The following is a 57,671-nucleotide window of genomic DNA, read 5'->3' on the forward strand; positions in this document are numbered from 1 at the left end:
TCCCACCAGATTAATTCCACTCTTTTCAAGCTGGACGAGTTTATCCGCAGTACGTGCTGCTACACGCTGAAAGCGCTTTAAGAACCCATTTACGTGCAGTGGCTTGCCATTCTCGGCATAGGGAGCGAGAAATGGTGTGAATCCAAGCTCGCGGAGAAGCTCAAATAGATCGAGTACAAGTCGCGTCTCAAAATAACTGGTAAACGCGTCTTGAACAACAATAACAGATTTGGATTTTTCGAGGGGAGACAGTTGGTTCAGATCACTGGATATTGCGTTGGAAAAACCCCTACGCCGTAATTCTGTTTGCAAGTCGATACCAGTCAAGACCGGCGTCTCCACCAAATTGAATACACGCAATACTTTCCTACCAACGCGACTCCCAATTAGTGCGTTGTAAAGCGTCGAAATCTTTGAGACAGCCGGCAGCATGCTCTCCAGTGAAGCAATAAGATAATCTTTTGGCGATCTTAGGTAGCGGCTGTAATATAGTTCAAGAAACTTGGCCCTGAATTCCGGGACATCCACCTTGACAGGACATTGCCCGGCGCATGATTTGCATGCCAGGCACCCGTCCATGGCTTCAAAAACCTCATTCGAGAAATCGTAGCGTCCAAATCGTTTCGTAACGGAGTTGGTGAGTCGAATTGGTAGCTTGGCGATCACGCTCTCTTTACGAAGTCTTGCAGTTTCTGCCAAAGGATCGACACCGTGCATAGCAAGCTGGCGCAACCACTCCCGCAGCAATGAAGCCCTTCCCTTTGGAGAATGCCTGCGGTCACGCGTCGCTTTCCAGGAGGGGCACATCGCGTCGTCCTGGTTGTAATTGAAACATGCGCCGTTGCCATTGCAATGAAGCGCCTCCGTAAAAGCCGCGCGGACGTGCGGGGGTACAACCCGATCCAATTGCCCACGTGTCGGGACCGAATCTATCCGCAGTAGCCGGGCATCATCAGGCGCGACGATTTTGCCTGGATTAAGGCGATTTTCGGGATCGAAAACAGCCTTGATCTCCTGAAGACACGCGTAAAGTGGTCCAAAAAAATCCGGTGAAAATTCTGAGCGAATTCCCTTCCCGTGTTCTCCCCACAATAGACCCTTATACTTCTTCGTCAACACGACAACCTCTTCAGAGATCAGCCTGATCAGTTTTTCCTGCTGAAGGTCCTTCATATCTATGAACGGCCGAACGTGCAGTACTCCTGCGTCGACATGACCAAACATACCGTAGTCCACCTTATGGCTATCTAACAAAGCACGGAATTCCGCAATATAATCGGCAAGATGTTCCGGTGGAACGACTGTATCTTCTACAAACGGTATAGGTCGCTTTTCACCCTTCGTGTTTCCAAGCAGACCTACCGCCTTTTTTCTCATTCCCCAGATACGCTCCACAGAAGCGTTGTCCTTCGCCATCGTAAATCCGCATCTGCCTGTGCTGCGCGTATCGTCCTGAAAATAAGCTTCGACACGATTGAGTATTACATTTAATTCTTCTACGGAGTCTGCAAGGAATTCGACCAGATTGATTCCCATCGCCGGCACTTCATCTTCAGGAAAAAAATCCTTAACGCCCAGCCAGATAACATCCTGTCTTGCCAGTCCCAACACCTTGGAATCAATGGTTTCGATTGATGAAGCACTAAGTGCCATCAAATTCGGAGCATCACGCAATGCGTTATCGAAAGTTTTATAACGGATGTTAACCAACGCACTGCATCGGGGTATCGGCAAGACATTGAGCTTGGCTTCCACCACCATACCGAGCGTACCTTCAGAGCCACAAAGAATATTATTGAGGTTAAATAGTCCGTTTTCATCCCTGATGTGCGCAAGGTCATAGCCGGTCAAACAGCGATTCAGTTTTGGGAAAATGGAAGCAATGAGATCTTTCTTGTTACGGTAGATCGCATCGATCACCCGATGTATTGCTCCCACTCTGTCGGTGCGACACTTCAATATCTCCAGTTCAGTCGGCCTCAGCGCCCGCGAATGCCACAGCGTGCCGTCAAGCAGCACTGTCGACAATTCAAGCACATGATTTCTTGTTTTTCCATACAGACAAGATCCCTGGCCACTGGCATCAGTGCTGATCATGCCGCCAATCGTAGCGCGGTTCGAGGTGGACAACTCTGGAGCAAAGAAAAGGCCGTGCGGTTTTAATGCCGCATTCAACTGGTCTTTAACAACACCCGCTTCAACACGAACCCAGCGTTCTGCCACGTTTATCTCAAGTATGCGGTTCATGTTGCGTGAGATATCTACTACGATGCCATCGCTCAGGGCTTGCCCGTTCGTACCCGTGCCACCACCTCGCGGCGTAAGCGCTAACGCAGAAAACCGAGGATCTGCCGATGAGCTGGTAATACGCACGACATCATCCACGGTTTTAGGAAATACGACCAGATTTGGCAAGCGCTGATAGATCGAGTTATCCGTGGAAAACACTGTACGGTCCGCGAAGCGCGCACTAACCTCTCCTTCAAACCCGCGCACTTGAAGCTCTGAAATGAAGTCGAGGTAGATAGACTCTACCGGCAACGATTCTAAAAGTCGTGGAATCATGGTTGACTATTGAGGCCCGTGGTTATGCCGTCATCTTGAAAATAGCGGTCGCATTATTGCTATCGAAGCTTAAATCGAGCTTTTCATCGCCGTCTCCATGAACTATCTGGTCGCGTTCAATGAATTCATAGAACGAACCAGGCACATCAATTTGCTCGAAACTGCTGACAGCACCTTTGAACCGTCTTGATACTGAATCCGCGAGAAAGGCCGTCTGGCGAACCCTGCCGTTCTTCGACACTTCCACTTCTGGCTTGATCGAAAAGCCAGCGGCTTTCAAGGAAGCATGCAGCTCATACAAATTGTCGACACGCGCAGTAGCATGGTTAAAGGCATTTCCTTCAGTCGTAATCCAACCCATCTCCGCCGATTCCGCGACGATCGTACGATAATCCTCGATGCAGGGCAGCTCGTGTTGACGACCAAAGCAGGCAGCAATGCCTAATACGACATTGGCTGCGTCATGAAAGGGCAGCGACATATCTCTTTCCAGTCGATCCAGAGTACCTTGAAGAGCCGATGTGACCGGATCACGACTTGTAGCGATCGTTCTGTAGACCGCTTGTTGGCATTCATCAGAAAGCTGGTCGGTAAATATCTCACTAATAAAAAATTGCGGGATGTCCTCGGGGAAATCCTGGTGCGCATATGAGCGCCCCATCATCTTCAGGCGCGGTAGAGGATATTCTCCGTTAAGCTGATAACCCAACGGAATCAAGAGCCGCGTCAACGCAGCTTCGCCCGAAGGAAACCCGTCGATTCCGTCAATTAAGACGGTACGCGCTGCACCATGATCCAATACAATTTTTGTGTCCTCGCTCTTGAACTCATAGACGTATCGTTTGGCAGCAGGTACACGCCTCAATAAGTCATGGAACAGGACCAGAGCGAGCGTCTGTGCAATCGACGCGCGGTCAACAGTACCGAGCGCTGGGCGATTTGTCAGCGTGGGGATGACATAGACATGATTGAGCACGTCTTTTGCGTCACCCTCATCGATGATGTAGGACAATAATTGAAAAACTGCCGATGATTCCATAATTTTTCCCTATTCATTAAAAATTTACCGACGAACAGCAACTAGCCGTAATTGCGACCAACCGTCAGGCCGCCACAAACATACAAGGTCTGCCCGGTCACGTAGTCTGCTTGCTCTGACACCAAATAACTTACCGCGCTTGCGACGTCTTCGGGCTTTCCCAGCCTTCGTCTGGGAATGGAAGCGACCATAGCGCGAGTTTGTTGACTGTCCGGTTGGTTGTTCGACGCCCACAACTCGGTCAGGATCTGGCCGGGTGCGATACAGTTAGCGCTAATGCCAAACGGCCCAAGTTCTATCGCGAGGGTGCGCGTCAATCCAAGGAGCGCCGCCTTCGAAGCTGAATAGCCAGCTCTGCCAGCCTTACCCAAGACCGCACCACTCGCGATATTAACAATGCGGCCCCATTGATTTTTCTTCATGGCTGGCAAGGCCGCCTGGATGGTCATCACAGAAGCTTCAACGTTGACCCGCCACTGCTGGCTCAGTGCAGTTGACGTGATCGTTCCGACGGTCTCGACAGCAACCGCACCAACGTTATTAACCACGATAGTTATCTCATGAAGGCGACAGATTTTTTCAAGAATTACCTGAGTTTCTATCGGATCGTCCAGGTCGCACTGATAAAGATGTCCTCGAAAATCGGGGACCGGGTTGCGCGCGATACCGATGACCTCGTAACCGTCCGCAGCCATTTGTTCCGCGATGGCCCGTCCGATACCACGGGTAGCCCCCGTTACTAGAACTGATTTAGCCATTTGATACCTTTCGTGGTTGTTCGGATTTCTGTCCAAGATAGGCGTCGACGATATCCGTCCTCTGGATTAACTTTGCGGGCTGATCATGCGCGACGATCTTTCCCAACTCGACGACGTAGGCATAGTCCGCCGCCTTCAACGCCCGCTGGACGCTTTGTTCGACCAGGAGAATCGTCGTACCGGCGGATTTCAGTTCGGCGATCACTTTGAAAATTTCGTCAACGATCAGTGGTGCCAAACCCATACTTGGTTCATCCAACAGCAACAGTTTCGGCTCCGCCATCATTGCGCGCGCCATGGCAAGCATCTGCTGCTCACCTCCAGAGAGCAAACCTGCTTGTTGCCGGAGGCGCTCCTGCAAACGCGGAAACAAAGATAGAACACGCGCACGCGTTGCTTTGTAGCGTGAAGTCGGTAGCCAAAAGCCACCGAGTCTCATGTTTTCATCCACGGACAGGCTTGGAAAAATTTGCCGACCTTCAGGCACCTGAGAAATACCCATGCGAGCGATTGCGGCGGCGGACCGCCCACTGAGCGGCTTCCCTTGGTAATTCAACGTACCGGACCGGGGCTGGACCAATCCAGACAAGCTGCGCATCAGTGTTGATTTTCCCGCTCCGTTGGGGCCAATGACCGCCACAGTCTGGCCAGCCTTGACGGACAGGGAGATGCCGCGCAACGCCTCAACTGCGCCATATGACACATAAAGTTCATTGATATCAAGCATGGGCGTCCTCTACTTCTGTTCCCAGGTAGGCGGCGATGACCGCAGGGTCGCTGGTGACCTCGTCTGGAATACCGGAGGTCACTAGTCGACCAAAATTGAGCACTGTAACCCGGTCGCTCAAGCATTTGATGAAAGGCATGTCGTGCTCCACGATCAGGATGGTGACGCCTTGGTCATTAATATCCCTGATCAATGTGGTTAACGTATCGCGTTCTACGTCGTTCATCCCTGCCACCGGCTCATCCAGCAACAGCAGACGGGGCCGGGCGGCTAGCGCCCGCGCAATCTCCAGTCGGCGTTGCGCGCCGTAGGGCAAACTGGCTGCTTGCGTGTGTGCATGATCGGCTAATCCCACCCGATCAAGCAGCGACAGTGCCTCGGCGACTACACTCTTTTCCTCATCGCGTCCCCGTCCCCATCCCAGTGCAGCCGAGAATACGCTTGTAGAAGCGAGCGCGGTGGCACCAAGCATGACGTTTTCGAGGACCGACATCGAACTGAAAAGTCGAATATTCTGGAAGGTGCGCATCATGCCGATTCCGGCTCGGTCGCGAAGAGGTATGGCACTTAAATCGCCCACACCGTCCATGTGAATAGTTCCAGACGTCGGCCGCTGCACTCCGGATATGATGTTGAACAGGGAAGTTTTACCTGCACCGTTCGGCCCTATCAATGCATGGATGTGACCTTGCTTGACCGTAAAGGAAACCTCGTTCAGCGCAGTTAGCCCCATAAATTTCATCGTGATTTTATCGACGATTAACATATCCACGTATCCTAAGAGTTTTGATTGGAAACAGTCCCGATGGCAGGAGCATGACGACGACGACAATCACTAGGCCGTTAAACATGGTGCGGTATTCGGCCAGCCCACTGAGCATTTCCGGCAAGGCGATCAAGACGATGGCGCCGAGAATTCCACCCAGTGGCGAGGCGATTCCACCTAGCACGACATAGCTCAACACCGTGACACACGATTGGAAAGTAAACTCATTGGGAGAAATACTACCCATCGCATGCGCATTGAGGGCTCCCGCCAGGCCTGCTAAGGCGGAAGAAATCAATACACAGGTCAGTTTCACTTTCCCTACATTGATTCCCATGACTGCTGCCGCAACTTCATCCGTCCGCACCGCCTCCATGTTGCGTCCAATGCGTGATTTTGAGATCCACAGCATTCCCGCGGCAACCAAACACACGATGAGATACAGAGTAGCTAAAGAAACAGGGTGCGGAACGCCGGAAATGCCTAACGCACCACCGAGAAATTCCATATTGATTACCACCGACCTGACGACGGCAACAAATGCGATAGTACCGATGGCCATATGAACCCCGGACAGACGCAGCATTGGATAAACAATCAATGCAGCGACTGCCGTGGCAAAGGCGATCGCCATCAACACCGACATCCACAGAGGTAAGCCAAACTGCATCGACAACGTGGCACTGGTATAGGCGCCCATCGCCATGAATGCGACCTGCCCAAGAAACAATTGCCCGGTTGCTATTACCCAATAAAGCGACAATGCCAGCAAACAGCCGATACCAACTTGGGTAAGCAGGGTCTGGTAGGTCCATAAAAGGTTATCAAAAAACACGTTCATGTCAGACCCTTTTCGCTGATTTCAATGGAATCAGGCCGGTAGGCAAGAACCATAAGGTGGCAAGTAGTAACGAAAATGTCACGGCATCCCGATATGCAGAACTGATATAGGCGCTAGTCATGATTTCGACAACACCGAGCAGCAAGCCTGCGACCAGCGCTCCAGGGATGCTACCCAGGCCGCCAATGATCACGACGGCAAAACCATGAAGCATCATTCCTTCGCCCATAAACGGTTCCACAGCGTTGGTGTTCATGCCGATAAGCGTACCGGCCACTGCAGCCAAAACGCCTGCCATACAGGAAATAAGGGCCGTGATCCGAAATGGCGACAAACCAACAAGCAGCGCCGCGATTTCAAGATCGCCGACCGCTCGCGCAGCAATACCCCATCTCGACTTTTTCAGGAACCAAAACAAGGCTATGACGATCACGAGGACAATCCCGACAATACTGATTTGCAGCTGGCTGAGCGTGATCGCTCCCAGATTCACGATAGTGTTTCCACCAAAGTTTGGCGGAAACCGAAGCGGTTCCGCGCCGACTAAGCGTGTTAATAGTGAATAAGCGAATAAGGACAACCCTGTTGTTGCCAGTAGCGATGCGAGATATCGATCCGTGCGGCGGCGCAGCGGTGTCACGATAATACTATCGAGCAAGATTGCAAAGACGCCAGTTGTAACGGCCGATATCAGCAGCGCACCGAACAGATTGACGCCCAATGCTTTGGCAGCCCACAAGGAAACGTAAGCGCCTACGGCAAAATAAACACCGTAAGTCAGATTAATGACGTGCAGAACACCAAAAATAATTGTAAAACCTAGGGAAAACAAGGCATATACAGCACCGAGTACGAGACCATTTGCCAATTGTTGTGCGAACACGTTATCTCCTTTTTGCACAGGGCAAAATGCAGCCCTGTAAAGCATTGCAGCCAACGAACAAATCGAACATTATGGGAAAGAGCAAAGCGGCAACCTGCGCGGCTCCTCTTTCCCCACAACATATCAATACACTGGCGCGAACAAATCCGAAATATCACGACCCGTGCAGTTGGCCCTCTTCATTTTTTGTCTGGATAGAAATACTTTGACGATGCCAAAGACATCGCCCAACCCTGCTACATCGGTGCAAATTTGCCATCTTTGACTTGCAGCGTTACTGCGTTGCCCACACCACTCGGATCCCGATTAGGGGCAAAAGAAAAATCCCCGAATAGTCCATGAATGCGCGACTTGGCCAAGGTATCGCGAATGCTGGCTGGCGTCTTTAAAGGAGAAGTTTCGATTGCCGTCACCATGAGCATCAAGCCTTGGTAGCCCTGTGCCGCATACGTATCTGGATCTTCTTTGAATTTTTTCCGATAGAGGGATATGAATTCGACATTTTCGGGATCTTTGCGGTCGATAAACCATGGACTTGAGACCACCAGACCCTCTGCGCTCGCGCCGGCCAGCTCAATAATTTTTGGCGAGTTGAAGCCATTTCCACCCACAAAGACCGTTTTCTTCGGCAACCCGAGCTTGGCGGCCTGCGTCAGAATGGACGCGCCGGTATCAGGATAAGCACCGGTGAAGATTGCATCAACGTCCATCGATTTCACTTTTGTAAGTTGGGCTGAGAAATCAGTGTCTTTCGTAGAAAAGGACTCAATATCAACGATGTCGATTTTTTCCTTGGCGGCAATGGCTTTATATATTTCTAGCGATTGCACCATATTGGGATCATCGTTGGCGTAGAAGATGGCAGCGCGCTTGATGTTGTACTTCGCCTTGGCCCTGCTCACCGAAAGCGGAATCAAAAGTTGCTCGGCCAGCGACGTGCGGAACACATAAGAACAAACATCAGGGATACCCTTTGCAGTCGCATTGACCGTCAACATCGGCACTTCTCGCTCACAAGCAATTCGGCCAGTAGCAAGGGCCTCGCTACTTAAGGTAGGTCCGATGATAGCCGTCACTTTTTCTTGCGCAATAAGGCGTCGGAAGGCATTAACCGCCTGATCCCGATTACCGGCCGAATCCTCTACAACGAGTTTTAAAGGACCGATACCTTTTACACCTCCCCGGGCGTTGACCTGCTCGGCCGCCAGTTGAATGCCTTTGTAGGTCTGCCCTCCGAATTTGGCATTCGGGCCGCTGAGGACCTGGACAATACCAAGACGTACTTCTGCAGGAGCAGAGATCGCCGTTGCACTGACGATAAGTGATAGTGCGGCAAACATGGTGATACTGATTTTTTTGGTACATCTGATAGTCATTTAATTCCCCCCTGAACTCACGATTGGCATCACATAGAACCCGATGAGATGACTATAGAGGATCAAAAAACCTCTAGCAAATCAAAAAATTGCAAGTGCATAGAATTAAATTCAACTCGCGTTTAGCCTTCTGGAAATTTCAAGGGTGGTTGAGAAATATGCGAACGGAAGCATCTCTTTTCGTTGAATAATTCCATTACATCCACACAGCGAGGAGTCGAGATGTCTAAATTCTATCCAGCGATCGATGGTCAGTTTCGTGAATTTATCGAAGACCAACAACTTTTTTTTACTGCCACCGCGCCGGCTAACGGACGCGTAAATGTTTCTCCAAAGGGCATGGACACATTTCGCGTACTCAACCCAAACCAAGTGATCTATCTTGATTTGACCGGTAGCGGAAATGAAACAGCAGCCCATGTCACCGAGAACGGACGGATGACAATCATGTTCTGTAGCTACGGGCGACAGCCGATGATCATGCGGCTATACACGAAGGCGCGCCTGATATTTCGTGGTGATCCAGAGTGGGACGAGCTGCTGGCAATGTTTCCGGAGATGCCGGGCACCCGGCAGATATTTTTTGCCGACGTTGAATCGGTTCTAACGGCATGCGGCTTTGGTGTTCCGGAATACGATCTGAAACGGGTGCGACCAACGTTGCAACAATGGTCCGAGGCAAAAGGAGAAGAAGGCATGATGGAATATTGGTATGACAACAATATGGAAAGTATCGATCAGCTGCCAACCGGTTTGAAAGTGGAGGAATAAAAGATGCTATACGACAACAATGATCTGAACGCATTGCGTGAACGCTCGACTGCAGCGATTTCGGACGCGCTGGACACGATCACCCGTCGCCAGCAAACGATTTCGCCATCGATCAGTTTGCTTTATGGCCAGCGGATCTTTGGACCTGCCATTACCATCATGGTCGCCGCAACCGCAGAGAAAGCATTTCATAAAGTTTGCATGCAGACGCTCGATGAATGCGAGGAAGGATCCGTTATCGTCCTTGCAGGTGATCCTGATCCAATCACCGCGGCATTCACTACAACCGAAATAGCAATAGCGAGCAAACGCCGGCTAGGCGGGTTGCTCACGGACTGTGCGGTCCGCACGCCAGCGGTATCGGCTCCCGATGCGGTCGGTGTTGCCGGCGCTGGTCGCTCGCCCGCCAGCGGTTTTGGCAGGATCAAAACAATGGCGCTGTGCCCTTCCTCAACCTGCGGCGGCGTCACAATCAGTCAAGGCGACATTATTGTCGGCGACCATCTTGGTGTGGTTGTTATACCGACCAAGCTGGTCCATGAAATTGCGGTCATCGCGCATCGGTACGAACAACGCATTGCCGACATGGAGCGCGATATTGACGTGTCTGGCAGCTTGCGCGGGGCGACTGACCGACATTGGAAAATTGTCGAAGCCGAAGCCGAAGGAGATGGCCAATGAGCACAAGCCAGGTGACACTGCATTTTGCCGACGGCGAACAGGCCCTCGTCCATTGCGACACCGAAAGCAATATCTTCAATGCTGCCAAAGCAGGCGGCATTGGATTGGCGCACGATTGTCTCAACGGCAGTTGTGGGACATGCAAAGGCCATTTGCGATCGGGTGCAGTCGACTATGCCTTGGAGCGCAGCTTGCTGGCCGTTTCGGGCGATGAGCCGGATGCTGTTCTTGTTTGCCAGGCGCAGCCGGTGTCTGCCTCTCTGGACATCGAACTGCCATACACCAGGGCCTCGCTTCTTCCCCAGAAAAAGCGAATGCTCAAGATCATCTCCAAAACGAAAGTAAGTGCCACCGTTTGGGATGTACGCTGCAAAGTGGAAAAATTGCGGATGTTCGAATTTCTTCCTGGGCAATATGTCAAGGTCAGCCCGCAGGGACAAGACTTCATGCGTGCGTACTCTCCATACACCTTGCCTGGAAAAAATGAGGTTGGATTTCTTATACGCGAACTAGCGAACGGCGCAATGTCTGGCTACCTAAATGAATCTCCGGTTGTAGGCGATGTCTGGAACGTCGAAGGCCCATTCGGTGTTTTCTACCGGCGGCATACCATCGCCCCGTCTCTCTATATCGCCGGCGGAACAGGTCTGGCACCCATCCTATCGATGTTATCCGATCAGGAAAGACTGCAACAGCCGACAGGCCCGAAACATCTCGTATTCGGCGTCTCGCGATTGGAAGATTTGTTCTACACAGATGAATTGAACGCGTTGCACGCCAAGATCGCTGATCTAACTGTGACCCTGGCGGTGGTGGATGGCATACAAGGACCCAACTGTGTCAAGGGTAGTGTATTAGACGCATTGAGTCCCGCCCTCTTCCAATCGCTCGGCACAACAGGCGCCACCTACCTTTGCGGCCCTCCCGCGATGGTGGGTGCGATACGTGATCGCGCACAAGAGTGGGACGTTCCTCTCCAGCGCTTTTATACCGAAGAATTTCTCCCTACTTAGGAGCATTGAATGAAATCCCAGAATCCCATTGTTTGCGCTGCGCAAATTGCACCGGTCTACATGAATTTGGAAGCCACCGCAGACAAGATCATCGAAAAAATCGCAGAAGCCGGCAAGCTCGGCGCCGAGCTGGTCGTGTTTCCGGAAACGGTTCTGCCTGGTTATCCCTATTGGACATTGATCCACGATCCCTACAGCGCCCGGATTCGTTTTTCCGGTAAGTTATACGAGCAAGCATTACGGCTCGATTCTCCTATTGTCAAGCGTCTGCAGACAGCGGCACGCGAAGCCGGCTGTGTCTCAGTCATTGGCATCAACGAGTTAGACGGCGGCACAATCTACAACAGCCAGCTTTCCATTGATGCTGACGGATCAATCCTTGGCTGCCGCCGCAAGCTCGTGCCTACGCATCATGAACGGATTACATGGGGAAAAGGCGATGGATCCGATTTGCAGACGTGGAATACCAGCGTAGGGAAAGTTGGTGCCCTGATCTGCTATGAGCATACAAACCCTCTTTTCCGATACGCAATCCAGGCACAGGGAGAAGATATTCATATCGCAAATTGGCCGGGCGGGATGCCTTGGACTGACGACCTGATTGACGCAGCGGTACGCATGTATGCGATCGAGTCGGCGTCGTTTGTCATTAGTACCACCTCTATTTTTACCGAAGACATTGCCGACTATCTGGGCACTGAAGCCTCACAAAAGCTGAAAATTGGCGGTGGTGCGTCGTCCATCGTTGCTCCTGGCGGAAAATATCTGGCGCGTGCACAAGCTGACAATGAAGAACTTTTGACGGCGCAACTTGACTTCAAACTCATTGCAGAGTGGAAACATATAGTCGATGGCTGCGGTCATTACTCCCGGCCAGACGTATTGAAATTACAGGTTAACCTCAGCAAGCAACTCAACATCGAAACCACTTACCAATCATCTTTTAATTCTGGAGTATAAAAATGGAAAAATATGTAACGCTGTCTTTTGATGACGGTCCGGACGCAGAAACCACACATGTTGTGCTTGATGTACTAAAAAAGCACAATATCAAAAGCAGTTTCTTTGCCATATGCTCGAAACTTGAAGACCCGGAAGCAAGAGATGCGGCAGAACGCGCAGTGCGGGAAGGTCACTGGTACGGTAGCCATTCTCACATGCACAAAACGCCGATGGGATGGATGGAAAATTTCGAGGATGCCATACCTGAAATCGATCTGGGCTTCGAGGCGCTTGGCGCACTTGCGAATCCCGAGATCATGTATCGGCCGTATGGCTTCGGTGGCGTTCTCGATACGCGCTTGTTGAACACTGTCGCGGTAGACCACTTACTGGAAAAAAAATACAAGTGCGTTCTGTGGGATTTCACACCTCGCGAATGGAAAAACGTCGACTCATGGGTAGACATGTGCGTTGACCATTGCGAAGGAAAAGAGTGGACCTGTTTAGCGCTAAGAGACAGTGAGAAAACAATCGGTGCGCAACTCGATGCATTGATTGTCAAGCTCAAGGAAAAGGGCTTCCAGATCAAGCAGGCCTTTCCTGATCATATTGTGCCAATCGCAGACGGGAAAATTTTGCAAAATATCGAAGGATATGTCGCAAAGAAAGAAACGAGACAAGCATGATCTTTTGCATCTATCGGATAGACAGGCACGGAAGCGGCACCGAGAGGAACAGGCTTAGGCAGCCGCATCTAGAGTACCTTTCGCGATATGCCGCGTCGATTCTTTTGGCCGGGGCACTTTTAGAGAATGGCAATCATGAAGACGCACCTGCTGCAACAGAAATCGGCAGTATGTACCTGGTCGAATTTGATGTTATTTCTGACGCTGAATTTTTCGCATACAATGACCCGTTTCATCTGGCAGGGCTATTCAAGGAGGTAAGCATTTCTGCTTTTGAAGCCCGGATCAGGAAGCCATTTGCCGGTGTTAACTAGCTAGCAAGTGGCTGGAACGTTCGGAGAATTCACTACGAACCCACTCAGTCAAGCTGCGCAGCCCCGGCAAGGCTGCGCGCTCGTCTGACACAAGAAAGTAATAAGTTCCATTCACCACGTGTCTGTCTTCCATGACCTGGACAAGTCGCCCTACGCGTATATCTTCCGCAATTTCAGAAAACCCGGCGAGTGTGATGCCGAGTCCTTCAATGGAGCCCTGGATCGCCAACTCCCTGCTTTCAAATATCAATTTCCGTGCATGCAAAGGAAGATCCATTCCGGTTCCACGAGCCCATGCCTCCCACTCCCCCGGCTGAGTCTCTACCTGCAAAAATCGAAATTCTTGCAAGCTTCCCGAAATACTTTTAGTGAGGCGCAAAAGTCTTGGACTGCAAACAATGACAAGTTTCTCGGAAAACAGTGGAATTTTCGAGTAACCCGGCCAATCAGTCTGGCCGAAGCGAATGGCACAATCGAGATCATTTCTGCCAGGGCGCGTCATGCTGCCGTCCTGCGAAGACAACCGTATGTTGACGTGAGGATGCATCTCCTCGAATTTAGCCAGATTAGGAATAAACCAGCGTGAGGCGAAATTAACAGGCATAGCGATATGTACCGCCCCTCCCTTCTTGTTCTCTCGGAATTCTGAAATAGCGTTATGAAGATTATCGAAAATATCCGACAATACTAACAAAAGTTCCGCACCGCGCTCGGTCAACTCCAGGCCGCGACCAGTCCGATTAAATAACTTGGTACCAAGATCATCCTCCAAGAGCCGAATCTGATGACTGACACCCGACGCTGTGATACATAGCTCTTCGGCAGCATCGGCGAGGTTAAGATGCTTTCCCGTTACTTGAAAAGCACGCATTGCGCGAAGGGACGGAAGGCGGCTCATTTGAAGTTTCGGCAAAAATGAAAATGGAATCGGCTATCGGTTAGTAGCTTTGACAGCTTTAAACCGGAGATGTACGTAATCAGCAATCCAATCACCATGTCCCGTTTTCAACACAGGTTCAAGCAATTTCTTGGCATAGCCCATCGCCTCCATCCGAAGCTCCGGCGGTACCTTAGAAAAGAATGGTTCACCAAACATCTCGAACCAAGCCTCAATTCCTTTTGGTAAAGGTGTCGGACGAGGAAATGTCTGGATGGAAATAACAGAAAAACCACTGACCTCCAGCAAATCACAACACTCGTCGGAGGCTGGGTAATAGAAACGCGGCACTTCCTCCTCTTTGACGCCGAAATGGAGCAGCGTAGCGATCATAGCGGTGTGGATCGCAGCCACATTACGATGCGCTCCGGTTTCCACCACAAAACGTCCGCCGGGTTTTAGAGCACGCCAGACACCCGCAAATACCTTGTCCACTTCCGGCATCCAATGAATGGATGCATGGGAAAAAACGGCATTGAATCGCGCTGGAAAGCTCAGGTTTTGAGCGTCAAGTACAAACGCGTTCACGCCACGTTCTCTGGCGCGTTTCACAGCATCAGGATCGATATCCACACCGGTGACGCGCGCACCACTTTCCATCAACAGTGCAGAAAGCAAGCCGTCACCACACCCCAAGTCGAGGACCTCCTCTCCCTGTTCGACGTTCAGTAATTCAACAACGCGCAGACCATAATCTCGGACAAACCGAACATCAAGTGATTGCGTAGCAGAAAGGCAAGAATTCATGCTGGACTTTCGTTACCGGATCTATGATAAAACTATACATTAAAAATCACAATCTATCAGCCTCGCGTTAGCGCAACTGCTCAGCCTTTCCATTGCGCCAAATGAATAGCGACTCATGCGGCTCAGTAAGGTCGCCCTTGCTGTCGAATTTCACAGTGCCCAGCGCCGTATCGAAAGAGTGCGAATGCAAATAATCGACGATATTATTTCCCATCCTCCCTCGATTTTTCTCCAGCGCTTGAATCAGAATTTGGGTACTTGCATAAGCATTCAGGGTGAATCCATCAGGTTCCGCTCCAATAGCCTGTAAAGACACCAATGCCTCACGCGCGCTAGGCTCGTCGCGATAGTCGTGATCGAAGGTGAAGAGCAGCCCTTCTGCCGCACCGCTCGAAGCGTCCCATACACTGTGATTTCCCGCGCCATCGTTGGAAATAAATTGTCCTTTAAATTGAGCGGCACGTGTTTGTTTTAGAAGCTCGCCCAACTCCGCCGCCTGGTGTCCACCGTAAAAAATGACATCAATCTCACTTTTGACCAGATCTGCGGCAATCGTCGAAATCTGCTCGGTACCATCAAGAGTAAATATTCGCTCAGGCTTGATTCCTTTTTTCGCAAGTGCATCGAGAACCCTTCCGCCGTGCCCTTTTCCGGTAAGGTCGCCTTCTTGAACGATCGCAATTTTCTTTCCTGCGAATTTTTCAGCGATAAATCCTGCAGCCAGTTTGGCCTGCTCATCATCTCGACCGGCTACGCGAAACACATTATGCAAGCCACGTTCCGTTAATGCCGAATTGGATGACGCCGCTGAAACCATCGCAATATTTGCCTCGGCATATATCACGGACGCAGGCATTGAGGCAATCGAACAAACATGTCCAAGTACAGCTTCCGCTTTTTTTTCAACTAGCTGCTTTGCAATCGTTTCAGCTCGATCAGCCGCACAACCGTCATCAATGAATTCGGCCGTTAAGTGCCCCCTATTTTTTTGACTTGCATTAGCATGATTTATTGCTGCCGTTACACCTGCACGAATCTGCGTGCCAAAGTTGGACAGACTGCCGGAAAAAGGCGCGACGACATATAGAGTAGTATCTGCCGTATCGTTGGCTGCAAAAGTCGGATTGCAACAAATCAGCAATGCCAATATAAAAATTAATTTAAATCCAGTTTTTCCATTTTCCATGACAGATCCAGTATTGTGCAATGAAATGCCCCGTGACACTCCAAACAGCGTATTTTAGAAATTTTGCCGATGTGCCAATTTGAATATCTACACTGGGTTATTGACAGAAGCAAAAATAGGGAAAGTCCTATGCCGCCTATGAAAGGCTAACTATCATAGGACTTCCTCTATTGGTTAATATGCGGTCCCAGGCAACCTGAAAATCATCTCAAGTATTTTAGAACTTATGGCGGACACCCAAAGCAACTGCTGCCTGGTTACCCGATGCACCAACTGTAGAACCCAAAACCCCCGGGTTGGTTGTATTTGTCGCGCGTAGGTCCGACACGAATGCGTACAAGTCAGTACGTTTCGAAAGAAAATAGTCGGCACCCAGATTGAACTGATTCAATGTACCGTTTTTAGCGCCAATGAAATCGAGTTTAGTATGTTGCACACTAGCAAGTAGATGTAAGGGACCGGTAACAGCGTAATTTACGCCAGCTTCGAAAATATCAGCCTTGTCGTTGCTCAAGCCACCGATGATGTTATTGGTCGCCGCACTTGCCAGTGGTTGCTTCGCACGCGACCAGTTACCATACAGACGTGCCGGACCGGCTTGATAGCTAGCCCCTAGCGTAAATGTCTTCAGCGCTGTATCACCGGGATGACCGATGAATACGGGAGCAGAATTAACTAAGGAAACGTCGCTAGCTCCAGCCGTGGGCGTGCCTAGTTTAGATTGGTAGTAAGCAGCGAATAAAGTGATGGGGCCTCTTAGATATTGACCACCCAGACCAAACGATTGACCTGTCGATGTCTGACCGGCGACTTCCCCTAAACCATAGATCGCGCTAGCAGTAAAACCAGCCAGGCTTGGCGTGTTGTAACGGATCGAGTTGTTGGTGCGAGTACCTTCCAGGCGGTCCAGAACATGTCCCGGTGCAGCAACAAAAGTACCAAAATCGACAATAGAGGTCCACACACTGACATCGTCCAGAAGGTCAGTTTGACGACCAAGCAGAACAGTCCCAAAGTTGCCACTCAAGCCAACTACGGATTTACGACGGAATAAAGTAGATGTCCCTTTGTCGCTTTGCAATGCACCGGTGTCATTGGCGAAGCCAGTTTCCAGTTGGAACACCGCCTTCAGACCGCTCCCCAAATCTTCAACGCCTTTGAAGCCTAGACGTGACCCCTGGACGATCCCGGAGACCATGCTTAATTGACTACCCGTCTTGCCACCCGGTACTGCGGTCGTATTAGCTTTGTTTGTATAGGCGACGCCAGTATCAACGATGCCGTAGATTGTGACCGAGCTTTGTGCTTGCGCTGTGCCTGCGGCTAGCACTGCAAGTGCGATGCATGATTTTTTCATTTAATAATCCCTATATATAATTTTTTTAGTCATCTGCGGGTATTGCGAAAGTAAAGAGTTGTCAGTAATTTTCTTTGGTTGTATATCCCCTTCCATGTTGTCGGTTGGCACTCAATTTAAAGCGGTAATAGAGCACTTGCGAATACCTGAAAAGCGCTACAGTCGGGAGCGATGCAAGTCCAATTGCTGCTTGTCAGTCCGGGTGGTAGCATCATCTTCGCGAAATCCCAACAAACGCTGACCTAGTAACCAACGTGGCGTGCCAACGTCGCATAGTGGGAGCAACAACATAGTCAACCGAAGTCAAGTTCAAGCTTACGAAGCTGGTAACGGATATCTCGCCACCGAAAAAAACTTAGTTTCAGCGAAATAAATAGTGACTTAAGATTAGCAACACGAAATATCCGAAGCAAATCAAAAAATTCGTCCGTGATTCAAATTAATTCAATCCAACATTAAAGTAAGCTCTCTTTCACATGCTTCGCTCTTGAGCGGCGCAGCGATTCGCCACGGCTACCCGAACGCATGTAAGGCTGCAGTAGCAGCAACATGTATATGCGGCAGCACAGGTCATCTGACCAACTGCAACAAGAAGCAGATACCGGTGTAAGAGGTTTGGCGAGTTACTAAACTGTACTTCAGCTAGTGAGAACGCTCAGGGGGGGGAACGATTAGTGAGCGCAATTAATGCGAACGATTTGAATACACGTGCAGATCAGCAGCACGATACTCGACGCCTGGCTAAACAGCATTCCGCAAATCATATTCACTGCAACCACCAAGACAATGATTGTTTTTCGTTCGAACCTATCGAAAATAGGTACGTTTTCGGTACGACGGCAAACACACGTAGCCGAACTCGCCACTCGCCGGGACCTGTTCGGATAAAAAAATACACCTATTAAGTCATTTTAAAATCAACATGCCAATAGCAACAAGCCCTATTAAATCTAACTCAAATATAAATCAGAGTTCATCATACAACCGCCGGGGCAACGTGCGGTGCCGTCCGCAATGTCTCCGCAATCAACTCCAATGCATGCTGAATTTCTTCACGGTTGGCGACGCCGCCGATGCAGACCCGCACCGCTTCCGGCGGTTGCATCGATACCGAAAAAGCATCGCTCGCCACCACACCAACACCGGACGATTGCAAATGCGCTGCAAATGCTTTTCGATCCCATGGCGCAGGTAGACTAATCCACAAATGGAAAGCCTCCGGATGCGAGAGGTAACTTCCCGCCGGTAATAATCGCGCCGCTAGCTTTTGGCGCGCCATCGATTCCTTGCGGATCGCATTCAACGCCAAATCAGCCGTGCCGTCGCGAATCCAGCGGGTTGCCAACGCCGACGTAATGGGCGATGCCATCACCGTCGTTGCCCGCACCGCAGATGCCAGCCGGGATGCATATTGTGCGTCGGGAGCTACCAGATAAGCAATTCTTAAACCTGCGCCAACACATTTTGCCAAACCCGCAATATAAAACGTCACATCCGGACCGATGCTGGCGATTGCTGGTGGCGTCACGCGCGGCAAAAAACCGTAGGCGTCGTCCTCGATAATCGGTACCTCATAATGACGGGCCACTTCCACCAACGCCTGTCGCCGCGTGTGTGACATCACTATCGTAGTCGGATTGAGCAAAGTCGGATTGCAATACAAGGCTTTCGGCGCGTATTGTGCGCATGCAGCCGCAAATGCAACCGCGTCGATTCCCTCACGATCCATCGGCAAGCCTATCAAACGGATGCCAAGTTGACCTGCTAATGCTCTTAGTCCGGGATAAGTCAGCTCTTCACAACAAATGACCGATCCTGATGGTGCTAGCGTGGTTAGCACGGCGACCAACGCAGCTTGCGCACCAGGTACAACCAACAAGCGATCATGATCAACCACCAATCCGCGTCGGCGCAACCATAACGCACCAGCCTCACGGTCTTCGGGCGATCCGCCAAAATCTTGATACCGCAGCAAATCTCTTAACTTACCACTCACGCTGGCAAAGCCGCTTTCCATGAGCGTTAATAATTCCTCCGAGACGGGTTCCGGCGGCATGTTCATTGACATGTCGACGTTAGGTCGCCCTTCAAATACACGGGGAATTTTGGGGCGGCGAAGACCGCACACAAACGTACCGCGCCCAACCACAGAATCCACCAAACCGCGCCGGTGTGCTTCTGTGTAAGCACGCGCCACGGTAGTGAAATCGATGCCCAGCAACTCAGCCAGCTTACGTTGTGGCGGCAACCGTTGCTCTGCGGCTAATTGACCCACAGCAATATCGTCGGCGATGGCATTGGCAATCGTCAGATAGAGAGGGCCGCTTCCCTTTTTCAATTTTGGCAACCATCCATTTTGAAGCTTTACCATCTTCATTACTCCCATTCAATCCTGCGTCACTCTTCAGGCTAAAAAAATCTTTAATACAATGTATGCATTTTTCATTCCATACAATCACTCTGTAATTCGACTCGAATTGTCCAAAAATATGCCTGTTCTGCACCATCCCTGCGCATTTTTTAGGCACTTCTTGCACGAAGTTAAAGCATGCGTTTCCGCTATGGTGCAACGTCATAATGTGAATTGAATGGGACGATTGAATGGATTTTCATCAAACCCGGAAATTCGCCCAAATCCAGGCCCGTCGGAAACGCAATAGCAATGCGGCTTTGCCATTTTAAAAATCGATTGCATGCATTTTTTTCCATTCAATATGGGCATATAGACCGATTGTATGGCACGCCATATGCATTCAATGAGGCCGTCACGACAGTGCGTCTGACCGACAGCAATCAGCAAATGTCGCCGCATTTCAACCCATTCATCAGGAGCTATCAACATGCCAACGGTCAAACATCCAGCCCACGTTAAAGGCGATTTCTTTGTCGATTACGAAGAGAAAGTATTTGAAGATATCAAAGCTTTACCGGGTGAAAAAGCACTGGTTACTTTTCATACTGTTGCCTTTGAAGGGTCGATTGGGTTTGTCAATTTATTGCAAGCCACGCGCCTGCAACGCAAAGGTTATGAAACCTCTATCTTGTTATACGGTCCCGGCGTCACATTAGGTTTGCAACGCGGCTTTCCAACGCTTGGCGATGAGGCATTTCCGGGTCATCTGAATTTTAATAACCGGATCACTTCTTTCATGGAAGCAGGCGGCAAAGTCTATGCCTGCCGCTTTGCGCTTCAAGCTTTATACGGCCACGGTGAGCCTTCGTTGATTCCCGGTATTCGCGCAATCAATCCACTTGACGTACTGGATTTGAAGTTGATCCACACGCGTGCAAACGCGTTCATTCTTGATACCTGGACGCTATAAACCTTGCAAAGGGCGGATCATGAAAACGGACAATACAATGACAAGATCATCGCAAAAAAAGACGGTACGCGCGGCAGCGATTCAGATTGCACCAGACCTTGAAAGTGCTGGCGGCACGTTGGACAAGGTTTGTACAGCGATTGAAAGTGCGGCTGCAAAAGGTGCGGAGCTCGTAGTTTTTCCAGAGACCTTCGTGCCCTACTATCCTTACTTTTCTTTCGTCCGGCCGCCCTTTGCAGCAGGGGCTGAACACCTGCTTTTATACGAACGTGCAGTCGTTGTGCCGGGTCCGGTAACCGCTGCCGTCTCGGCTGTTGCTCGTAGTCACGGCCTAGTCGTTGTGCTGGGTGTGAACGAACGCGATCACGGCACGCTATACAACACGCAACTAGTGTTCGATGCCAATGGTGAACTGGTGTTAAAACGTAGAAAAATTACGCCGACTTATCACGAGCGCATGATCTGGGGTCAAGGCGACGCCAGTGGACTCAAAGTCGTGGAAACCGCCGTCGGTCGTTTGGGTGCGCTGGCATGTTGGGAACACTACAATCCACTAGCACGCTATGCTTTGATGGCGCAGCATGAAGAAATCCATTGTGCCCAGTTTCCCGGCTCTATGGTTGGACAGATATTCGCCGATCAGATGGAAGTAACGATACGCCATCATGCGCTTGAGGCTGGTTGCTTTGTGGTGAACGCCACCGGTTGGTTGACCGATGCCCAGATCATCGCGATCACACCCGATCCTGCCGTCCAAAAGGCGCTGCGTGGTGGTTGCTGCACTGCCATCGTATCGCCGGAAGGTGTGCTGTTGGCACAGCCACTGCGCAGCGGAGAAGGCATGGTGATCGCCGATCTCGATATGGCGCTCATCACCAAACGTAAGCGCATGATGGATTCCGTCGGTCACTATGCGCGGCCAGAATTATTAAAACTGGTCGTTGATGACCGTCGACATGCCCCTGTTTCACCACTTTTTAGTGAGGATACAGATAACACCGAAAACGAACAACCAACCTTCAACTCCGCCGACAGCCCAACTCTTGCGAGCACACATCATGCAAACAGTCTCTACACCACATCAACAACTAATTACTGAACTGCAATCGCTGGGCTTGCGACTCAATGACCCCAATGCTGGTGCTGCCAGTCGGCGCGGCGGGGCCGGCCCATCCGATCATAAGGCGGTTGTGGTGGATGGGCATACGGTGATGATTCCGGTGCATACGGCAAGCGCGTGGTCGTCGCCATTTGTGGCTGCGCCACTCGGTCCCGATGGCACCAGTGCGTTGCTGCGGGATGGGATTTCCGTTGGCGTTATCTCGTTCCCGCGTCAGCCACGTTTTTACAAAATGCAGACAATGGACGGTATTCCTTACTCCAAAATCGCGACATTACATGGCTCTGACGTACTGGCAACTACCGTGCTACAAAGCTGCATCCGCTACGAGAGTCGGCGTAAATCCTGTCAGTTCTGCGCGATAGGACAATCACTCGCTGCGAGCAGAACTATTTTGCGCAAGACGCCCGAACAATTAGCGGAAGTCGCGCGTGCTGCTGTTCTGCTGGATAACGTCAAGCATATGGTGATGACAACCGGCACGCCAAATGCCACCGATCGTGGCGCGCAGATTTTGTGCGAAAGTGCATTTGCCGTCAAGAGCGCGGTCAACCTGCCGATTCAAGGGCAATGCGAACCGCCGGACGACGATCTCTGGTTCAAGCGCATGCATGATGCCGGAATCGACTCACTTGGCATGCATCTCGAAGCAGTAACGCCTGAGGTGCGCGCTCGTATCATGCCAGGCAAGGCAAGCGTTTCGATTGCGCGCTATTTCGACGCGTTTGAAAGCGCTATAGAAGTATTTGGATATGGTCAGGTTAGTACTTACATACTCGCTGGACTTGGTGATACCACCGAAGCGATTTTGAGTATATGTGAAAAACTGATCGCCATCGGTGTCTATCCGTTCGTTGTGCCTTTTGTGCCAATTGCAGGGACGCCGCTGGAAGATCATCCCGCACCATCACCCCAATTCATGCGCGAACTACTGACACCGCTGGCAGCCATGCTGGAATCGCGTGGCTTGCGCTCAACCGATATCAAAGCGGGTTGCGGGCGTTGCGGTGCCTGTTCATCATTATCAACTTTTGAGAAGAAGCCATCATGAGCGCCGTCTGCACGCCACTAGTTGTCAATGCCGATAACGCTTTTGCAAATGCTACGGTACGCATCAAACTTGCGACGACACGATACGAACGTGAGGCAGCAAAACGCTTGAGGTGTGCTGTTTTTTGCGATGAGCAAGGCATCTTTGAAGGTGACGATACAGATGAAATCGATCAACGCGCATACCCTATTGCGGCGATTCTCTGTATTCCGGACATGCCCGATGAGCTCGTCGGGACCGTCCGTATTGTCGAGTCGCAATCTGGCATCTGGTATGGGTCACGTCTGGCTGTGGCGCGTCATGCGCGGCGAATCGGGTCAGTTGGTACTGGCTTAATTAACCTGGCAGTGCGTACCGCGCATGCACATGGATGCAAAACTTTTTTGGCGCAGGTACAAAACCAGAACGTGCCGTTGTTTGAAAGACTGCACTGGGCCTCGATAGACGAGATTGACGTCCATGGTCGTCCACATCATTTGATGCAAGCCGACCTTAACTTTTATCCACCGATGCACGATGGCGATATCGGCTTTGTGCTGATCCCTGGTGCGATATGAACATCGCCGGTCCAAAGTTGAACGCAGCATTACAAGAATCAGGTGCATTAATCACATTAAGCGCACTAACGACGATGTTGCGCGACTCACGCGGCATCGCGCATAAGCGAGATATTGATGCCGTTATCCGCACACTGGGAACCACCTATGATCGCACCGCCGCTGTGCCGGTCGGAGATGACTGTGCGGCAATCCCTGAACCCGACGGTAACGGTTATCTGTTATTTGCGATTGAAGGCTTTATCAATGAATTTGTCGCACAAGAACCGTGGTTTGCCGGATATTGTGGCGTGATGGTCAATGTCAGTGATATTTATGCCATGGGCGGTCGTCCAGTTGCCATCGTCGATGCATTGTGGAGTCGCACCGGCGATGCTGCGCAACCGATACTGGAAGGACTGGCAGCGGCCTCAACCATTTATAACGTGCCAATCGTTGGCGGTCATAGTAACCGCCGCAATGATAGAGAGCAATTATCGGTCGCTATCATTGGCCGAGCCAAGCGGCTTCTGACCAGCTTCGATGCACGTCCAGGTCAGCACTTGGTGGCCGCCATAGACTTGCGTGGGCACTTCCATGAGCCGTATGATTATTGGGATGCCAGCAGCGGTTCACCAGCACAGCGCCTGCGTGATGATCTTGCGCTATTGCCGATGATTGCAGAAGACGGCTGGTCTGAAGCAGGCAAGGACATTAGCATGGCAGGCGTAGTCGGCACTGCATTAATGCTGCTGGAATGTTCAGCAATTGGTGCGACCATTAATCTTGATGCTATTCCTAAGCCTCAGAACGTCGCGCTGGAACGCTGGTTAACCGCCTTCCCCAGTTATGGTTTTTTGCTCAGCGTAGCCGATGTACATCTGGAACAAGTATTGCAGCGCTTCACAGCGCGAGACATTGCCTGCGCTGCGATCGGTCGCACCGATGCCTCCGGCGTCGTGCGGTTGCAACGCAACGGTGAAACGGAAACGCTATGGGACTTCAACGCAGAGCCGTTGATTGGCTGCGGGCCAATGTCGGCAATATCCGCCGGAGTTAAAAGCCACTAAGTGAAAAGCCACGATTTTAAAAACCTTTTATTTTCGACAATCCGATACGACGTCCGCCCTTTATTGTTATATGGAGAGAACCATGCCCGTAGTCCACTTTAGCGTCCGCTGGCCGGACAATTCAACCAGCGATTGCTACTCTCCATCGCGGGTCATCAAAGATTATCTGGAAGTCGGAAAAAGTTATCCAATCCCCGATTTTGTAGAACGCAGTAGCGCCGCATTAACCATGGCGAGCGAGCGTGTGCAGCAAAAATTTGGCTACATGTGCTCATCCGCGATGGATCAACTTGGTCAAATAGAACGCACTGCCAGCCGGTTTGAAGATCAGGAAAACGCATTGGTCATTGTCGAAGCGTTTCGCCCGTGACGGCTGACTGTTCATTCTTTTTGCGATTGACCATTCGCTTGATCCCTTATCCGTCATTTATCCAATCAGCATTTGGAGAATAAATATGAATACTTCACCTCAATTATTGCAAGACAATCATTATTCGGTATTGATTATCGGCGGCGGCCAAGCCGGATTGTCGATGAGCTACAACCTGAAGCAGCAATGCATTGACCACCTTATTCTTGAAAAGAACCGTATCGGCCACGCCTGGAGAAGCGAACGCTGGGACACGTTTTGTCTGGTGACACCCAATTGGCAATGCACATTACCGGGATTTCCTTATACTGGAAACGATCCGTACGGATTCATGAAAAAAGATGATATCGTCGACTACATTGACCGATACGTCGCCTCATTCGAACCACCTGCCGCCGAGGGCGTCGGAGTTACAAGGCTGCTTCGCAATGCTGCAAACGTGTTTGAAATCGAAACAACCAAAGGCAACCTGACAGCTGATCAGGTTGTGGTTGCCATCGGTGGTTATCACATACCAATAATCCCAGGCGCGGCAGAAAAATTACCCGATCACATCGTGCAATTACATTCGTCTGATTACGTCAATCCTGAGTCACTTCCACCTGGCGATATTTTGGTCGTTGGTACAGGACAATCCGGTTGCCAGATAGCTGAGGATCTCCATCTCACCGGCCGCCGCGTGCACTTATGCGTCGGTGATGCACCGCGCGTTGCACGCACCTATCGTGGCAAGGATGTGGTGGAATGGCTTGACCACATGAAGTATTACGACCTTCCCGTTGAGCGCCATCCGCTTGGCACGGGCGTGCGCGAAAAAACCAATCACTACGTCACTGGACGTGACGGTGGACGCGATATTGATTTGCGCAAATTTGCGCTGGAAGGAATGCAATTATATGGTCGCTTCGAGACGTTCGCCGATGGTATCGCAACGTTCGGCAGCGAATTAAAAAATAACCTCGACAGTGCCGATGCGGCCTCCGAAAACATCAAAAACAATATCGATAAATTTATCGCCGACAATGCCATTGATGCACCAAAGGAAGCACGCTACGTGCCGCTCTGGGAGCCACCAGCGGATGCGCCGCAACGTCTTAATATGGGCAGCAATAACATTGCCGCGGTCATCTGGTGCATCGGCTTCCGTACCGATTTTAGCTGGATCGAAGAAACCATCTTTGATGCACGCGGCTATCCGGGCCACACGCGCGGCGTGACAGACATTGCGGGGCTGTATTTTCTTGGCTTGCCTTGGCAATACACATGGGGATCGGGACGATTTTCGGGCATTGCACGAGATGCCGGATATTTGCTGGAACACATTGTCCGACATCGCGATAAAAACCTGCCTACCATGAAGATATCTGTGCAATCAACACAACTAGAAGTGCAAAATAAATCAGCGCTTAATTGTTAAAATTACGCATCAAATTTGCGCTCACTGACCATCAACTTAAATATTAGGACGAGACAGATTCAAGTAAAGATAAAAAATAAGAACTAAACCGAAGGACAAAAGCGCAGCTCTGGCTGGCTGACCGGGGAATTAACTGCACCAAACCAACAATAAAAAAAGGAAGCCTTTTGGGCTTCCTTTCTTATTTTGGAGCGGGAGAAGAGGCTCGAACTCTCGACCTATACCTTGGCAAGGTATCGCTCTACCAACTGAGCTACTCCCGCGTTTTCTTTGCTAACCGATACAGGAGGAGATTCCCGAAATCCAAACCTATCTGGAGAGTGACCTCGGCGAAAGGTGAATCTACTCTTGTATCGGCTATGCTTTACTTAAAATCGCAAAAAACATTTAAAGCTAACTAACGAAGGACTGAAGTATAGCAGCCCTTCAACAAACGCACAACACCTAATTCAAACTTGATAAAAAATGTCTTCACAATGGTAAATATAGCGTTAAAACACAACATTCAACAATGTGGTGACAAATCCCTCATCACATTTCGATAATTTAATTATCACACTGAATCATCCAAAAAATCAACAGCGCAAAGAAATCTTATGTAAATTTTCGACACTGAGGCGACTCTCGCGTTACCGGAAGCTGCGCGCGCAAATCTTTCGACGATTTTTATTGCCGCAATTTCTTTAGGGAAAGACACCATCGCACAAGCGGTATCTCCATAGACCAATGGGCTATTGCATCCCAAATGCCTGTAAAACCAACCAGATATTCGCTGCAGAAATAACAACGAACAACATCCATGACAGCGCCGAGGTTGTCAGCGAATTGGCAAAGACTCCCATTAAGTCGCGGCGACTAGTAAGCTTAATCAACGGATACATGGCAAAAGGTAATTGAAGGCTCAATACGACCTGACTCATCACCAACAAACGTCCCACAGAATGTTCGCCCCACAAGATTACACCAATCAATGCCGGCACCAAAGCCAGGCTGCGTGTAATCAAGCGGCGCTGCCAGCAGGGTATTTTTATTTTTAGAAAACCATCCATAATGACCTGGCCTGCGATTGTTCCGGTAAATGTCGAGCTTTGGCCTGAGGCCAGCAAGGCCACGCCAAATAAAATACCTGCCACGGCGGTGCCCGCAATCGGGTCTAGTAAGTGGAACGCTTCGTCGATTTCCACAGCAACGTGACTACCGCTGGTGTGAAAGGCAGCGCCAGCCAAAACCAGAATAGCGACATTGATCACTAGCGCGACCATCAGGGAAAATATCGTATCCAGACGTGAAAACCGGATCGCCTGCTGCCGGCTGCGATCATTACTCTCAACCACGCGAGTCTGGACAATCGAAGAGTGCAAATAGAGATTATGCGGCATGATCGTCGCACCAAGAATGCCAATAGCCAAATAAAGCGGTTCTTGGCCGGCCAGCGCTTTTAACGACGGGATCGCGCCAGCGGCGACGGCGCTCCAGTCTGGCTTGACAAATAACAGTTCGGCAAACAGACAAACACTGATGGTGAGAATCAAACCAAGAATGATTGCCTCAATCTGCCGAAAGCCTTTTCCTTTAAGACCGAGCACGATAATCGTATCAAATGCCGTCAGCAATACCCCAGTCACCAGCGATACGCCAAACAGTAACTTGAACGCCAGTGCGCTTCCCAATACCTCGGCAACATCACACGCGATGATCGAAACCTCAGCAAAAAACCACAGAGTTTTGCCCGCACGTGGACTGTATTGTTCGCGGCAATGCACTGCTAGATCTTTTTGGGTGGCAATACCGAGTCGCATACTCAGACACTGCAACACGATCGCAGCAAGGCTCGACAAAATCACCACAAAAAGCAAGCTATAGCCGAATTGTGATCCAGCCTGAATATCGGTCGCCCAATTTCCGGGGTCCATGTAACCGATTGAGACCAACAAACCTGGACCAGTAAAGCGGACTATTTTTCGCCATAGCGGTGCAGTGGGAGAAACTGCTACCGTACCGACGACTTCAGACGGGCAGAATGGCGCAGTGGCCGTAGTAGGTAAACCAAACATAGTTTTTCAGTACACGAGGATGAATTTGATTCAATCGCAAGGCTGGTGCTCTGCGATGGTTTGAAGCCTATCAAATAATGCATCACTAGTGTAACGACTTTATGCCAAACACCCTACCCGCTCTTGCAAACGTCCCAGCATGGGTAGATATTCCTTTACAACTAACGAGTTTTACCATCGTTTTTGCTTGAAAACCAATCCATAACAAAAACACCCAAACACCGTGAACAAACGATCTGCTAGGGTATTTTGATATCCGGGACGATCAACAAGCTGCCAGAAACTACCCTAACCGTATACCAGCGCCAATGCCCTCGCACCAGGCGCGCATAGATCGCAAGGTACGAGCCAACTTGCAGCGCGACGATAACTAAAGCACTCACTATCGTATCACCAGCGACAACTGCAATGAATGACATGACCGCCACCCAAGTGCCGACAAAGCACACCACCGCCGCATTACGTAGCCATGGCCTGGCAGGGTTATGACGCAGCATTTGACACACGACACGACGATAAATCAGGGCATGAAGATGCAGGCGATCTGCATGTCCGGGACTCATTTTTCGGACGATCTTCCTACGATAGATACTATATAGCACTTCAATAATAGGGTACGCACAGATTGCCAATACCTGCCATGCGTTGATCGAAGGATTGCGTATAAGTAGCAATATCATGACCTCGGAAACCAAAAAACCCAAAAGATAAGCCCCGCCATCTCCGAGAAATAATCGTCCTGTCGGGTAATTAACGACCAAAAAACCGAAGGCAGCTCCCGCAATCAACAACGCCAACTGGGTCACCAACACGTCTCCACACCGCCATGCGAGATACCCAAGTGCGGCCAACATAATAATAACTACGGTTGCCGCGATGCCATTAAAACCGTCAATTATATTGATAGCGTTGGTCCCGCCAGCGACCACGAAAGCGGTCACAAGAATAGCAAATGGAACGATTGTTAATAAAGCGTCGAAGCCCCATATGTCCAGACCATCAATGATGGCACCAGATAACCAGCTTGCTAGAAATGCAGAAACCATACTGGCTACCAGGCGCGCCTTGACCGATACTCTTTTTGTCAGATCTTCCAACGTACCAACCAGAAAAATAGGGCAACTGGCAAGCAGGAGTGAAAACACGTCTTGTATGTTGATTGGCTTAACAAGAGACGGACTAATGATTGCAAAAAAAATGGCTGAAAAAATGAGGCCAGTCATCACAGCGATCCCGCCAATGCGCGGGACTGCTATTGTATGGACTTTTTGTATCGCAGAAAGATCGTGATCTAAAGAATGCTTACCGTGCCAATTTTGTGAAAGTACAATCAACAAACTGGTCGCAAAGCTGAGAATCGCAGCAGCAACACCGAAAGAAGCCATATTCAATATGTTCATTGCGCCAGCCATTTTGGAGTTAACTTAATTGATCTCAGGTTTAATCTTAAAAAAGACCGGTTCGGGGTAACTAATATCAGCGCTTCAGTTCCGATTTTTAGCGCCGCATTCATCTCACCACTGCACTTTTTACTTACTTCTCCGAACTAGCCAGCGTCAGCAATCTCATCAACCTTACTAACGCGAGCCGTGATTAAAAGTCGGGGCCAAATATGCGTATCACACCCATCTCATCGCTTTATGGGTTTGAGTGAATTGTGCCATTTTCGGTAACGAGAACAATTGAGGTATTTTTTGTGCAACCGATTGTTCGCTCGATAGCCAGCGGACCAAGTCATCCCCAGACATTGGTTTTGCGAAGTGATAACCCTGCCCTACATCAAAGCCAAGTTCTTGAAAAAAAGTCGCGTCACTCTCAGATTCGATGCCTTCTGCAACTGTTCGAAGATCAAGATTTTTCGCCATATTAACGATTGAATTGAGGATTAGAATCGAGCGCTTATTTTTTCGCGCAGACGCGATAAACGATTGATCGATTTTAATTTCGTTAAACGGCATCTGGCTTAATTGCTGCAATGAGGAGTAACCTGTCCCGAAATCATCGAGCGACAATCCGAAACCGTGCATTTGCAATCTGGTAACGCTTTCCAGCAATCCTTTGTAGTCCTTGGGAAGCGCTGTCTCGGTGACCTCGATAGTAATACGCTCAGGATTTACCTGATGTTCCTTCACAATGGCCAACCATCTGTTCGGTATCGCAGTATTTTCCAAGGTTAACGGTGATGCATTGATAGAAATACTGATTTCCGGCCTAATCGAATACCACTTTTTAGTGGACTCAAGCACGTTGCACAGCAGATCTTCAGTCAATTGATCAATCAGACCCGCAGATTCCATCAAAGGAATAAATTGCGACGGAGGAATCACACCTTGATCTGGATGCATCCATCGTGCAAGAACCTCAACACCGACCGGCGTGCGCGTAGCAAAGTCTAATTTTGGTTGAAAATAGGGCACGAATTGCCCTCGTTTTAAAGCGGTACTCAGATCTTCTTTAGACCAGCACTGAAACGGCACTCTCTTGCGGAAAACATATTCAGCTTTTTGTGGATGCAAGGCCGGCGATATGAGATTTTTGAGATTAGAGAATTTAACTGGCTTAATGATCCGACCAGAAAGTCGTATGCCGTAACTTAATATTATTTCTTCTGCAGAACACAGTAGATCATCTTCCAACGCTGATGAAAGAATGACTCGACCTATTTTTGCACGGGGCGCTTCACGGAGAAATTCTATTCCATCCATGCCGCCCATCCGTAAATCGCAGATCGTGAAATCAAACTCCTCGGCATAACCATCAAGCAGCGCTAATGCCTGTTGCGCATCAGCTGCTTCGGCCACAAAACCGACTCCTAGAACTTTCAAATACATCACTAGAGTGGCACGCTGACTTTGATCTTTTTCAAGAACCAGTATCTTTTGGTTAGAAAAAATAGAATAGGGAATTTTCATAAGACCAATCTAGGTTAGCCGTTCAGATCAACACTGGGCTGATATCGGAAGTCAACTCAATATCAGGTTCCAACCAGCATTGCAGAACCTCTTTGAGAGAGGCCGTAGAAGCAGGTTTCGCAATATAACAATCCATTCCAGCCTTAAGACAACGCTCCCTGCCTCCCTCCGTACTATTTGCAGTAACCGCAATAATAGTCAAATGCGCTCCGGTAATTTTCTCGTGCTGCCTAATTTTTTCAGTCATTTCGTATCCATCCATGACCGGCATCTGGCAATCTGTAAAGATAATCTTGCAGCTATTACTAGATAGCCAAGATATTGCTTCCGCACCGTTCGATAGAACTTTTACGGCGTCGAAACCAATCCTCTTTAACTGATGAACAATCAGTTTTTGAAGGATTTTGTTATCTTCGACAACGAGAATTCCAGGCTGTATTTTCATCATTTTTAGCGATAGGTATTTTTGTCGTTTAGGGCGAGCCCTTAGCAACGCGCTATAGTTCCGGAGACTTTTTTGTATAATTTATTGACGTTCCGTTTGACTCTTAGTCGCAAAAAAACCTCGTGATAAGCCAAGGCTTTTTTGCGATGACCACATTGTTTATTTTGCAGGCAGGCCAGCTAGCAATCCGGTCAGTAGACCTGACACAGGTGTCAACGCGCCCGCGCCAGAAGTACCAGTCACACCACTCAATGTGCTAGTCAAACCGCTGACTAGTCCAGTAACCGGCGCCAGCGAACCGGCACCAGGAGTAGCGACGCCACTCAACACACTGGTCAGACTACTCACCACTGTTGTCACAGGAGACAACGAACCAGCTCCTGCTGAGCCAGTGACGCTAGTCAATGTGCTAGTCAACGTGCCAACTAACCCAGTGACTGGTGCCAGAGAACCAGCACCCGGAGTAGCAACGCCGCTTAACGTACCAGTCAAGCCACTGATCAGACCGGTGACTGGTGCCAGAGAACCGGCGCCAGGAGTAGCAACGCCGCTTAACGTACCAGTCAAGCCACTGATCAGTCCGGTAACTGGTGCCAGAGAACCAGCGCCAGGAGTAGCAACGCCGCTTAACGTACCAGTCAAGCCACTGATCAGTCCGGTGACTGGTGCCAGAGAACCGGCGCCAGGAGTAGCAACGCCGCTTAACGTACCAGTCAAGCTCCCTACCAACACTGTTAGCGACGACAGCGATCCCGCGCCAGGAGCCCCTGGCAAGCCGCCTACAGTGCCAGTTACACCTGTAATCAAACTAGTCAACGACCCTAAAGGATTGGTCCCTGTAGCGCCGCCTAAGCCGCCTGTCAGAGAGCTAAGAAGAATTGTCGCTGGCGACAATGGATTGGTACCACCGCCCGCTAAGCCGCCAAGACCGGCGAACAAACCATTGACCTGGTTACCCAATAACGGTTGCAAGCTATTGGTCAAACTGTTGTTAGCGAGAGCAATCACAGTGCTACCCACAGTCGTCACGACACCGCCCAAACCTGCGGATAGTGGCGTATTAATGCCGCTCAGTTGCGTGCCACCAGCAACGACGGCGCTGCCAACCGCGATGAGCAAGCCGTTAACTGGCTGGTTAAGACCAGTAGTATTGCCAACTGCTTGCGTTACTGTATTAACAGTGCTGGTAAGAGGCACAATCGCTGTGCTTAATGCCAGCGTAACCTGCTGGACCGGGCCTGTCGTCAATGTAGTCGTTAATGGCACAGCGATTTGTTTTACAACACCACCAACAGCGACCACCAGTCCACCAACCGGTGTGGTGACCGGGGCCAGAACTGAAAGCTGATCGCTACCTAATCCAATCACCAGTTGTCCGGCGCTTTGGACTGTGTCGCCAACCTTACCGACCACACCACCAACACTACCGACGGTGATACCCACTGGATCTGTTGCAGTACCGATCTGACCAAGGCCGTTTGTCACGCCAGCACCTAGCGTTGTCAGGACGCCGCTACCATTGCTGACAACACCATTCAAGCCACTACTTATGCCAGAAGTTAATGGCAACTGACTAGTCAACGTCGTACCTAGGCTATCTACTGCAGTGCCGATACTTGATACGACTGAGCCTGTATTAGAAAGAAGATTCGACTTAACTAAATTGTTAGTTCCACCACCAGTGCCACCAGTGCCGCCAGTTGCGCCTGTACCACCAGTTGCGCCTGTGCCGCCAGTTGCGCCTGTACCACCAGTTGCGCCTGTACCACCAGTTGCGCCTGTGCCGCCAGTTGCGCCTGTGCCGCCAGTTGCGCCTGTGCCGCCAGTTGCGCCTGTGCCGCCAGTTGCGCCTGTGCCGCCGGTTGCACCATCCGTGCCATTGCTACCATTTGTACCAGCTGCACCTGTACCACCCCCAGCTCCCGTGCCGCCAGTTGAAGCATCGCCAGTACCACCTGCCGTGCCACCCGCTGTGCCACCACTACTCGCTCCACCGATTTTGCCTATCGTACCGTTGCCAGCACATCCCGATAACAAACCAGCAAACAATAGTGATACTGCAATTAGGCTTCTTTTCTGTGATGTTTTCATGATATTTCCCCGGGTTGGTAATGCAGAAACGCCTGCTTTGGGGTCCTTAATGCAAATAACATACCAGAGGAAAATATCAGAAAATTTAGCTTGTTTTAATAAGTAGAAATTTGTACAAATTTTAAATAAATGCTTTTAAAATCAATCACTAACGATTCTTTAGCAAATTTTTAAGGGCGCAATTTTAATCGGGAAAATATCTATTTTTGGACGTAACACGTTACGTTACATCAAGGAACATCAGTATTCCCTGGCGTGAAAATTCGTTGCCTTTTCAAATACAAAAAAGTGGATTTGTTCTACTTTATAAACCACGCTTTTCTAAAGGAATTACACTGAAAAATTAATGCCAGAGACCTTTATATGGTTAAAAGCGCACCCTATTTACCCACCCGGCTACGGCCAAAACTATCTGTCGGTAACGGCAAACGGCGCAATATATATACTGCTGGAATACAAAGCAGGATCGCTAGAGCGCTACTCACCACACTCCATCCAATACCATAGTTATAATTTTTCGGAATCAAATGCAAAGAAATCGCCATACCACGAATAAAACTAAAAAAAATGAAGTGCAATGGAAAAATCGTTAACGTATTTTCTGAAAGCCATTTACTGACTATCGACGACGGTAATAGCCTGGAAACAGAAAAGGTGGCGATAATCCCTAGCAATGCGATTGGAAAATAGAGTGAAGGCCACACACCAAAATGCATGTTAGCCAGGTCGACCGAGCCAGTTTTAGACACTACAAAAGCAAGTAATCCAAATGCGGCAATAAAAGTAAAAATAAAATACACTCGCTTAATATGAGTGAAATAATCCTTATCTCGGACGCATTGTCCGATGGCATAAAACGCAAGCCCTATCCACATGCTATCCAATCCCAAAGGAAATCTATAAGGTACAAACTTCCACAGCATTGAGATGGCAAACGCCAGAACCACAAACAGACAAGTGGAAGTCATCGTTGTCAATAATTTGCGCGAGGCGTGATAGGCGATGACCGTCAGCAAAAAGCACGGAAAAAACCAAAGCGGAGGATCGACGTAAAGATCAGACTCAAGTCCGCTAAAAAATCCTACCACCGGCCCGTACCAAGTATTCCCTGCATAAAGCAGTGCCTTGATGCCGACATTACGTGTCACCAGCCAGTAAATAAAAGCAACCAAAAAAAAGAGCACATAAGGTATGCCTATATTTTGTAAACTTTTTTTTGAATTACTGACAATAGTCGCCTCTAATTTAGTCGGCTTAATCAGAAATCCGGAAATAAAAAAGAATAACGGGACATGAAAACTAAAGATTAAATGCGACAAATAATCCGGAAGACCTCTACTATGTCCGAGAACAATAAGGGCAATACCAATAGCTTTAGCATTGTCGATAAAACCATAATGATTCTGTGCTGGCACATTACGTGTTGCGCTAGCAGTCACAATATTTCCCGCTAGATCACTCACGAAACCAGTCTCGTGTCGGAAAACTTATCTGGCGCCAATAGCCTTTCCACTACTGCAGACCAGCTTAAATGCTCTTTATGAGGGGGCAAACGTGGTGTACCCAGCGCGCTGCGTAGCGCGCGGAAAATAGAATCTGCATCGCCGGGCTGATATCCAAAGCGCGAGACGAAATCCCCTACGATGCCATCAGGGCACACGGCAGGTAGACCAAAAAAATCATACTGCATCAGCTTCATTGAGGTATCGGAAAGATAGCGTGGAACGTTTTCTGATCGATAAGGTGCTATTCCTACGGTTGCATGTTTGATATATGGCAGCGTAAGGAGATGTGGCATCTCATCATGCACAACAACGTTTTTTCCAAAGTCAGGATGCGGCGCCATACCGCAACCAATAATATGAAAAGTCACTTCAGGAAAAAGTCTTGATGCCACTACAAAAAAATCTGGATCGAACAACATTGATCCCACCGATACCGCAGTCAGACCGGGTCCATAAGGAGATGGATCAGCATGTTCTTCGACCGAAAAATCAAAGCCGTGTGGTACTACATAACAATTATCCAGACTCGGCATCTCATCAGCCATGAATCGAGAAGTGAGGCAAATCGCGTCCATTTTTGGCGCGACTTCCGTAAAAATTTCCTTAACATACGATGCAACATTAATCGTAGCAAGGTCATCAGAAGCAAGATAAATGGTTTTTGCCTGCGGATTCAGGCGCTTTACAAGATCGAAAAAAATTGGAGCGATTCCACTTTCAAAGATTACAACATCCGCTTGCTCTATCCATTCGACCAAGACAGGATTGGGATTGTTGACGTATCGTTTAAATAAAAATTTTTCTATAGGAGAGAAAATATTTTTACGCGTATTGAATGGATGGATAAATGTCTTCCATAGAAAACAGTGGATGCCATCGCGCAAACCTACTTTATTTGCGAGACTATTTAGCGATTTTCTGGGGTCGGATTTTAACTGCGATAGTAGACTGTATTGGCAAGAAAAAAAACTGGTAGGACCATATTTTTTTAATTCAGCTGCAATAAAATGTACGTTCACCCTTCTTCGGGACCGATAGTCGTGGGCAGTAATCATTAGAGATCGCATTGTGTATCTTTCTAGAAGTAAATTCTTGCTTGGCGTTCTAATCTGACCGGGCATAGAAAAATACAATTTTTCGTCGTTGCTTGGTGGTGATACTTAAAGGCATTGCTCAACATCTTGGTGCCATGTTGATCTGCCATCTATTCACAGAAATACTTCATCAGTTAGGCGTCTGATTGCGGATTAAGTTCGGCATTAAACTTTGTAATAAGGGTATTATTTAAAAGTTCATAACAGCATCCGGTTTTTCCATCAGAATCACCCGCTTAAATTCTGCTTGTATGCGCGCTAGTGCATCTTCCGATTCGGCCTCAAAACGCATGACTGCCACCGGCGTGGTATTCGATGCCCGCACCAATCCAAAGCCATCCGGATATTCCACGCGTAAGCCATCAATCTTGATAATGTCATCCGCACCGGGAAACTCCGCTTGCTGCTGTAAAGCGGCAATCAGCGTAAAGTTCTCGCCCTCGGCCAAGGTCAATTGTAATTCCGGCGTGCTAGTCGATTGCGGTAGTGCGTTCAGCACCGCTGAAGGATCACTCTCCCGACTCAACAATTCCAGCAAGCGGACACCGGCATACAAGCCGTCGTCAAAACCATACCAGCGGTCTTTGAAAAACACATGCCCACTCATCTCACCGCCCAGCGGCGCACCGGTCTCGCGCATCTTCGCTTTGACCAGTGAATGGCCGGTTTTCCACATCAGCGGCTTGCCACCGTGCTGCGTAATCCATGGCGCCAGATGGCGCGTACATTTAACGTCGTACAAAATTTCCTGGCCCGGATGACGGGTCAGGACATCAGCGGCAAACAGCATCAATTGCCGATCCGGATAAATGATTTGACCATCTTTGGTGACGACGCCCAGACGATCGCCATCGCCGTCGAACGCCAGGCCAATTTCTGCGTCAGAGGTTTGCAGCGCCCGAATGACATCCTGTAAATTCTCCGGATGCGCCGGATCGGGATGATGGTTCGGAAATGTTCCGTCCACCTCACAAAACAATTCTTGTACTTCGCAGCCGAGGGCGCGATACAGTTCACCAGCAAACGCACCCGCCACGCCATTGCCGCAATCGACAACGATCTTCATCGGCTTTGCCAACGTCACGTCGCTGAGGATGCGTTGCAGATAGGTGTCCTTGATATCGTGCGTGCTGTAATGCCCCACATTCTGCGTCTGCTCGACCGTGCGGCTAACCGCATCCGTCGCAATCGACTGATACAGTGCCTGAATGGTTTCGCCATAAATCGCCTCGCCCGCCAAAACCATTTTGAAGCCGTTGTAATCGGGAGGATTATGGCTGCCAGTCACCATGACGCCGGATTGTGTGTCCAGCACATGGGTCGCAAAATACACCATGGGCGTGACGACGACACCGAGATCAATCACGTCGACGCCAACATCCTGTAACCCTGACGCCAGGGCTGCGGTCATTTCGGCGCCAGATAAACGGCCATCACGACCGATCACAACTGTCTTTTGCCCCTTAGCGATGGCCGCTAGGCCAAAAGCCTGACCGATATGACGCGCGATGCCAGCGTCAAGCGTTTTGCCAATAACACCGCGGATGTCGTAGGCTTTGAATATCGAATTTTGGAGTGGGAGCATAATTTTTTTAGTCAATTTAACTTAATTGGTTAGAGGCACATAAGCCCCAACGGAAGCGCATTAGAGACAACATCTCTTTGCCTTAACTACGTTTATATATATCCTCGAAACGAACAATATCGTCCTCTCCCAAGTAACCGCCTGACTGTATTTCGATCAAATGCAATGGCATTTTTCCTGGATTTTCTAACCTGTGCTTAACGCCTATCGGTATGTAAGTGGACTCATTTTCGGTGAGAAATTTTTCATCTTCTCCGCAGGTAATGCGTGCTGTACCACTCACCACCACCCAATGTTCGGCGCGATGATGATGCATTTGGAGCGACAATTTTCCTCCTGGATTAACGGTGATACGCTTAACCTGGAAGCGATCACCTATATCGATTCCCTCATAACTTCCCCAAGGTCGGAACACACTTGTATGATTCAAATGTTCGGTCCGTTGATTCTCCTTAAGATCATTGACGATTTTTTTGACATTTTGGACCTGATCTTTGTGCACTACCAACACCGCATCTTTGGTTTCTACGACGATCAAATCCTCGACCCCGACGACCGCCACAAAACGACTTTCCGCTCTGATCATGGAGTTTTTTACGCCATCGGTATAAACGTCGCCTCGCAGGACATTCCCATCTATATCAGCATCCAGTATTTCCCATAAAGCAGACCATGATCCAACGTCGTTCCAACCGATTTCGGATGGCACAACGACGGCATGCGTAGTGTGCTCCATGACGGCGTAATCAATCGACTCTCCTGGACAAACGGCAAAGGAGGTCTCATCCAAACGGCAAAAATCGAGATCACGATAAGCGCCGCTGAACGCCTTATCGCAACTTTCTGCTATAGCGGGACGGAAGGCGTGGAGCTCTTCAAGATAACGCGATGCCAAGAATAGAAACATGCCGCTATTCCAGCTATAAGCTTTATCCGCAACAAAAATTTCGGCCGTGGCACGGTCAGGCTTTTCCACAAATTTGTCGACTGTGTAACAACCATCCGTTCCTTCCAGAGCTTCACCGCGCCGGATATATCCATACCCCGTCTCGGGGCCGGATGGGACGATACCAAAAGTCGCAAGCGCGCCACTGCGCGCCGCTTGCGCCGCACGCTGCAACGCCACATGAAAAGCCTCGACATCAGCAATCACATGGTCTGCTGGCAGCACCAGCATCAGCGCTTCCGTATCTTCTTTCAATAAAAAATGTGCCGCTACGGCGACCGATGGCGCGGTATTTTTGCCTTCAGGTTCCAGCAAAATACCTAATGGCGCTACGCCAATGGCCCGCAATTGTTCAGCCACTAGAAAACGATGCTCATTACCGCAAGTAATTAACGGCGGCATCAACTCGGACCACTCCGACAACCGTAATAATGTCTCTTGCAACATCGAAAAATTCGAGCAGAGCGGCAGCAGTTGCTTTGGCAGCGCCTCACGCGAGAGCGGCCATAAGCGCGTTCCAGAACCTCCGGCAAGGATAACGGGATAAATTCTCATAGACCATCCTGCGTCATGGCAGCCGTGGTCCCTACTCTTGCTTTTGACCCAGAATCCAACTGATAGTCCGACTTGGAATCTAACTTAGAATCAATTTTAGATTCAGATTCAGCTGGAGATTCTGGCGGCTTATCGCGAGCATCACCCCATTCATGCTTGCCCGATTCCGGTAAATGAAGCATCTCACCAGCACGGTTCACGCTATATTCCTTGACCACAACCATTTCTTCCAGATAAGCGTCGGGCAGTATTCGCGTGTATTCAAACAACACACTACGCACCACTTCAGAGCCAGAACATACATGGCTGCCGTGTCCGATCCAGGTTGGTCCAATGATGGTGCAACCGGCCTCAATCAGACAACCGGCACCAATATAAACTGGCCCTTGAATGGTGGTACCGTTCCAATCTATGCTGGTATTAAGGCCGACCCATACCCCATCGGCGATTTGCGTCCCTGGCACTTCCAGCTGCGCTACTTCACCCAACAACACGCTTTGCAACACACTCCAGTAATCGGTCACAGTACCAATATCAATCCAATTGAAGTACCTTTGCTGCGCGTAAAATGGCAGGCCTTTTTCGGCCATCAGCGGGAACAGATCGGAGCCGATGTCGAACATTGTGCCAACAGGTATCAGATCAATGGCCTCCGGCTCAAAGATATAGATGCCGGTACTAGCGAAATTAGAGAGTGCGTCTGCCTCTTTCGGCTTCTCCTGAAATGATTTTATGCGTCCATCAAGATCCGTCACCACCACGCCATAGCTATCCACTTTATCCCAAGGCACCTCCTTGGTGACAACGCTTACCATTGCACCTTTTTTCTTATGCTCAAACAGTGCGGACGTCAGATCCAGATCAATTAACGCATCGCCGCAGATCACAATAGTCGTATCATCAAAAAAATTCGCAAACTCCTGAATTTTCTTGATACCCCCCGCTGAACCTAACGGTTCGGGAATGACCTCGCCACTATCATTGATATAGCCTTCAAACGAATAGCCAATCTGAACCCCGAATTGACTACCGTCCCCAAAATACTCTTCGATTTTGTGATGTAAATAGCTAACATTCACCATGATGTCACGCACGCCGTAACTAGCAAGATACTCGACCAGATAAGCCATTACGGGCTTGCCCAAAATCGGTATCATCGGTTTGGGAAGATCATAGGTCAGAGGACGAACGCGCGTGCCCTTGCCTGCCGCTAAAATCATTGCTTTCATGTTTCACCTCTTAAAATTTAATTTGGAATATCGTCAATATGATCAGGTTGCTATCTATCCCTCGCCCAGCAAATTCAGTACATTCCACTTCAGGCTTTCAGGTTTGTTGCATGGTTTGTATGTCTGTTGGAACTATCGCCCCGATGCTTGCGACACAAAAGCAGAAATCGCATGATGTCAATGGTGTAGCGGCGTAATAGTCGACGTGGTTCAAGACACAATCGATATAACCATTCGAGACGTGTGCGTTGGATCAAACTAGGCGCTCGCGCTTTATCCCCACTCCAAAAATCGAATAATGCACCAACGCCGATCACGACATTTGCATGCAATGTCTGGCGACTCAACAGTATCCATTCCTCCTGAATCGGATTGCCGAGAGCCACTAATACCACTTCTGCCTCAACCAAATTGATCGCCTTAATCAACGCGGCATGATCATGTTCAATCCCGGTATAACCGTCGCAAGTACCAACGACCGTTTGTCCAAGGTTCATGCGGACATGTTCCGCTGCTTTGGCGAGGACTTCAGGCTTTCCTCCCAACATGAACACCCGTAGCGGTCTTTTCGCGCAAGAAAAGAAATACGGTATGAAATCTGTACCGTTTAAATTTTCTTTGAATTTATCACGACGAAATAGAAACGCAGCGATATCCATTCCAATACCATCATTAACAATCGCTACCGAATCGCTCTTCATCGTTCCCAAAAGATAGCGACATTGAACGATGAAATTGGTATTTGCAAAAAATAGTGACACTTTCTTTTTGCCCTGCACTATTTGGCGCAAATACCTGGCCAACACTGGTGAAGTGGTTTTAATGACCGGGTAACCCGCGATCGGAATAAATTTTTCTTCACTCATGACCCACTCCTGAAAAAACCTCAACACCATAAAAGTACAATCCATTTCCGTATGTTCTTAAGACGCCATTTAGCGCACAAAAAAACGACGGAATCGCAAAGCAGCAAGCAACATCTCGTGCCATGAACTATTCACTGCGCGAATTTTCCAACCAGTAATAGCTACGATAAATGGATACAGCAAGCAGACAATCATTACGCCTCCCGCAACCAGCGTCACGTCGGTAAAGTGTGGAGGCATCATTAGAAGATAAGCACCCAATCCCAAAAACAATATGATGCTGCCCACCAAAGGCGGTGCCAGCGCAAACCACATCATGCGAACGTCCAGACCCAGTGCGCGATTGAGCAAGGTTTGTGAAATAGGGAATACCAGCAAAAAAGCACCGCAAAATGACAGACTCATACCAATCAGTCCAAAGTGATAGAAGGCTGCAGACAATGCGGTTGCCAACATTAATTGGGCGATGCCAACCATTACCGGTATACGATTTTTCCCCATTGCAAAAAACAGGTAGTCATTTAACTGGGTGATGGATGACAGGAGATACAAAATTGCAAGGGCGCCAATAGTTGGCGCTGCAGGTAACCACTTCGCCCCAAACACAGCCGTTATCAGAGGTTTCGCTAACACGGCTTGAAAACACAACAGCGGCGCAACGCAAAAGAACGTAATACCGAGTATTTTTAAATAGCCCTTTCTCAATGCTGCCAGATCCGTCCCTGCATTCGAAAACACCGGCAGCGCCACTTTGTGCATCGAACTGGCAATCACCAGATACACGGCTGACGTCACCCGCTTAGCCAAGTTATAAAGACCAGTTGCATACGGCCCAAGAAATATACTGACTAATAAAGAGTCGCCGTTGGTGTTGGCAAAGCTGAGCACACCCGACATTCCTACCTGACGAACATCATCCCAATATCTACGCATCAATGCACGGTCGAATACCAACCTTGGCAACCAGCGACTTTGGGCCACCACCAGCGCCAGGCCAAGACCGGATGCGGTCACTTGTTGCACCACCAGCGACATGCCGCCCCAGCCCTTGGTTGCCAGCGTGATGCCGACCACACCGCCAATCGATACCGATAGGATGGAACGAATAGCCAGTTGACGGAACATCATATTGCGCACCAACCTTGCCTCATAAGCGCGCACCAGACCGTAGAAAAGTACAGAAGCACTCATCCCCTGCAAAACAGTTTTTAAATCTGGAGCACGAAATAACGAGGACACCACTCCGGCCGAGAAAAACATTAGTCCTGCAAGGATTAATCCTGCCAATGTGCAGCAAGTAAAGACCCACGAATACAGACGGTCATTTGGTTCTTTGGTGCGCACGATCGGCATCGCTATCGCATCGAATACGACAAGACGGGTAAATAGAATAAAAAGATGGGCGACCGTCAACAAACCAAATGCATCCGGTGCCAAAAAGCGCGCCAGCACCGCAAAGATGACGAATGACAATATCTGCTGGGCGAGGTTATCCACAATCGACCAGATCGATCCTGACGCGACGCCACCCGCTTTTTTTTGCTTTATTGCGCCCATTTCCATAACTTTATATCCAGTTCTACTTTCATTTTTTCCCCGTTTCGGCTTCTGCTTTATAAGCTTCTACTAAATAGTAAAAACTCTCTAACCTCTACCAGTCGCTACATGGCCCGCTTCAATATCTCCACTTGCGGCTTTTCTCCGTTCTCATCGGGTTGGATGCTGAACGGATAGCTACCTAACCATCTACCGGTAGACCAGTATGTCCAACCACCCCATGCAGAAGTGTTTTTGGTGCCGTCAACCAATGCTGATAAGGCTTTCAGGCACGCTTCGTTTGGTGCCACACCAAATTCACCCAGAAACAGACGTTGCTTGGTCGAAATTGCCCATTGCGTGATGTTGGCCATGACCGTCTTCATGCGAGCGGTATCAACACAGGAGTTGTTGGTGCCAGAAGAATCAGCATCTGCGTATTGATGCGTTTCGAGCATGTAGTTATTGGCAGGATCGTGAAATGACCTAAACGCGTCGGCGTTTGAGGTGCCTGCATCCTTAGAAAACCAGGAATGCGCGCCACTCCAGCCTCCTCCAGGAACTAAAATCAGATTCTTTGCACCTTTTTTTCGCAAGGCTAGAACGGTTTCCTGCGCGGTTGCTGCCCACTCAGCGGTCGGCAATTTACTGGGTTCGTTCATCAAACCAAACGCAACATTGGCAGGGTCTTTGAAAGAGGGCTGAAGACGCGTCCATAGGTCGACAAATGCTTCACGCGGGACATCAACAGAGCCAATAGGCTTGCTGCGATATTCACCATAATTATGCACATCCAGAATCATACAAGCGCCGATGGAACGGGCATCGGCCACCGTGGATACAATCCTGTTTAACTCAGCGGAATCAAGTGCACCAAACAATTTAGGTTGCACTCGCTCCCATAGAAACGGCAGCCGAAAGGTATTCATTCCCAGCGACTGAAAATAACGCATATCGGCGATATCAGGATAAACATAATCTTTAAAAACCGTACCCGGCAGCTTCTGAGCAGCAAACTCTGCACCACTCAAATTGACGCCAACCAGCCGTTTGTTATCCAGACAATTAGCAACTGCCAAATGCGTCATAAGAAAGCATCCTATAAACATGCCAATGGAAAAAGCGCCTCGCGCTATGCGGGAAAATGCAAATGCATAGGAGCGACTTGCATTTTTAAGCATCGCCCTTAAGAAGATTTTCTTCATCGTTCATCACTTTCACAGAAAAGGGGCTGGGCATTAGATGCCATTGGAAATAACGGAAGTATTTTTTTCTTAAAGCTATTTCCCATCGTTTTAATCAACTGCGCTCCAGGCTTTTCAACTAAATGAAAATTAAGCCAGGAGACAATCAAGACAATGACGGAAAATATGACCAGAAAAATAATTTGAAGCGAGATCGACACCAGATCGTTGCTCTTCTCCGGAAGTAATCTCTGGAATAGATAAATGACCGGCATATGCAGTAAGTAAATTGAAAAACTACATTCGCCGCAGAAAACAATAAACTTATTTTCGAATAATAATTTTGCAATTGCGGAGGGAAACGTAAAGCTAAATACTAGAACCGCGCCAACCACAGCTGTCAAAATACTGCTATAAAATTCTTTATTGCTTAAAAATGGTAGCGGTAGGAGTCCACTTTCCATCACAATCATCAATCCGATCAACACTACGTGCAATGCAGTGATTGATTTTTTATCTTGCGTTGTTTTAATACTTGATCGGATCACACCAGCTATGACACCAAACAAAAAATAGTGTAGTTTTCCACCAATAAAAGTCCCTGGAAAAACATCCCGATAAGACAAAATTAGCACGCTTCCGATCACTAAAAATAGAATGCCGACGATATCAAATCGTGTTGTGTAACGGCTTGCAGCGGCCCAGATAATGACGAACAAGAAATAGAATTCAACTTCCGGTGTGATACTCCAAAAAACGGATACGTTGCCGGAGAACAAGAGATGGCGCAGAATATTTTTGCTTGATATCTCGTAGATAAAATTCGGATCAATATGTGTGTAGATGATGTAGGAAAGAAAAAGAATCACAAGATAAGCGGGCGCTATCCTAGAGAATCTGGATATCGCATAATTCGTCACATCCAGCGCTGAAAAATTCTTTCCGATATATAGATACGCCATCAAAAAACCACTTAATGAAAAGAAAATCATCACGCCGATTTCGCCTGAAAAATTTATTTTCAGTGGAAGAGAAAACCAACTCACTGCATGGGCGTAGACCACCATCAACGCCGCTAATCCGCGTAAACCGGTAATCGCATCAATTCTCGTTTTTATCATTTTTCATCAGACAGTTAGCTATTTTATAAATATTTTTTAAATTAAATTTAATAGACTGGTGCGCCTTAACTTGTCATCAGATTTTTATAAACATCCACATATTTATTGGCGATATGTCGCCAGTTATAACGATCCGCAAATTGCTGCATATGCGTCCGTCCCGCTATATAGTTACGTTGGTTTTCTTTGTGCAAATGCAGAAGCTGTTCAATGTTATCTTTGGTATTTTCTGCCGAAAGTAACATGCCACTTTGAGATTGTTCGACCAAATTGCGAAATGGGGGAATGTCGCTGAGAACTGGTGTCAACCCAGCGCTCATTGCTTCAATCGGTGCAATACCGAAACCTTCATGCCGCGACAAACAAATAAAGTAACTAGATTGCCCAATGAGTGCAGCCAACTCATCATCCGTTGGATTAGGTACTATTTGGACTACATCGGCCAGTCGATGCTCACGCAACCAGGTACGTAACTCGTCTGCAGTGTGATCGTATTCCCGTCCTGCAATAATGAGTTTCCAGCCCGGATGTTGCGTCTCTAACTGTTCAAATAACGCAAGCGTTTCGAGCAACCCTTTATTAATAGACCAGCGCCCGAAATAGATCAGCGTCTGCGTTGGCGTCGGTGCTGCCTGGTTCCTGTATTTTTCAACATTGACACCGTTTTCGATCACTGCCAATTTAGGTGATTTCACAATTTTTTTAAAAATGTCACCATCATTATCGCTAGTGGCAATAATTTTGTCGTACACCATTGAGGAGGCGCGCGTTACTGTATTGAAATAGACTTTTTTAAGTGTCGATGCAAATTTTGTGTGAAAAAATCCACCGTGCGTTGAGGCCACAAGCGGTCGACGATGTAAAGGCTTTGTCAACGCCATATAGTCAAAAAAGAAATCAACACCGTGGACATGAATGACATCAGCATCGGCGACATGCTTCAGTACTTGGGGACATAGCGGATATCGGGTAGTTCCGTGAAAAGGCAGACGCACCACGCCCACACCGTGGACAACCGCTTCAGGAGCCAAAAATTCGCTAGAGTTTCTGAACAATCGGTTGAGCGTAATAATCCTCGGAATCTGGTCGTGGTGTTCGCGCTGTTGTCGGGCGATATTTTGCACAACGTCTTCCATGCCACCGATGGAAGGAGAATACTGACGCACAATGTGCACGACTTTAATAGGCATGTGAGATTCCTTTTATGTGCGGGAGGGTTTAGAAGCGATTTCGAGGAGCGTTGACAGCGCTCCCTTTTCACGGCCGACTAGACAGCCGACCAGAAACCAAAGAATGCCAGCAGTCTTTAATGCAAATAACGAAGTGCCACTGACGCACAGGATCAGGGACATATACAGGGTGATATAGGCCCGAAAGCGCTCACCTCTTTCATCTTCCATTTTGAGCATCCAAAAGGAGAGCCACAAAAAGAGGCATAGGACCAAACCAAGGCGGGTCAATAAAGAGGGATAACCCATGTCGCCGAAACTGATATCGAATCCATCTACGCCAAAAATCATGCCAAGATTCATATTCAGCAACATTTTTCCACTGACATAAAGCCGTCCGATCACGCTGTCGCTATAGCGACCGTCAAAGAATATGGCGATGCTCAACAGCATCCCGACGCTAAGCACTGGCAAGACAATCATCCAGACATTTTTTTTGCAGAATGGGACGCAGCGCATCAATACCAGCGCTGCTACCGTAATCATTCCGTAGCGCGAGTCGCTCAATGCAATCATCGTGACGGCAGAGAAGAGAAAGAACAGCATTTCCTTAATTTCGTCACGTCGCTTGCATAAGCCCCAGGCACCGACGATCACCGCAAAATTGCCAAGCGATACAGGCTCCAAAAAGATGGACGATACCCGGTGATTTCCAAGTAGCGCCGGCAAAATCGTGCGCCCGATGCCTTCAGGCCGCATCCCGTTCAATCCCAGTACACTACCCTTAGCCCAGTTGGAGCCCGCAGCCAAACTGCCTTGGCTGACATAGTAAGAAAAGATATTAAAAATGCGAGAAAATAAATCCAGGAATAGCAATTCGAAAAATCCAAAAAATAGCACCACCACGACCATCATCTTCAATAAACGATCAGCATAGTTGAGGTCACCGATCTGACGTCCAAGTCCGTAAAACAGGATAGGAATCATCACATCCCTGAATCCTTTCGGGTCCAGTTGATTGCGAAAAATGGCCATCAGAAACAAGTACGCGCCAACCAGCGTGGCAACGGCAACGAATTCAAGCCGGATGCTTTTGACCAATACGATAAGGCAGGAGAGGTAGATAAAGCCTTCAGCCAATCCGACACCCGACATAGAAATCGGATGCACGTTGGTATGGATCGCGCACAGGGCTGCTTGATATACTAGTGCTACCATCAAGATCCAAAATACCAGACTCTTATCCGGAATTGCCACACTGACCTGACGAGGAAAAATAAAATTCCTGATGCTTGATAAATATTGCATACGACTGATTAACCTATAGTGATGCAAAGAATACTAAATACATGTAAGTACCGCTAAAGCGGGAAGCAATGCAGCAACGTAGAACATGATTTTTGTATCTACTTTGTTTTGCGACATTCTTTTCATATCCGTTATTGCTAATAATCGATAACACAACCAAAGAAATACAATGGCTCGTGCGTCAAAAAGTGACGATCACTGAACCTACAATTTCGGTACCGCTGTGGCGGAGTTGCTCACTAAAGGCGGTGAGTTCTGTAATACCTGTGTAATTCTTTCGCACCACTACCAATGCGCCGCCCGCGTGCGCAGCAATATTCAGTGCATCAGCGGCGGTTGCAAATGCTGGTGTGTCATACAAAATGATATCGAAACGGTCGCACAGAGCTTCATTCACCAAACCTAATGCCGTACCACTCATCAACTCATCAACATTCGGCATCATTGAACCTGCGGGAAGTAAAGAAAGGTCAATGAACGCTTCCATAGGAGAGAGCAGATGTAAACCGGCATTGCCTGACAACACATCCGCCAATCCATCTCCAGAGGGCAAATTAAATAGACTGTGTTGACTTGGCGTACGCAAATTGGCATCGACGATCAATGTCTGTTTGCCCAGTTGCGCGAAGACGACTGCCAGATTGGCTACCAGCAAACTGGTTCCATCGCCCTGATTGACGCTGACAAGCGCCAGTGTCTTGTTACCCTCCCCAAACCAACGCCGCATCAACTGACTACGGATACTGCGCAAGGCCTCAACTTCTGCGCTAAACGGTTGATAGGCCGCCTTCAAAGTGGGGGGATAAGTTCCTTGCTCCGCCAACAAATAGGGATAATCAAATTGACGTGACAACGCCATTTGAATGTCGGTCTCGCTGATCACTCCAAGCCGCATCGCGGCCTCACCAAAAGGAATACCTTCTTCCTTTTGCAGATTTCGGATGCTTGCCAACTGCTCCAGCGTAATCTTGCCTTGCTCAAGCAATATGCGGCCTAAATTTGCATCTCTTCGGACCGTTGCAGCAGGACTAAGAATAGAGCTAACGGAGTTGTCCATATTGATTAACCTTTTATCTCTGGCTTTGCACGGCTGGAAACTAATCGATTGGCCGACGCAACTTTTTTGGGTCCCGCACTACCCCAATTTATTGTGCCAAGCACTGGTGCGCTCAATGCTTTCGCTGCATCGCTATCCGATCTCACGCGCCGATGTGCTAACTCTTGCAATATCGCTAATGCAAATCCAAGCATCAAGCCCATCATGACCGACAGCACGATGTTGAGCGGAATATTGGGACTAGCTGGACGCACTGGCGTCGTTGCTGCATTCAGTAGCGATACATCCGACTGGTTGGAATTACCTTCCAATTCCGATTTTGTCAGACGCAAATTGACTGCGTCGTAAGCACGCTGTGCGTTGTCGACATCTTTGACGAGAACAGATAGGCCATCGCGGGCGCGGTTAAGTTGCAATACCTTGGCTGTTTGAGTCGCTAATGCTGCGCGTACTTCTGCTTCACGCTGCCGTAATATGCGCCCGTTGTTTGCAGAGCCATTATTGGTGGCACTAATATTGCTATTTAGTTCAGCACGCAGTCTATCAACCTCAGCTTTTGCGGCCTGATATTGTGGATGGTTCGGTGCCAGATTTTTTGACAATTGTGCAAATTTCCCTTCTGCCAGCGCCAACGAAGATTTCAGCGTTTGAATCAGCGAATTCGCGATCACATCTGGCGAATCCCTGCCACCGCTACCCATTGCCTGATTAGCACGCGACGATGCCTCAATTGCTTGTCCTTGCGCAGCGACCAGTTGACTAGACAAGTCATTTAAGCGTGCCGTTTCAACATCGAGATGATTGTCAGTACTGACCAATCCATGCTCCTGCTGATAGGCCGACAACTTGCTCTGTGCAGCCTCCAGATCAACGCGCAAGCTTTTTATCTGACCGGTAAAATACGTTGCCGCTTGTCGCATCGGGGCGACCTTAATCTCCAGATTAACTTGCTGATAGGCATTTGCAAAACCGTTTGCAATTGCTGCAGCGAATCGTGGATCCTTGCCTTTGGCATTGATTTCAACCACGCTGCTCTCGCGCGCGGGTGATACATCCACCATTTTCAACAACATATCAGCCAGCCAGTCACGGATTGTTTCTTCTCCCTTTGTGCTATCGGCGAAACGCTGCTTAAAGACTGGATCGTTAGCCAGACCAAGATTGTCGACTGCTTTCAAAGCAACACTTCTGCTGATCACAATATCCATCTGTGTCGCCATATATCCCGCCACCAATTGCGCTGGCAAAACCTCTCCAGATACTGGATCGGTCCCTTTATAGTTGAGCAACATGGTGCTTGACGCCTTATACGTTTTTGGCAAAAACAGACTGACTAAAGTCGTTGCCGCTACGATCAGGATCAACGTATAGAGCACGATTTTATAGCGCGCACGCAGGATAGTTAAAAGCTGATAAAAAGTCATGAGAGCACCTCTCGAACAGGGCTATTCAACAATAAGATCGCAAGCGACAAACCGTCGACACGGCTCATAGCTATCAAAATAAACTTTCTTTGACGTACACGACATCATCCGGTTTAAGCTCATCATCATTTTGCACGCCGATCATTACCGTTTTTCCATCAGCGTCGCGGCGTTTAATACGCAAGCCGCGCTCGGTCCCGCGTGGTGTGAGGCCACCGCCAATTGATAGCGCTTGCGTCACGCTCATGTTTCGCTCAAGGCGATAGCCACCGGGATGCTGGACTTCACCATAGATGTAAAACTTGGGAGCGCGATCCACATACACCATGTCTCCATTCATCAGATCAAGATCCCTCGTCATGTCAGCTGAGTGGATCATATCGACCAGATTGACAACTCGCTTACTGGTTTTTCCATCACGGGTACGAATGATGGTGGCGGTATCGCCGCCGTCAGGACCGACGCCACCTGCAACAGCCAGCATATCGGTCACGGTGCGTGTTCCATTAATTGGATACCGACCGGGGCGCAAAACCTGCCCAAGCATCGAAACCTGTTGGCTCTGTAACTCAGTCACCATGATATTGACCTGCGCCTTGAGCAAAAAACCACCGCTAATTAACAAACCTGCGATCTTTTTTTCGGCATCCGCAGTCGATAAGCCACCGATACTGACATTGCCGATAAGCGGAAATGTCACACTACCGGACTCACTGACTTTGGTCTCCAGGCTCAGGTCAGGATTGCCAAATACTGCTATTTTCAAGCCATCGCCGGGGCCAAGCTGCATATCGGCTGCTTGTGCAGAAATTGCTGAAAGTGCCGATACCACCAGCAACATCATCAGCAAGGCTGCGTAGAATTTTTTTATCATTGCCTTCATCCTCATAAGTTATTTCTTTTCTACTGTCGTATTGACTACCATCTTCTGGTCGTCTAAATCTTTCCACTATTTCACTACATACATGGTCAATGTCATCAAGTCACTCAGCGGTATATGTCTCATGTTGATAACGAATCTATTTTTTATTCAACGCCGTGACCGGATGCGATTTCTCTTCGATATTCTCGCTATCATTTTTGTCCACATAGTCGAGTTTGGCCAAAGGACGTAAACGTGCGATTTCTGTCGCAGCGACCTCTTGCATTTTTTTATTCAATAAAAATCGCTCGATCTGGGAAGCAGCCTGTGAGGCCGGAATCGGACTATCGACCAAATCGGTAAGTGCACAGAGTAAATCTCGTTCTCCGTCCTTCAGAACAAATAAATGATTTCCCCCCAAGTTCTGAAGCTTGCTAAAAACTTCAGCAGGAAGATCGGCATTGGTGTAGGAAACAGCATTTTTGACATACGCAATTTTGTGCGCAGTCAACCACGCCTCCACCTGACTAAGTGATGTTCCTGCGTCCATGACAGCTTTAAGCGATTGACTAAAATCTTGCGAAGCGATGCTTAACTGACTGATATCTAACACCTTGCGATGTGCGAATAACTCTGGATGACTCCGAAAATAACTATCGATATCTTCTTTAGATGGCCTGACGGTTGTTCCTGCTTCGGATTCCAGATAAGCCTGGACAATTGTCTGCGTTTTATAGCGCTCAATGGTCTGCACGACTTTTGGATCGCGATCAACTTTGTTACGCTCGGCTTCTCCCAACAAGATTTTCCTATCAATCAACGCTTCCAATGCCTGCTTACGTGCGGTTGGTCCGACCGCCGCCGCTGTACCGCCCCCGTCCTGTGCCGTACCAGCGCTTGCTAATTCCGCGTCTAACTGATGGGCCGTAATCTCGCCACCATTGACTCTTACCAATATCTTGCTGGTATTCTTATCCCTGTCACTACAGCCTGATAAGCCCATAGCAGCAAGAGGTAGCAGCAACATCAGTATCCCTACACCATTTATGCGGTGAGCTGAACTAATGTTGCGGGTTGCATTAAACTGTTTTGAGCAATTCAAGATCCGACTCCCACGAATAAACAAACGACAACACAATTTTCTTATTTTTCTCATCAACGCAGCCTTAATCAGGACTAGCAAATAATCGATCAGGCACTTAGTCTCCCCATCATTTTTGATATAGGAAAAAAGCCAATCGATGAGCGCATGGGACGACGGCGAATCTGGTACAGCAACAAACCAAGCCCTACCAAAAAGATGGTCCAAATTTCAGGCTTTTGAGGCGGTTGTCGCTTAAAATTTTTGAGAAAGTAATACAGCGAATCATCCACAACTGCGACACTTGACACCATTTTTTTTGATACGCTACTTCCATCGCCAATGCCTGAAAAATTTCGGGTGATGGCATCGGTATTCGCCCAGGCGTCGTGCGATCCCTCTAATGCAGAAAAGATCACACGGGGCGCGACGGGCGAACTGAAGGATCCAAATTGCGCGGGATACTCAGACTTCGGCATTTCGAAACTAACGCGCTCGACATTCTGTGCGTTAGCGCCGCTATAGTTATCAACATCATGGCTTGATCGCAGCGTGCTTGCGCCATGCGGAGCGAGCTGAAAAATCGGCGTTGCGGCGACAGCAATATTTGCTTGACCTGCAAATAAAAAACTCAACAACAATATGGCTATTTTCATCATATTTTCCTTTAAATATTCATAGAGCATCGCGCATCATTTGCGCCTCAAATAACCCGGTCAAAACCCCACCATCAAATGCTGATATCAACATCAGCTTTGATATCTCCTCCGCCGTTTTTCGTTGTGAAATTTTCACACCACGGTTTAGTAAGCATTATCTTTTTTCAACACTTCTTTGACGGTACGAACAATGATCAACAGATCCAATCCTAGCGACCAGTTGCGTAAATATTCCAAATCAAATTCAATCCGTGAGCGCATTTTGTCCAGCGTATCGGTCTCGCCACGAAAACCGTTGACCTGTGCCCATCCGGTAATTCCAGGTTTCACTTTGTGCCGCAACATGTAACCCTTGATCAGCTTGCGATACATTTCATTGTGCGCAACAGCGTGGGGGCGCGGTCCGACGATACTCATGCGACCTTGCAACACATTGATAAACTGCGGTAATTCGTCCAGCGAGGTGCGACGTAAAAAACCGCCAAAACGCGTTACCCTCACATCGTTTTTGGTGGCCTGATCGACCACTGCACCATCTTCGCAAACACCCATCGAGCGAAACTTGTAGACGACAATTTCTTCGCCATTTAATCCATAGCGGCGCTGCGAAAAAATAATTGGACCAGGTGAAGATAATTTCACTCCAATTGCAATGGGTAACATAATAGGCAACAACATAATCTGAATCAGTAGCGCCAAAACGATATCGCTCCCCCGCTTCAGAACGCTACGTAAACCGGTGAAAGGTGTCTCACAAATACCGATAACCGGAATACCGCCCACGTGATCCAATCGCGCCTGAATCAGATCGAAGGTATAAATGTCGGGTACAAAATAAACCGATGCAGTCGTATCCCGTAATTCCTCCATTAAGGCGGCCAAACTGGGATGTGCTGACATCGGCAGACAAATAAAAATTGTCTTGATTTTTTGCTCACGTACATAAGGACCTACGTCAGCAATCAAACCAAGGTACGGACTTGATAATTCAGGTGACCGAGTTGCTTCATCGTGATCATCAAAAAATCCTCGTACGTCAATACCCGCATTGCTACGTGACGTCAGGCGACGAAGAATATCTATGCCGGGATCGTTCGACCCAACAACAATTGCAGTCCGTACTTCACGGTCCTTCCCCACATTGAATGCCAGTCGATAAGCGGTCAAGCGGCTCAATAGAAGCGCAAATGGCGCAAGCCCGAACCAGGTCCAGACGACATGATCCGAGAACTCATAGCGCAGTCCGGTACCCTGGCCAATCAACGTCAATGCAGCTACGACAATTGACCAACCCAGGAAAATATCGGTGGCAAATGCGAGTTTGTTACCAATATGCAGAGTACGATACAGATCAATCTGTTCATAGATAAAAGATGAAATAAAGAAAGCAATAATCATCAGCGCCAAATAGTCGCCGGTGAACATTTCATCCTGCACGGTGATGATCAGATACAACAAGCCAAGAATGATGGCGGGATCAAGCAAACGCTTGAAGAACGAAACGAGGGGGATATCATTCTCGGTCATTTTGTCCTACCTTAAAATGCATAACGCGTGTTGAGCATGACGCCGTTGCTTACGTATCCGCCAGAAGAGTCAGCGAGCACTTGTGTACTGCGACTGCCTGATAGTTGCCACTCCCATTTTGGGGTTGGGTTATACACCACCGTCAATGCCGTGTTACGGAGGACGTCATTCATATCAGTAGAACCGATAGTGCCGGATGCCGAAGATTGGCTAAAATCTCTCTTCTGATATTTGAATTGCCCAACCACGCGGATTTTTTCCGAGTACTGCCAACTGGTTGCCACACTAGCGCCGTGATTTAAGGAGTAGACCGTCGATAGATCATCCACTGCGCCAATCTCCCTCCAGGCAGCGATAGTAAAAGCCAGTCTTTCGGTCGGTAGCCAGTCTGCAGAAAGGCGGGAATTGAAACCTTTAAAATCACGTACAGAAAACGCATCTTGCTTTCTGCTCACCCATCCACCAAAGAAGTGAAGACGCGTTCTAGCCGTTAACAACCAATCTATTTTTGCCTTGATTTCATCCTGGTTATAACCATTGAAAACTGATACGCCGCCACTCTGTTCGGGATTCGGAAAATCTGCGCGTGTGTGACGCAATTGGAGTCCGATAGTGCTGCCGCTGGCGGCAAGATAATCGATTCCAAATTCGGTTTGATTCTGTGCGTTATTACCCGTTTGTTGCGATGCCAGGTCATACCATAATTTGCTATGTTGGAGGCCTGCATGCACGCGCCAACTAGGATGGAATAACCACGATCCATTCACATACGCAGTCTCTTGCGTCCGTATATTAGCTTCCAGCAAATGGAAGTCAATGAAAGGCGTCAGACCTTGTGAATAGGTAACGCCCGCGTTACCCTCAACGTGATCGCCAGCATGCCAGTTCCAATTGGCGGATACATTTTTATCCAGATGATTGAGCTGATCGAATCGTTCGTATTCGACATTCGTCACATTTAAATTTGCAGTCAGATGTTGTTGACTAATACTTTTGTCTAGGGCCAGACCAAACTGCGCGCGACGTGTTACATCGGATAAATTGTTCCCTGCACCCATACCCTGCGCAACGCCCGAGTTCTGCAATCGCAGCAAATTGTCATCGTAACTTATGCCATAACCAACATAAGGAGTAATGGAATCAGCGGCCGGCGTCATGATATCGGCAAGCGGAATAGTATCTGTCGGCACCAGGTCACTCGTATCGGCTAGAGCCGCTACGCATGAACACATGGGTATCAGCAAAATGGCTTTCCAGCGAAACCGCCTGAGACCGACGCGGCGTTTTAATTTATTCATTTACTATCTTTCTTGACCGTCAAATGACATTCCGAAGTCAGCAATCCAACGCCCACAAACATTTTTGTTAGCTATTTACATATGCAAAAGATGCAAAAAAAAATTATTGTTGAAAAATAATTATTTCAAAACTAAAAATTTTCTACACGAATCGAAATAATGTGTTCTTTGTTACTATTTTTTTAGTAACGTCGCGCATCGAAACTTATAAAAACTTAATTAAAATTTAGCTGAATAAGGGCCGACTAATCGTGATGAGCGAGTGACGGACAGTGGAGGAAAGGAACCGAAAGAAGGAACTAAAAGAAGGATGTGAAGGGTGTAAAGGATGTGAATGGCATGCATGTAGCGTCTTCATTAGACGCCGTAACAACTTGCGCTCGAAGCGCAGCAAGGACTGTACACATATTAATTGCGCATCAACCGAACGCGCGGCATGGGCAGCGAAATACTTAAAATCGCAAGAGATTAGGAACAGCAGTGAGCTAATTTTTTGCATCATTAATCTTTTGAAAAGTAATATTTACATTTGGCATCTGGCGCAGTATCGAAGACAAAAATACCGTCGATAAACCGTTCTCGTACTCACTTATATTTAAACGAGAGAAATAAATTTGTTAACTTTTCCTATATCCATAACAATGTTGTGGCACAACATAATGACCCGAGATAATTCTGTAAGTTCAGTTCTGGATCGATTTGTTACATTTTCTTTTGAGACTCGTCCCACATAAAAAAATAAGCCTCACCTCAGCAAAAAAATAACTTCTTAACTCGTTTCGTAAAAAATTCCATCATCTCTCAGAGGTAAGCTGGTAGCCGATCCGTAGTCATATAGCTATGACTTTAAAGCATCAACATTACAAATTAGCAGAATATATACAACTATTTTTGGTACACTACGAATAGTTGTATTACGAGGTATTAAGAGACAGATTTTTCTGAGAATGATTTTGATGCAATGCACCAAAATAGCTCAAAAAAATTAGTCATGAAGGGATAATTGATGGTTTTACTAAATTTTGTAAATGTTAAATATGGGCGATAGTTGATCGGATATACATGTTTAATTTCTCATTGTTTTTAGTTCAACCCTCAGAAACTTTAGATTTAATTTTGGAAGCATTAAAAACACTTTTTCCAAAATAAATCTGATGATCTGTTGTATTTTTTAAAATATAAAAATATCTTCCTCGAATTGGCAAATAACTGATTAATCAACTTGACATACAACATTGATCCTCTATATTGTGCATATACATCGATGTAGATGCATACATAGAAAGAGGTAGATATGCAAATTGAATGCACTTGCTCAAAGTTACGACAACTGACACGTAAGATGACTAGTATTTACGACCAGCATCTAGCTACTGACGAACTCACCATTGGTCAATATTCGCTGCTATCCCGCATCGGCCAGTTTGGTCCGATTGGTGCCATACCTTTAGCTACAAATATGGGTATGGATCGCAGCACGATGAGCCGGGCTCTCAAACCATTGATTAGCGCGGGCTGGGTCCAAACAGTCGATTTACCGTTGGAAATGTTGACTGATAAACGCTCATTCGGACTTAGCCTGAGTGACGAAGGAAAGCGTAAATGGGAAGACGCCATGCCAAACTGGCATAAAGCACAGGAAGAAATTAACCACATATTAGGAAAAACAAACCATCAAAGTTTGATG

At 48.5% G+C, this 57,671-nt stretch carries 51 protein-coding genes and 1 tRNA gene (2 of these 52 running past the window's edge); 14 read left to right on the forward strand and 38 right to left on the reverse strand.

Annotation, left to right across the window (positions count from 1 at the left end; genetic code table 11):
• The 8 genes from RGU75_RS22145 to RGU75_RS22180 all read right to left on the reverse strand — a co-directional run.
• On the reverse strand, window positions 1-2,565 hold the 5' portion of the coding sequence (locus tag RGU75_RS22145) for an FAD-binding and (Fe-S)-binding domain-containing protein (RefSeq protein ID WP_322239728.1). Its footprint begins 477 nt before the window's first position; 2,565 of the gene's 3,042 nt are visible here — the first part of the coding sequence; its start codon is at window positions 2,563-2,565; its stop codon lies off the left edge, out of view.
• 22 nt (window positions 2,566-2,587) lie between these two features.
• Window positions 2,588-3,604, reverse strand: coding sequence for a 2-oxoadipate dioxygenase/decarboxylase family protein (locus tag RGU75_RS22150; RefSeq protein WP_322239730.1), 1,017 nt, complete (start codon window positions 3,602-3,604; stop codon window positions 2,588-2,590).
• A gap of 41 nt (window positions 3,605-3,645) precedes the next feature.
• Window positions 3,646-4,362: an SDR family oxidoreductase gene (locus RGU75_RS22155; RefSeq protein WP_322239731.1), complete on the reverse strand. Its 717-nt coding sequence runs from the start codon at window positions 4,360-4,362 to the stop codon at window positions 3,646-3,648.
• Window positions 4,355-5,089, reverse strand: a complete 735-nt coding sequence (locus tag RGU75_RS22160) for an ABC transporter ATP-binding protein (RefSeq protein WP_322239733.1) — start codon at window positions 5,087-5,089, stop codon at window positions 4,355-4,357. Before RGU75_RS22160 ends, RGU75_RS22155 begins: the two co-directional genes overlap by 8 nt.
• Window positions 5,082-5,855, reverse strand: coding sequence for an ABC transporter ATP-binding protein (locus RGU75_RS22165; RefSeq protein ID WP_322239735.1), 774 nt, complete (start codon window positions 5,853-5,855; stop codon window positions 5,082-5,084). Before RGU75_RS22165 ends, RGU75_RS22160 begins: the two co-directional genes overlap by 8 nt.
• Window positions 5,839-6,696, reverse strand: a complete 858-nt coding sequence (locus tag RGU75_RS22170) for a branched-chain amino acid ABC transporter permease (RefSeq protein ID WP_322239737.1) — start codon at window positions 6,694-6,696, stop codon at window positions 5,839-5,841. Before RGU75_RS22170 ends, RGU75_RS22165 begins: the two co-directional genes overlap by 17 nt.
• A 1-nt stretch (window position 6,697) precedes the next feature.
• The gene (locus tag RGU75_RS22175) at window positions 6,698-7,579 is read right to left on the reverse strand and encodes a branched-chain amino acid ABC transporter permease (RefSeq protein WP_322239739.1); all 882 of its coding nucleotides are present in this window, start codon (window positions 7,577-7,579) and stop codon (window positions 6,698-6,700) included.
• A gap of 236 nt (window positions 7,580-7,815) precedes the next feature.
• Window positions 7,816-8,955 carry an ABC transporter substrate-binding protein gene (locus RGU75_RS22180; RefSeq protein WP_322239741.1) on the reverse strand — a complete coding sequence of 380 codons (1,140 nt, stop codon included), beginning with the start codon at window positions 8,953-8,955 and terminating at the stop codon, window positions 7,816-7,818.
• A 222-nt stretch (window positions 8,956-9,177) separates the two neighbouring features.
• On the opposite strand from RGU75_RS22180, the gene RGU75_RS22185 reads away from it, so the two are divergent.
• From RGU75_RS22185 to RGU75_RS22210, 6 genes are read left to right on the forward strand one after another with little or no spacing between them, the layout of a single operon-like run.
• Window positions 9,178-9,726, forward strand: coding sequence for a pyridoxamine 5'-phosphate oxidase family protein (locus RGU75_RS22185; RefSeq protein ID WP_322239743.1), 549 nt, complete (start codon window positions 9,178-9,180; stop codon window positions 9,724-9,726).
• Window positions 9,727-9,729: 3 nt separating this feature from the next.
• On the forward strand, window positions 9,730-10,407 hold the full coding sequence (locus RGU75_RS22190; RefSeq protein ID WP_322239745.1) for a hypothetical protein: 678 nt from the start codon (window positions 9,730-9,732) through the stop codon (window positions 10,405-10,407).
• Window positions 10,404-11,420 (forward strand): 2Fe-2S iron-sulfur cluster binding domain-containing protein, encoded by a 1,017-nt coding sequence (locus RGU75_RS22195; RefSeq protein ID WP_322239747.1) that lies wholly within the window; start codon window positions 10,404-10,406, stop codon window positions 11,418-11,420. The genes RGU75_RS22190 and RGU75_RS22195 overlap by 4 nt, the downstream gene beginning before the upstream one ends.
• 9 nt (window positions 11,421-11,429) lie before the next feature.
• Window positions 11,430-12,380, forward strand: a complete 951-nt coding sequence (locus tag RGU75_RS22200) for a carbon-nitrogen hydrolase family protein (protein ID WP_322239749.1) — start codon at window positions 11,430-11,432, stop codon at window positions 12,378-12,380.
• 2 nt (window positions 12,381-12,382) lie between these two features.
• Window positions 12,383-13,048, forward strand: coding sequence for a polysaccharide deacetylase family protein (locus RGU75_RS22205; protein WP_322239751.1), 666 nt, complete (start codon window positions 12,383-12,385; stop codon window positions 13,046-13,048).
• On the forward strand, window positions 13,045-13,362 hold the full coding sequence (locus RGU75_RS22210; RefSeq protein WP_322239753.1) for a YciI family protein: 318 nt from the start codon (window positions 13,045-13,047) through the stop codon (window positions 13,360-13,362). Before RGU75_RS22205 ends, RGU75_RS22210 begins: the two co-directional genes overlap by 4 nt.
• Here RGU75_RS22210 and RGU75_RS22215 read toward each other — a convergent pair.
• The 6 genes from RGU75_RS22215 to RGU75_RS22240 all read right to left on the reverse strand — a co-directional run bounded on the left by RGU75_RS22215 (window position 13,355) and on the right by RGU75_RS22240 (window position 19,960).
• A complete protein-coding gene (locus tag RGU75_RS22215) occupies window positions 13,355-14,260 on the reverse strand; it encodes a LysR substrate-binding domain-containing protein (RefSeq protein WP_322239755.1) in 906 nt (301 codons plus the stop codon). The genes RGU75_RS22210 and RGU75_RS22215 overlap by 8 nt on opposite strands.
• Window positions 14,261-14,293: 33 nt before the next feature.
• Window positions 14,294-15,046 (reverse strand): class I SAM-dependent methyltransferase, encoded by a 753-nt coding sequence (locus RGU75_RS22220; protein WP_322239757.1) that lies wholly within the window; start codon window positions 15,044-15,046, stop codon window positions 14,294-14,296.
• A gap of 67 nt (window positions 15,047-15,113) precedes the next feature.
• Complete coding sequence (locus RGU75_RS22225; RefSeq protein ID WP_322239759.1) at window positions 15,114-16,232, reverse strand: branched-chain amino acid ABC transporter substrate-binding protein; 1,119 nt, start codon at window positions 16,230-16,232, stop codon at window positions 15,114-15,116.
• A 217-nt stretch (window positions 16,233-16,449) separates the two neighbouring features.
• Entirely contained in the window at window positions 16,450-17,589 is a 1,140-nt protein-coding gene (locus RGU75_RS22230; protein ID WP_322239761.1) for a porin, read from the reverse strand.
• A 156-nt stretch (window positions 17,590-17,745) separates the two neighbouring features.
• Window positions 17,746-17,880 carry a hypothetical protein gene (locus RGU75_RS22235; protein ID WP_322239763.1) on the reverse strand — a complete coding sequence of 45 codons (135 nt, stop codon included), beginning with the start codon at window positions 17,878-17,880 and terminating at the stop codon, window positions 17,746-17,748.
• 685 nt (window positions 17,881-18,565) lie between these two features.
• Window positions 18,566-19,960 (reverse strand): PLP-dependent aminotransferase family protein, encoded by a 1,395-nt coding sequence (locus tag RGU75_RS22240; protein ID WP_322239765.1) that lies wholly within the window; start codon window positions 19,958-19,960, stop codon window positions 18,566-18,568.
• A 469-nt stretch (window positions 19,961-20,429) separates the two neighbouring features.
• On the opposite strand from RGU75_RS22240, the gene RGU75_RS22245 reads away from it, so the two are divergent.
• The 7 genes from RGU75_RS22245 (at window position 20,430) to RGU75_RS22275 (ending at window position 26,476) form a co-directional block, all read left to right on the forward strand.
• Window positions 20,430-20,912: an MSMEG_0572/Sll0783 family nitrogen starvation response protein gene (locus tag RGU75_RS22245; RefSeq protein WP_322239767.1), complete on the forward strand. Its 483-nt coding sequence runs from the start codon at window positions 20,430-20,432 to the stop codon at window positions 20,910-20,912.
• 37 nt (window positions 20,913-20,949) lie between these two features.
• Window positions 20,950-22,011 (forward strand): Nit6803 family nitrilase, encoded by a 1,062-nt coding sequence (locus tag RGU75_RS22250; RefSeq protein ID WP_322239769.1) that lies wholly within the window; start codon window positions 20,950-20,952, stop codon window positions 22,009-22,011.
• Entirely contained in the window at window positions 21,971-23,083 is a 1,113-nt protein-coding gene (locus RGU75_RS22255; RefSeq protein WP_322239771.1) for an MSMEG_0568 family radical SAM protein, read from the forward strand. Before RGU75_RS22250 ends, RGU75_RS22255 begins: the two co-directional genes overlap by 41 nt.
• Window positions 23,080-23,640: an MSMEG_0567/Sll0786 family nitrogen starvation N-acetyltransferase gene (locus RGU75_RS22260; RefSeq protein ID WP_322239773.1), complete on the forward strand. Its 561-nt coding sequence runs from the start codon at window positions 23,080-23,082 to the stop codon at window positions 23,638-23,640. The genes RGU75_RS22255 and RGU75_RS22260 overlap by 4 nt, the downstream gene beginning before the upstream one ends.
• Window positions 23,637-24,689, forward strand: coding sequence for a sll0787 family AIR synthase-like protein (locus tag RGU75_RS22265; protein ID WP_322239775.1), 1,053 nt, complete (start codon window positions 23,637-23,639; stop codon window positions 24,687-24,689). The genes RGU75_RS22260 and RGU75_RS22265 overlap by 4 nt, the downstream gene beginning before the upstream one ends.
• Window positions 24,690-24,771: 82 nt before the next feature.
• Window positions 24,772-25,059: an MSMEG_0570 family nitrogen starvation response protein gene (locus tag RGU75_RS22270; protein WP_322239777.1), complete on the forward strand. Its 288-nt coding sequence runs from the start codon at window positions 24,772-24,774 to the stop codon at window positions 25,057-25,059.
• An 85-nt stretch (window positions 25,060-25,144) separates the two neighbouring features.
• Window positions 25,145-26,476, forward strand: a complete 1,332-nt coding sequence (locus RGU75_RS22275) for an MSMEG_0569 family flavin-dependent oxidoreductase (protein WP_322239779.1) — start codon at window positions 25,145-25,147, stop codon at window positions 26,474-26,476.
• 187 nt (window positions 26,477-26,663) lie between these two features.
• On the opposite strand, the gene RGU75_RS22280 is transcribed toward RGU75_RS22275, so the two are convergent.
• The 24 genes from RGU75_RS22280 to epsL all read right to left on the reverse strand — a co-directional run bounded on the left by RGU75_RS22280 (window position 26,664) and on the right by epsL (window position 55,984).
• Window positions 26,664-26,739, reverse strand: a tRNA-Gly gene (locus RGU75_RS22280).
• A 468-nt stretch (window positions 26,740-27,207) separates the two neighbouring features.
• Window positions 27,208-28,530: an Nramp family divalent metal transporter gene (locus RGU75_RS22285; protein ID WP_322239781.1), complete on the reverse strand. Its 1,323-nt coding sequence runs from the start codon at window positions 28,528-28,530 to the stop codon at window positions 27,208-27,210.
• Window positions 28,531-28,769: 239 nt separating this feature from the next.
• Window positions 28,770-29,930, reverse strand: a complete 1,161-nt coding sequence (locus RGU75_RS22290; RefSeq protein WP_322239784.1) for a glycosyltransferase — start codon at window positions 29,928-29,930, stop codon at window positions 28,770-28,772.
• Window positions 29,931-30,149: 219 nt separating this feature from the next.
• Entirely contained in the window at window positions 30,150-31,442 is a 1,293-nt protein-coding gene (locus RGU75_RS22295; RefSeq protein ID WP_322239785.1) for an EAL domain-containing response regulator, read from the reverse strand.
• Between the two features lie 22 nt (window positions 31,443-31,464).
• Window positions 31,465-31,890 (reverse strand): response regulator, encoded by a 426-nt coding sequence (locus RGU75_RS22300; RefSeq protein ID WP_322239787.1) that lies wholly within the window; start codon window positions 31,888-31,890, stop codon window positions 31,465-31,467.
• 156 nt (window positions 31,891-32,046) lie between these two features.
• Window positions 32,047-33,978 (reverse strand): collagen-like triple helix repeat-containing protein, encoded by a 1,932-nt coding sequence (locus RGU75_RS22305; RefSeq protein ID WP_322239789.1) that lies wholly within the window; start codon window positions 33,976-33,978, stop codon window positions 32,047-32,049.
• A 380-nt stretch (window positions 33,979-34,358) separates the two neighbouring features.
• Entirely contained in the window at window positions 34,359-35,441 is a 1,083-nt protein-coding gene (locus tag RGU75_RS22310; protein WP_322239791.1) for an acyltransferase family protein, read from the reverse strand.
• Entirely contained in the window at window positions 35,438-36,604 is a 1,167-nt protein-coding gene (locus RGU75_RS22315) for a glycosyltransferase (RefSeq protein ID WP_322239793.1), read from the reverse strand. Before RGU75_RS22315 ends, RGU75_RS22310 begins: the two co-directional genes overlap by 4 nt.
• Before the next feature lie 163 nt (window positions 36,605-36,767).
• The gene (locus tag RGU75_RS22320; protein ID WP_322239795.1) at window positions 36,768-38,162 is read right to left on the reverse strand and encodes a phosphomannomutase/phosphoglucomutase; all 1,395 of its coding nucleotides are present in this window, start codon (window positions 38,160-38,162) and stop codon (window positions 36,768-36,770) included.
• Between the two features lie 82 nt (window positions 38,163-38,244).
• The gene (locus RGU75_RS22325) at window positions 38,245-39,663 is read right to left on the reverse strand and encodes a mannose-1-phosphate guanylyltransferase/mannose-6-phosphate isomerase (protein ID WP_322239797.1); all 1,419 of its coding nucleotides are present in this window, start codon (window positions 39,661-39,663) and stop codon (window positions 38,245-38,247) included.
• Window positions 39,660-40,892 (reverse strand): NDP-sugar synthase, encoded by a 1,233-nt coding sequence (locus tag RGU75_RS22330; protein ID WP_322239799.1) that lies wholly within the window; start codon window positions 40,890-40,892, stop codon window positions 39,660-39,662. Before RGU75_RS22330 ends, RGU75_RS22325 begins: the two co-directional genes overlap by 4 nt.
• An 89-nt stretch (window positions 40,893-40,981) precedes the next feature.
• The gene (locus RGU75_RS22335; protein WP_322239801.1) at window positions 40,982-41,758 is read right to left on the reverse strand and encodes a WecB/TagA/CpsF family glycosyltransferase; all 777 of its coding nucleotides are present in this window, start codon (window positions 41,756-41,758) and stop codon (window positions 40,982-40,984) included.
• A 69-nt stretch (window positions 41,759-41,827) separates the two neighbouring features.
• Complete coding sequence (locus tag RGU75_RS22340) at window positions 41,828-43,321, reverse strand: lipopolysaccharide biosynthesis protein (protein ID WP_322239804.1); 1,494 nt, start codon at window positions 43,319-43,321, stop codon at window positions 41,828-41,830.
• A gap of 98 nt (window positions 43,322-43,419) precedes the next feature.
• Window positions 43,420-44,382 (reverse strand): glycoside hydrolase family 5 protein, encoded by a 963-nt coding sequence (locus RGU75_RS22345; protein WP_322239806.1) that lies wholly within the window; start codon window positions 44,380-44,382, stop codon window positions 43,420-43,422.
• Between the two features lie 113 nt (window positions 44,383-44,495).
• Complete coding sequence (locus RGU75_RS22350) at window positions 44,496-45,599, reverse strand: acyltransferase (protein WP_322239808.1); 1,104 nt, start codon at window positions 45,597-45,599, stop codon at window positions 44,496-44,498.
• Window positions 45,600-45,664: 65 nt separating this feature from the next.
• Window positions 45,665-46,789, reverse strand: a complete 1,125-nt coding sequence (locus RGU75_RS22355) for a glycosyltransferase family 4 protein (RefSeq protein WP_322239809.1) — start codon at window positions 46,787-46,789, stop codon at window positions 45,665-45,667.
• Between the two features lie 12 nt (window positions 46,790-46,801).
• Window positions 46,802-47,986: a polysaccharide polymerase gene (locus tag RGU75_RS22360; protein WP_322239811.1), complete on the reverse strand. Its 1,185-nt coding sequence runs from the start codon at window positions 47,984-47,986 to the stop codon at window positions 46,802-46,804.
• 271 nt (window positions 47,987-48,257) lie between these two features.
• Entirely contained in the window at window positions 48,258-49,133 is an 876-nt protein-coding gene (locus tag RGU75_RS22365) for a chain length determinant protein tyrosine kinase EpsG (RefSeq protein WP_322239812.1), read from the reverse strand.
• Window positions 49,134-49,138: 5 nt separating this feature from the next.
• Window positions 49,139-50,557, reverse strand: coding sequence for a chain length determinant protein EpsF (gene epsF, locus RGU75_RS22370; RefSeq protein ID WP_322239814.1), 1,419 nt, complete (start codon window positions 50,555-50,557; stop codon window positions 49,139-49,141).
• Between the two features lie 73 nt (window positions 50,558-50,630).
• Window positions 50,631-51,440, reverse strand: coding sequence for a polysaccharide export protein EpsE (epsE, locus tag RGU75_RS22375; protein ID WP_416186892.1), 810 nt, complete (start codon window positions 51,438-51,440; stop codon window positions 50,631-50,633).
• Between the two features lie 136 nt (window positions 51,441-51,576).
• Window positions 51,577-52,446, reverse strand: coding sequence for an EpsD family peptidyl-prolyl cis-trans isomerase (locus tag RGU75_RS22380; protein WP_322239817.1), 870 nt, complete (start codon window positions 52,444-52,446; stop codon window positions 51,577-51,579).
• Window positions 52,447-52,610: 164 nt separating this feature from the next.
• Entirely contained in the window at window positions 52,611-53,159 is a 549-nt protein-coding gene (locus RGU75_RS22385; RefSeq protein WP_322239819.1) for a hypothetical protein, read from the reverse strand.
• A gap of 144 nt (window positions 53,160-53,303) precedes the next feature.
• A complete protein-coding gene (locus RGU75_RS22390; protein WP_322239820.1) occupies window positions 53,304-54,686 on the reverse strand; it encodes an undecaprenyl-phosphate glucose phosphotransferase in 1,383 nt (460 codons plus the stop codon).
• Between the two features lie 11 nt (window positions 54,687-54,697).
• On the reverse strand, window positions 54,698-55,984 hold the full coding sequence (epsL, locus tag RGU75_RS22395) for an XrtB/PEP-CTERM-associated polysaccharide biosynthesis outer membrane protein EpsL (protein WP_322239822.1): 1,287 nt from the start codon (window positions 55,982-55,984) through the stop codon (window positions 54,698-54,700).
• Window positions 55,985-57,326: 1,342 nt separating this feature from the next.
• Between epsL and RGU75_RS22400 the strand changes: the two genes are divergently transcribed.
• Window positions 57,327-57,671: the 5' portion of a MarR family winged helix-turn-helix transcriptional regulator gene (locus tag RGU75_RS22400; protein WP_322239824.1), read on the forward strand. It continues 42 nt past the right edge of the window; the window shows 345 of its 387 coding nt (coding positions 1-345); its start codon is at window positions 57,327-57,329; its stop codon lies beyond the right edge, outside the window.

The sequence above is a fragment of the Glaciimonas sp. CA11.2 genome (assembly GCF_034314045.1).
Classification (GTDB): Bacteria; Pseudomonadota; Gammaproteobacteria; order Burkholderiales; family Burkholderiaceae_D; genus Glaciimonas.

Excerpts from the sequence above, each read along its gene's own strand:
- RGU75_RS22255 (WP_322239771.1), top strand. The coding sequence starts at position 21,971 with ATGCAAACAGTCTCTACACCACATCAACAACTAATTACTGAACTGCAA.
- RGU75_RS22290 (WP_322239784.1), bottom strand. The coding sequence starts at position 29,930 with ATGAACATATTGAATATGGCTTCTTTCGGTGTTGCTGCTGCGATTCTC.
- epsF (WP_322239814.1), bottom strand. The coding sequence starts at position 50,557 with ATGACTTTTTATCAGCTTTTAACTATCCTGCGTGCGCGCTATAAAATC.
- RGU75_RS22210 (WP_322239753.1), top strand. The coding sequence starts at position 13,045 with ATGATCTTTTGCATCTATCGGATAGACAGGCACGGAAGCGGCACCGAG.
- RGU75_RS22240 (WP_322239765.1), bottom strand. The coding sequence starts at position 19,960 with ATGGTAAAGCTTCAAAATGGATGGTTGCCAAAATTGAAAAAGGGAAGC.
- RGU75_RS22365 (WP_322239812.1), bottom strand. The coding sequence starts at position 49,133 with ATGGACAACTCCGTTAGCTCTATTCTTAGTCCTGCTGCAACGGTCCGA.
- RGU75_RS22340 (WP_322239804.1), bottom strand. The coding sequence starts at position 43,321 with ATGGAAATGGGCGCAATAAAGCAAAAAAAAGCGGGTGGCGTCGCGTCA.
- RGU75_RS22160 (WP_322239733.1), bottom strand. The coding sequence starts at position 5,089 with ATGCTTGATATCAATGAACTTTATGTGTCATATGGCGCAGTTGAGGCG.
- RGU75_RS22385 (WP_322239819.1), bottom strand. The coding sequence starts at position 53,159 with ATGATGAAAATAGCCATATTGTTGTTGAGTTTTTTATTTGCAGGTCAA.
- RGU75_RS22205 (WP_322239751.1), top strand. The coding sequence starts at position 12,383 with ATGGAAAAATATGTAACGCTGTCTTTTGATGACGGTCCGGACGCAGAA.
- RGU75_RS22275 (WP_322239779.1), top strand. The coding sequence starts at position 25,145 with ATGAATACTTCACCTCAATTATTGCAAGACAATCATTATTCGGTATTG.
- RGU75_RS22335 (WP_322239801.1), bottom strand. The coding sequence starts at position 41,758 with ATGAGTGAAGAAAAATTTATTCCGATCGCGGGTTACCCGGTCATTAAA.
- RGU75_RS22360 (WP_322239811.1), bottom strand. The coding sequence starts at position 47,986 with ATGGTAGCACTAGTATATCAAGCAGCCCTGTGCGCGATCCATACCAAC.
- RGU75_RS22165 (WP_322239735.1), bottom strand. The coding sequence starts at position 5,855 with ATGTTAATCGTCGATAAAATCACGATGAAATTTATGGGGCTAACTGCG.
- RGU75_RS22320 (WP_322239795.1), bottom strand. The coding sequence starts at position 38,162 with ATGCTCCCACTCCAAAATTCGATATTCAAAGCCTACGACATCCGCGGT.
- RGU75_RS22265 (WP_322239775.1), top strand. The coding sequence starts at position 23,637 with ATGAACATCGCCGGTCCAAAGTTGAACGCAGCATTACAAGAATCAGGT.
- RGU75_RS22390 (WP_322239820.1), bottom strand. The coding sequence starts at position 54,686 with ATGACCGAGAATGATATCCCCCTCGTTTCGTTCTTCAAGCGTTTGCTT.
- RGU75_RS22330 (WP_322239799.1), bottom strand. The coding sequence starts at position 40,892 with ATGAAAGCAATGATTTTAGCGGCAGGCAAGGGCACGCGCGTTCGTCCT.
- epsE (WP_416186892.1), bottom strand. The coding sequence starts at position 51,440 with ATGAAGGCAATGATAAAAAAATTCTACGCAGCCTTGCTGATGATGTTG.
- RGU75_RS22190 (WP_322239745.1), top strand. The coding sequence starts at position 9,730 with ATGCTATACGACAACAATGATCTGAACGCATTGCGTGAACGCTCGACT.
- RGU75_RS22185 (WP_322239743.1), top strand. The coding sequence starts at position 9,178 with ATGTCTAAATTCTATCCAGCGATCGATGGTCAGTTTCGTGAATTTATC.
- RGU75_RS22300 (WP_322239787.1), bottom strand. The coding sequence starts at position 31,890 with ATGATGAAAATACAGCCTGGAATTCTCGTTGTCGAAGATAACAAAATC.
- RGU75_RS22305 (WP_322239789.1), bottom strand. The coding sequence starts at position 33,978 with ATGAAAACATCACAGAAAAGAAGCCTAATTGCAGTATCACTATTGTTT.
- RGU75_RS22195 (WP_322239747.1), top strand. The coding sequence starts at position 10,404 with ATGAGCACAAGCCAGGTGACACTGCATTTTGCCGACGGCGAACAGGCC.
- RGU75_RS22245 (WP_322239767.1), top strand. The coding sequence starts at position 20,430 with ATGCCAACGGTCAAACATCCAGCCCACGTTAAAGGCGATTTCTTTGTC.
- epsL (WP_322239822.1), bottom strand. The coding sequence starts at position 55,984 with ATGAATAAATTAAAACGCCGCGTCGGTCTCAGGCGGTTTCGCTGGAAA.
- RGU75_RS22230 (WP_322239761.1), bottom strand. The coding sequence starts at position 17,589 with ATGAAAAAATCATGCATCGCACTTGCAGTGCTAGCCGCAGGCACAGCG.
- RGU75_RS22325 (WP_322239797.1), bottom strand. The coding sequence starts at position 39,663 with ATGAGAATTTATCCCGTTATCCTTGCCGGAGGTTCTGGAACGCGCTTA.
- RGU75_RS22170 (WP_322239737.1), bottom strand. The coding sequence starts at position 6,696 with ATGAACGTGTTTTTTGATAACCTTTTATGGACCTACCAGACCCTGCTT.
- RGU75_RS22155 (WP_322239731.1), bottom strand. The coding sequence starts at position 4,362 with ATGGCTAAATCAGTTCTAGTAACGGGGGCTACCCGTGGTATCGGACGG.
- RGU75_RS22180 (WP_322239741.1), bottom strand. The coding sequence starts at position 8,955 with ATGACTATCAGATGTACCAAAAAAATCAGTATCACCATGTTTGCCGCA.
- RGU75_RS22215 (WP_322239755.1), bottom strand. The coding sequence starts at position 14,260 with ATGAGCCGCCTTCCGTCCCTTCGCGCAATGCGTGCTTTTCAAGTAACG.
- RGU75_RS22345 (WP_322239806.1), bottom strand. The coding sequence starts at position 44,382 with ATGACGCATTTGGCAGTTGCTAATTGTCTGGATAACAAACGGCTGGTT.
- RGU75_RS22220 (WP_322239757.1), bottom strand. The coding sequence starts at position 15,046 with ATGAATTCTTGCCTTTCTGCTACGCAATCACTTGATGTTCGGTTTGTC.
- RGU75_RS22200 (WP_322239749.1), top strand. The coding sequence starts at position 11,430 with ATGAAATCCCAGAATCCCATTGTTTGCGCTGCGCAAATTGCACCGGTC.
- RGU75_RS22350 (WP_322239808.1), bottom strand. The coding sequence starts at position 45,599 with ATGATAAAAACGAGAATTGATGCGATTACCGGTTTACGCGGATTAGCG.
- RGU75_RS22235 (WP_322239763.1), bottom strand. The coding sequence starts at position 17,880 with ATGTTGTTGCTCCCACTATGCGACGTTGGCACGCCACGTTGGTTACTA.
- RGU75_RS22380 (WP_322239817.1), bottom strand. The coding sequence starts at position 52,446 with ATGTTGCTGCTACCTCTTGCTGCTATGGGCTTATCAGGCTGTAGTGAC.
- RGU75_RS22260 (WP_322239773.1), top strand. The coding sequence starts at position 23,080 with ATGAGCGCCGTCTGCACGCCACTAGTTGTCAATGCCGATAACGCTTTT.
- RGU75_RS22295 (WP_322239785.1), bottom strand. The coding sequence starts at position 31,442 with ATGAAAATTCCCTATTCTATTTTTTCTAACCAAAAGATACTGGTTCTT.
- RGU75_RS22225 (WP_322239759.1), bottom strand. The coding sequence starts at position 16,232 with ATGGAAAATGGAAAAACTGGATTTAAATTAATTTTTATATTGGCATTG.
- RGU75_RS22355 (WP_322239809.1), bottom strand. The coding sequence starts at position 46,789 with ATGCCTATTAAAGTCGTGCACATTGTGCGTCAGTATTCTCCTTCCATC.
- RGU75_RS22315 (WP_322239793.1), bottom strand. The coding sequence starts at position 36,604 with ATGCCCGGTCAGATTAGAACGCCAAGCAAGAATTTACTTCTAGAAAGA.
- RGU75_RS22285 (WP_322239781.1), bottom strand. The coding sequence starts at position 28,530 with ATGTTTGGTTTACCTACTACGGCCACTGCGCCATTCTGCCCGTCTGAA.
- RGU75_RS22250 (WP_322239769.1), top strand. The coding sequence starts at position 20,950 with ATGACAAGATCATCGCAAAAAAAGACGGTACGCGCGGCAGCGATTCAG.
- RGU75_RS22270 (WP_322239777.1), top strand. The coding sequence starts at position 24,772 with ATGCCCGTAGTCCACTTTAGCGTCCGCTGGCCGGACAATTCAACCAGC.
- RGU75_RS22150 (WP_322239730.1), bottom strand. The coding sequence starts at position 3,604 with ATGGAATCATCGGCAGTTTTTCAATTATTGTCCTACATCATCGATGAG.